54 protein-coding genes, 1 pseudogene and 1 riboswitch (2 of these 56 running past the window's edge) are annotated in these 56,903 nt (G+C 61.2%); of the genes and pseudogenes, 30 read left to right on the plus strand and 25 right to left on the minus strand.

All coding sequences use genetic code 11. The features are described from left to right. On the plus strand, positions 1-163 hold the 3' portion of the coding sequence (locus DUT91_RS00510; RefSeq protein WP_114438431.1) for a sugar-binding transcriptional regulator. 800 nt of this gene lie to the left of the window's left edge; the window shows 163 of its 963 coding nt (coding positions 801-963); its start codon lies off the left edge, out of view; the stop codon is at positions 161-163. A 102-nt stretch (positions 164-265) separates the two neighbouring features. Here the strand turns inward: DUT91_RS00510 and DUT91_RS00515 are convergent, their stop codons facing one another. The 3 genes from DUT91_RS00515 to DUT91_RS00525 are packed head-to-tail and all read right to left on the minus strand — an operon-like array spanning position 266 to position 3,938. Beyond that, complete coding sequence (locus tag DUT91_RS00515) at positions 266-1,318, minus strand: substrate-binding domain-containing protein (protein ID WP_114438432.1); 1,053 nt, start codon at positions 1,316-1,318, stop codon at positions 266-268. A gap of 55 nt (positions 1,319-1,373) precedes the next feature. Next, the gene (locus tag DUT91_RS00520; protein WP_114438433.1) at positions 1,374-2,429 is read right to left on the minus strand and encodes an ABC transporter permease; all 1,056 of its coding nucleotides are present in this window, start codon (positions 2,427-2,429) and stop codon (positions 1,374-1,376) included. Continuing rightward, the gene (locus DUT91_RS00525; protein WP_114438434.1) at positions 2,430-3,938 is read right to left on the minus strand and encodes a sugar ABC transporter ATP-binding protein; all 1,509 of its coding nucleotides are present in this window, start codon (positions 3,936-3,938) and stop codon (positions 2,430-2,432) included. Between the two features lie 148 nt (positions 3,939-4,086). On the opposite strand from DUT91_RS00525, the gene mtnK reads away from it, so the two are divergent. The 7 genes from mtnK (at position 4,087) to DUT91_RS00560 (ending at position 10,987) form a co-directional block, all read left to right on the plus strand. After that, positions 4,087-5,349, plus strand: a complete 1,263-nt coding sequence (gene mtnK / locus DUT91_RS00530) for an S-methyl-5-thioribose kinase (RefSeq protein WP_114438435.1) — start codon at positions 4,087-4,089, stop codon at positions 5,347-5,349. Then, positions 5,346-6,440: an S-methyl-5-thioribose-1-phosphate isomerase gene (mtnA, locus tag DUT91_RS00535; RefSeq protein ID WP_114438436.1), complete on the plus strand. Its 1,095-nt coding sequence runs from the start codon at positions 5,346-5,348 to the stop codon at positions 6,438-6,440. Before mtnK ends, mtnA begins: the two co-directional genes overlap by 4 nt. A 5-nt stretch (positions 6,441-6,445) precedes the next feature. Further along, on the plus strand, positions 6,446-7,381 hold the full coding sequence (locus DUT91_RS00540) for a transketolase (protein WP_114438437.1): 936 nt from the start codon (positions 6,446-6,448) through the stop codon (positions 7,379-7,381). A 1-nt stretch (position 7,382) separates the two neighbouring features. Then, positions 7,383-8,384: a transketolase family protein gene (locus tag DUT91_RS00545; RefSeq protein WP_114438438.1), complete on the plus strand. Its 1,002-nt coding sequence runs from the start codon at positions 7,383-7,385 to the stop codon at positions 8,382-8,384. Further along, positions 8,384-9,508: a RuBisCO large subunit C-terminal-like domain-containing protein gene (locus tag DUT91_RS00550; RefSeq protein ID WP_245419423.1), complete on the plus strand. Its 1,125-nt coding sequence runs from the start codon at positions 8,384-8,386 to the stop codon at positions 9,506-9,508. Before DUT91_RS00545 ends, DUT91_RS00550 begins: the two co-directional genes overlap by 1 nt. Positions 9,509-9,639: 131 nt before the next feature. Further along, on the plus strand, positions 9,640-9,894 hold the full coding sequence (locus DUT91_RS00555; protein ID WP_147272133.1) for a hypothetical protein: 255 nt from the start codon (positions 9,640-9,642) through the stop codon (positions 9,892-9,894). A 40-nt stretch (positions 9,895-9,934) separates the two neighbouring features. After that, a complete protein-coding gene (locus tag DUT91_RS00560) occupies positions 9,935-10,987 on the plus strand; it encodes a polysaccharide deacetylase family protein (RefSeq protein WP_114438440.1) in 1,053 nt (350 codons plus the stop codon). An 18-nt stretch (positions 10,988-11,005) separates the two neighbouring features. On the opposite strand, the gene DUT91_RS00565 is transcribed toward DUT91_RS00560, so the two are convergent. After that, positions 11,006-11,896, minus strand: coding sequence for a LysR family transcriptional regulator (locus DUT91_RS00565; RefSeq protein WP_114438441.1), 891 nt, complete (start codon positions 11,894-11,896; stop codon positions 11,006-11,008). 123 nt (positions 11,897-12,019) lie between these two features. Here DUT91_RS00565 and DUT91_RS00570 point away from each other — a divergent pair, with 123 nt between their 5' ends. From DUT91_RS00570 to DUT91_RS00580, 3 genes are all read left to right on the plus strand, one after another. After that, complete coding sequence (locus tag DUT91_RS00570) at positions 12,020-12,745, plus strand: SDR family oxidoreductase (RefSeq protein ID WP_114438442.1); 726 nt, start codon at positions 12,020-12,022, stop codon at positions 12,743-12,745. 11 nt (positions 12,746-12,756) lie between these two features. Beyond that, complete coding sequence (locus tag DUT91_RS00575; RefSeq protein ID WP_114438443.1) at positions 12,757-13,239, plus strand: carboxymuconolactone decarboxylase family protein; 483 nt, start codon at positions 12,757-12,759, stop codon at positions 13,237-13,239. Positions 13,240-13,330: 91 nt separating this feature from the next. Next, positions 13,331-13,603 carry an Atu4866 domain-containing protein gene (locus DUT91_RS00580; protein ID WP_245419479.1) on the plus strand — a complete coding sequence of 91 codons (273 nt, stop codon included), beginning with the start codon at positions 13,331-13,333 and terminating at the stop codon, positions 13,601-13,603. A gap of 523 nt (positions 13,604-14,126) precedes the next feature. Here the strand turns inward: DUT91_RS00580 and phnN are convergent. From phnN to DUT91_RS00595, 3 genes are read right to left on the minus strand one after another with little or no spacing between them, the layout of a single operon-like run. Then, positions 14,127-14,753 carry a phosphonate metabolism protein/1,5-bisphosphokinase (PRPP-forming) PhnN gene (gene phnN, locus DUT91_RS00585; RefSeq protein ID WP_245419425.1) on the minus strand — a complete coding sequence of 209 codons (627 nt, stop codon included), beginning with the start codon at positions 14,751-14,753 and terminating at the stop codon, positions 14,127-14,129. Next, on the minus strand, positions 14,750-15,889 hold the full coding sequence (locus tag DUT91_RS00590; protein WP_114438445.1) for an alpha-D-ribose 1-methylphosphonate 5-triphosphate diphosphatase: 1,140 nt from the start codon (positions 15,887-15,889) through the stop codon (positions 14,750-14,752). Before DUT91_RS00590 ends, phnN begins: the two co-directional genes overlap by 4 nt. Positions 15,890-15,903: 14 nt before the next feature. Then, positions 15,904-16,650, minus strand: coding sequence for a DUF1045 domain-containing protein (locus DUT91_RS00595; protein ID WP_114438446.1), 747 nt, complete (start codon positions 16,648-16,650; stop codon positions 15,904-15,906). A 161-nt stretch (positions 16,651-16,811) separates the two neighbouring features. Between DUT91_RS00595 and DUT91_RS00600 the strand changes: the two genes are divergently transcribed. Beyond that, positions 16,812-17,735, plus strand: a complete 924-nt coding sequence (locus tag DUT91_RS00600) for a sugar kinase (protein ID WP_114438447.1) — start codon at positions 16,812-16,814, stop codon at positions 17,733-17,735. Positions 17,736-17,748: 13 nt separating this feature from the next. Here DUT91_RS00600 and DUT91_RS00605 read toward each other — a convergent pair whose 3' ends face one another. From DUT91_RS00605 to DUT91_RS00615, 3 genes are all read right to left on the minus strand, one after another. Then, on the minus strand, positions 17,749-18,765 hold the full coding sequence (locus DUT91_RS00605; protein ID WP_114438958.1) for an aldose epimerase family protein: 1,017 nt from the start codon (positions 18,763-18,765) through the stop codon (positions 17,749-17,751). Between the two features lie 4 nt (positions 18,766-18,769). After that, on the minus strand, positions 18,770-20,227 hold the full coding sequence (locus DUT91_RS00610) for an NAD-dependent succinate-semialdehyde dehydrogenase (protein ID WP_114438448.1): 1,458 nt from the start codon (positions 20,225-20,227) through the stop codon (positions 18,770-18,772). A 192-nt stretch (positions 20,228-20,419) separates the two neighbouring features. Continuing rightward, on the minus strand, positions 20,420-21,376 hold the full coding sequence (locus tag DUT91_RS00615; protein ID WP_114438449.1) for an AEC family transporter: 957 nt from the start codon (positions 21,374-21,376) through the stop codon (positions 20,420-20,422). 236 nt (positions 21,377-21,612) lie between these two features. Here DUT91_RS00615 and DUT91_RS00620 point away from each other — a divergent pair, with 236 nt between their 5' ends. The 5 genes from DUT91_RS00620 (at position 21,613) to DUT91_RS00640 (ending at position 26,446) form a co-directional block, all read left to right on the plus strand. Further along, on the plus strand, positions 21,613-21,894 hold the full coding sequence (locus DUT91_RS00620) for an acyl carrier protein (protein WP_068882530.1): 282 nt from the start codon (positions 21,613-21,615) through the stop codon (positions 21,892-21,894). A gap of 91 nt (positions 21,895-21,985) precedes the next feature. Next, positions 21,986-23,164 (plus strand): beta-ketoacyl-ACP synthase, encoded by a 1,179-nt coding sequence (locus DUT91_RS00625; RefSeq protein ID WP_114438450.1) that lies wholly within the window; start codon positions 21,986-21,988, stop codon positions 23,162-23,164. A gap of 11 nt (positions 23,165-23,175) precedes the next feature. Then, positions 23,176-24,453: a beta-ketoacyl-ACP synthase gene (locus DUT91_RS00630; RefSeq protein ID WP_114438451.1), complete on the plus strand. Its 1,278-nt coding sequence runs from the start codon at positions 23,176-23,178 to the stop codon at positions 24,451-24,453. Positions 24,454-24,485: 32 nt separating this feature from the next. Next, positions 24,486-25,514, plus strand: coding sequence for a zinc-binding dehydrogenase (locus DUT91_RS00635; RefSeq protein WP_114438452.1), 1,029 nt, complete (start codon positions 24,486-24,488; stop codon positions 25,512-25,514). Positions 25,515-25,516: 2 nt separating this feature from the next. After that, on the plus strand, positions 25,517-26,446 hold the full coding sequence (locus DUT91_RS00640; protein ID WP_114438453.1) for a lipid A biosynthesis lauroyl acyltransferase: 930 nt from the start codon (positions 25,517-25,519) through the stop codon (positions 26,444-26,446). A 9-nt stretch (positions 26,447-26,455) separates the two neighbouring features. Here DUT91_RS00640 and DUT91_RS00645 read toward each other — a convergent pair whose 3' ends face one another. After that, positions 26,456-26,887 (minus strand): L,D-transpeptidase, encoded by a 432-nt coding sequence (locus DUT91_RS00645; RefSeq protein WP_114438959.1) that lies wholly within the window; start codon positions 26,885-26,887, stop codon positions 26,456-26,458. A gap of 259 nt (positions 26,888-27,146) precedes the next feature. Here DUT91_RS00645 and DUT91_RS00650 point away from each other — a divergent pair, with 259 nt between their 5' ends. The 4 genes from DUT91_RS00650 (at position 27,147) to DUT91_RS00670 (ending at position 32,287) form a co-directional block, all read left to right on the plus strand. Next, positions 27,147-28,649 (plus strand): ABC transporter substrate-binding protein, encoded by a 1,503-nt coding sequence (locus tag DUT91_RS00650; protein ID WP_425373727.1) that lies wholly within the window; start codon positions 27,147-27,149, stop codon positions 28,647-28,649. A 241-nt stretch (positions 28,650-28,890) separates the two neighbouring features. Beyond that, positions 28,891-29,838: an ABC transporter permease gene (locus DUT91_RS00660; protein WP_114438454.1), complete on the plus strand. Its 948-nt coding sequence runs from the start codon at positions 28,891-28,893 to the stop codon at positions 29,836-29,838. Then, on the plus strand, positions 29,835-30,665 hold the full coding sequence (locus DUT91_RS00665; protein WP_114438455.1) for an ABC transporter permease: 831 nt from the start codon (positions 29,835-29,837) through the stop codon (positions 30,663-30,665). Before DUT91_RS00660 ends, DUT91_RS00665 begins: the two co-directional genes overlap by 4 nt. Continuing rightward, a complete protein-coding gene (locus tag DUT91_RS00670) occupies positions 30,665-32,287 on the plus strand; it encodes an ABC transporter ATP-binding protein (protein ID WP_114438456.1) in 1,623 nt (540 codons plus the stop codon). The genes DUT91_RS00665 and DUT91_RS00670 overlap by 1 nt, the downstream gene beginning before the upstream one ends. On the opposite strand, the gene cbiB is transcribed toward DUT91_RS00670, so the two are convergent. The 4 genes from cbiB to cobA are packed head-to-tail and all read right to left on the minus strand — an operon-like array spanning position 32,284 to position 36,485. Then, on the minus strand, positions 32,284-33,264 hold the full coding sequence (gene cbiB, locus DUT91_RS00675) for an adenosylcobinamide-phosphate synthase CbiB (RefSeq protein ID WP_114438457.1): 981 nt from the start codon (positions 33,262-33,264) through the stop codon (positions 32,284-32,286). The two genes, DUT91_RS00670 and cbiB, sit on opposite strands and share 4 nt — an antisense overlap. Before the next feature lie 30 nt (positions 33,265-33,294). After that, complete coding sequence (cobD, locus tag DUT91_RS00680) at positions 33,295-34,323, minus strand: threonine-phosphate decarboxylase CobD (protein ID WP_114438458.1); 1,029 nt, start codon at positions 34,321-34,323, stop codon at positions 33,295-33,297. Next, positions 34,320-35,627 carry a cobyrinic acid a,c-diamide synthase CobB gene (locus DUT91_RS00685; protein WP_114438459.1) on the minus strand — a complete coding sequence of 436 codons (1,308 nt, stop codon included), beginning with the start codon at positions 35,625-35,627 and terminating at the stop codon, positions 34,320-34,322. The genes cobD and DUT91_RS00685 overlap by 4 nt, the downstream gene beginning before the upstream one ends. Before the next feature lie 9 nt (positions 35,628-35,636). Beyond that, positions 35,637-36,485: a uroporphyrinogen-III C-methyltransferase gene (cobA, locus tag DUT91_RS00690; RefSeq protein WP_200834861.1), complete on the minus strand. Its 849-nt coding sequence runs from the start codon at positions 36,483-36,485 to the stop codon at positions 35,637-35,639. Between the two features lie 74 nt (positions 36,486-36,559). Between cobA and DUT91_RS00695 the strand changes: the two genes are divergently transcribed. Together DUT91_RS00695 and DUT91_RS00705 are read left to right on the plus strand one after the other, a co-directional pair. Beyond that, a complete protein-coding gene (locus DUT91_RS00695; protein ID WP_114438461.1) occupies positions 36,560-37,681 on the plus strand; it encodes a cobalt-precorrin-5B (C(1))-methyltransferase in 1,122 nt (373 codons plus the stop codon). A gap of 189 nt (positions 37,682-37,870) precedes the next feature. Continuing rightward, the gene (locus DUT91_RS00705) at positions 37,871-38,614 is read left to right on the plus strand and encodes a cobalt-precorrin-6A reductase (protein ID WP_114438462.1); all 744 of its coding nucleotides are present in this window, start codon (positions 37,871-37,873) and stop codon (positions 38,612-38,614) included. A 7-nt stretch (positions 38,615-38,621) separates the two neighbouring features. On the opposite strand, the gene cobM is transcribed toward DUT91_RS00705, so the two are convergent. Next, complete coding sequence (gene cobM / locus DUT91_RS00710; RefSeq protein WP_114438463.1) at positions 38,622-39,377, minus strand: precorrin-4 C(11)-methyltransferase; 756 nt, start codon at positions 39,375-39,377, stop codon at positions 38,622-38,624. A gap of 13 nt (positions 39,378-39,390) precedes the next feature. Beyond that, the gene (locus DUT91_RS00715) at positions 39,391-39,813 is read right to left on the minus strand and encodes a cobalamin biosynthesis protein (protein ID WP_114438464.1); all 423 of its coding nucleotides are present in this window, start codon (positions 39,811-39,813) and stop codon (positions 39,391-39,393) included. Between the two features lie 225 nt (positions 39,814-40,038). Between DUT91_RS00715 and DUT91_RS26095 the strand changes: the two genes are divergently transcribed. Then, entirely contained in the window at positions 40,039-40,209 is a 171-nt protein-coding gene (locus DUT91_RS26095) for a hypothetical protein (protein ID WP_200834862.1), read from the plus strand. Between the two features lie 21 nt (positions 40,210-40,230). On the opposite strand, the pseudogene DUT91_RS00720 reads toward DUT91_RS26095, so the two are convergent. The 8 genes and pseudogenes from DUT91_RS00720 to DUT91_RS00765 all read right to left on the minus strand — a co-directional run bounded on the left by DUT91_RS00720 (position 40,231) and on the right by DUT91_RS00765 (position 50,015). Next, positions 40,231-40,658, minus strand: a pseudogene (locus DUT91_RS00720) (EamA family transporter). 1 nt (position 40,659) lies between these two features. Next, a complete protein-coding gene (cobO, locus tag DUT91_RS00725) occupies positions 40,660-41,298 on the minus strand; it encodes a cob(I)yrinic acid a,c-diamide adenosyltransferase (protein ID WP_114438465.1) in 639 nt (212 codons plus the stop codon). Further along, positions 41,291-45,157, minus strand: a complete 3,867-nt coding sequence (gene cobN / locus DUT91_RS00730) for a cobaltochelatase subunit CobN (RefSeq protein ID WP_114438466.1) — start codon at positions 45,155-45,157, stop codon at positions 41,291-41,293. The genes cobO and cobN overlap by 8 nt, the downstream gene beginning before the upstream one ends. Before the next feature lie 222 nt (positions 45,158-45,379). Continuing rightward, on the minus strand, positions 45,380-46,429 hold the full coding sequence (gene cobW, locus DUT91_RS00740) for a cobalamin biosynthesis protein CobW (RefSeq protein ID WP_114438961.1): 1,050 nt from the start codon (positions 46,427-46,429) through the stop codon (positions 45,380-45,382). Between the two features lie 18 nt (positions 46,430-46,447). Next, positions 46,448-46,963 carry a bifunctional adenosylcobinamide kinase/adenosylcobinamide-phosphate guanylyltransferase gene (gene cobU / locus DUT91_RS00745; protein ID WP_114438467.1) on the minus strand — a complete coding sequence of 172 codons (516 nt, stop codon included), beginning with the start codon at positions 46,961-46,963 and terminating at the stop codon, positions 46,448-46,450. Between the two features lie 232 nt (positions 46,964-47,195). Continuing rightward, on the minus strand, positions 47,196-47,906 hold the full coding sequence (locus DUT91_RS00755; RefSeq protein WP_114438469.1) for a CbtA family protein: 711 nt from the start codon (positions 47,904-47,906) through the stop codon (positions 47,196-47,198). Between the two features lie 24 nt (positions 47,907-47,930). Beyond that, positions 47,931-48,125 carry a CbtB domain-containing protein gene (locus tag DUT91_RS00760; RefSeq protein ID WP_114438470.1) on the minus strand — a complete coding sequence of 65 codons (195 nt, stop codon included), beginning with the start codon at positions 48,123-48,125 and terminating at the stop codon, positions 47,931-47,933. A gap of 52 nt (positions 48,126-48,177) precedes the next feature. Next, positions 48,178-48,515: riboswitch (cobalamin riboswitch) on the minus strand. Positions 48,516-48,557: 42 nt separating this feature from the next. Beyond that, positions 48,558-50,015 (minus strand): cobyric acid synthase, encoded by a 1,458-nt coding sequence (locus tag DUT91_RS00765; RefSeq protein WP_114438471.1) that lies wholly within the window; start codon positions 50,013-50,015, stop codon positions 48,558-48,560. 111 nt (positions 50,016-50,126) lie between these two features. Here DUT91_RS00765 and DUT91_RS00770 point away from each other — a divergent pair, with 111 nt between their 5' ends. From DUT91_RS00770 to DUT91_RS00795, 6 genes are all read left to right on the plus strand, one after another. Continuing rightward, positions 50,127-51,293, plus strand: coding sequence for an isobutyryl-CoA dehydrogenase (locus DUT91_RS00770; protein WP_114438472.1), 1,167 nt, complete (start codon positions 50,127-50,129; stop codon positions 51,291-51,293). A gap of 28 nt (positions 51,294-51,321) precedes the next feature. Beyond that, entirely contained in the window at positions 51,322-52,248 is a 927-nt protein-coding gene (mmsB, locus tag DUT91_RS00775; protein ID WP_114438473.1) for a 3-hydroxyisobutyrate dehydrogenase, read from the plus strand. Positions 52,249-53,089: 841 nt separating this feature from the next. Then, positions 53,090-54,103 carry an ABC transporter substrate-binding protein gene (locus tag DUT91_RS00780; protein ID WP_114438962.1) on the plus strand — a complete coding sequence of 338 codons (1,014 nt, stop codon included), beginning with the start codon at positions 53,090-53,092 and terminating at the stop codon, positions 54,101-54,103. A 326-nt stretch (positions 54,104-54,429) separates the two neighbouring features. After that, positions 54,430-55,317, plus strand: a complete 888-nt coding sequence (locus DUT91_RS00785) for an ABC transporter permease (RefSeq protein WP_114438474.1) — start codon at positions 54,430-54,432, stop codon at positions 55,315-55,317. Next, complete coding sequence (locus tag DUT91_RS00790; protein ID WP_114438475.1) at positions 55,310-56,404, plus strand: quaternary amine ABC transporter ATP-binding protein; 1,095 nt, start codon at positions 55,310-55,312, stop codon at positions 56,402-56,404. Before DUT91_RS00785 ends, DUT91_RS00790 begins: the two co-directional genes overlap by 8 nt. A 200-nt stretch (positions 56,405-56,604) precedes the next feature. Beyond that, positions 56,605-56,903, plus strand: partial view of an ArnT family glycosyltransferase gene (locus DUT91_RS00795; protein ID WP_114438476.1) — the beginning only. It continues 1,189 nt past the right edge of the window; 299 of the gene's 1,488 nt are visible here — the first part of the coding sequence; it begins with the start codon at positions 56,605-56,607; its stop codon lies off the right edge, out of view.

Raw genomic sequence — 56,903 nt, forward strand, 5'->3', positions numbered from 1 at the left:
CATTCGCACCATTCCCAAGCGCATGATGGTGGTGGAGGAGGATGCCAAATTCGAACCGCTGGTCGCCGCCATCAAGGGCGGCTTCGTATCGCATCTGGTGGTGACCACCTCAATGGCCCGGCGCCTGCTCTCCCGCTGGAATGAAGTGACCGACGCGGCCTAGACATGCCAATGTGACAACAGTAGGCGCCGGGAATATAGCAGCGACATTGCGGTCATCAGCATAAGGGGCGGCCCTCAGGCCGCCCAATTTGCCGGGATGCACTCACTTGGCGTTCGGGTTCGGCATCCATGCAGGCATGGCGACGTCTGCATGGGCGAACTGCGGCAGCTTGGCGCCCAGTTCTTCCATGTTCTTGATGTCGCTGTCCATCAGGTCTTTCTGGGTGATCAGGGTCGGGGGAACGATGACATTGTGGCCCGGATCTTCGCCCGCCAGCAGCATGGCAAGCGTGCGGACAGATACCTGGCCGACAACGGTCGGGTTGGTTGCGGCGGTTGCAACCCAGGCACTATCGGGCTCGCGCATGGCGGCGATGTCGGACGTCGATATGTCAGCGGAATAGATCTTGACGCTGCTCGACATGCCGGCTTCGTCCACGGCGATCTTCACACCCTTCGCGAACTCGTCGTAGGGCGCGAACATGACTGTGATGTCAGGGTTGGCCGAGATGACCGAACGGGCCTGGTTGGCGACAGAGTTTGCGATCGGGTTATCCATCGTGCCGAACTGGGCGACTTCGTTGATGCCCGGATACTTCTTCTTGAATTCCTTCCACGTCTCATCGCGGCGGTCGAGCGGCGCGATACCGGCAACGTAGACATATCCGGCCTTGAAGCTCTCGCCATTGTCCTTGATCGCCTGCTCCAGAGCCAGGCGGGCCAGATCACGATCTGACTGCTCGACCTGCGGAATCTGGTCATTCTCGACGTCGACGTCGAAGGCGACGACCTTGATGCCCGCGTCGACAGCACGCTGGGCGGCTTCCTTCATGGATTCCTTCAAACCGTGCTGGATGATAATGCCCTGCACACCGAGCGCGATCGCCTGGTCGACCATGTCGGCCTGCAGTGCTGCGTCCTGGCGGCTATCAAGTACGCGCAGGTCGACACCAAGGGCCTTCGCCTGGGCTTCGACGCCTGAGAGATAGGACTGGAAGAAATCGCCGGTCGAGAGATAACGAACCAGGGCGATCTTCACGTCGCCGGGTTTGTCGAACGGGGCCGGCATGTCGGCGGCGAAGGAAACGCCTCCGAATGTCGAGGCGCCAATGAGGCCGAGGGTCAGTTTTCCGAGAATTCTACGCGTAATCGCCATTGGGGTTCCTCCATCATGTTGTTGTTTTAATTAGTTTCCTGCTTGGCCGAAGGTTCTATCTCCGCCTTTGCGAGAGGGCGAAGGTAAAGACGAGGGCAATGACCAGAACGCCGCCCTTGACGAAGTCCTGGGTATAATAGGGTGCGTTCATCATCGTCAGCCCCTGCAACAGGACACCGACGAACAGGGCTCCAATCGCGGTGCCGAAGGCATTCGGTTTGGCAGCGCCAAGAACTGCGAACCCGATCAGCGCAGCGGCGACGGAATCGAGCAGCAAATTATTGCCCGAGGCGATGTCGCCGCGACCGAGACGAGCGGCGAGCAGGATGCCTCCGATCGAGGCAAAAACACCGGAGATGACGTAGGCGCTGATCTTGTAGGCATTGACCGGCGCGCCGGCGAGCTGGGCGGCACGCTCGTTGGAACCGACGGCATACATCATCCTGCCGAAGCGGGTGTATTCAAGGAAAAACCAGATGACGATGGCAAGCAGGATCAACACCACGACCGATACCGGCACGAGGTTCGGCAGGACGAAATCGAAGCGATGGCGGCCAAGCGCCAGGAAGGCCGGAGAAAAGGTGCCGCTGGCAACCGAACCGTCGGGCATGGTCATGCCTGTCGCGATCGAGCGACCCTCGGTGGGAATGCGCTGCAGACCAACGAGCAGGAACATCATGCCGAGCGTCGCCAGCAGATCCGGCACGCGCATGTAGACGATCAGGAAGCCGTTGATCAGACCGACGACGACGCCGATCAGGATGCAAACCAGCATCGCGGTGAATGCATCGCCGCCCATGACGACCATGACGTAGGACGAAGCCATCATGGCCGTCGTCGCCACCGAGCCGATCGACAGGTCAAAACCGCCCACAACCAGCGTCGCGGTGACGCCAAGCGCCAGGATTCCGGTGATCGCTACCGACTGAAGGATAAAGACGGCACTCTGCGGCGAGGCAAAGCCATTGGTGAAGGCACAGAAAAACAGGATAAGGCCGAGCAACAGCACCAGGAAGCCGTATTTGATCGCCAGTTCGCGGATCGTCAGCTTGTGGACCGGATGTGGGGCTCCGGTCGCAGCGTTAAGGGTCTTCGTCTGTTCCAGGTTCATTCAACCAACCATTTGATGTTGACCGGCAATTTCGGCCAGAAGCTTGTCCACATTGATATCGGCATTGCGATGTTCGCCGACGAGCGTGTGTTCGGACATCACCAGGATACGGTCGGCGATCTCAAATGCCTCATCGAGTTCGGTCACGAAGACCAGTGTCGCCCTGCCGATCGCCGAGGCGCGCAGCTTGGCCGCAAGATCGCGCCGCGCCGAGATATCGACCCCCTGGAACGGTTCGTCGAGGATCAGCACGCGCGAGGCCTGCGTCAGCCATCGGCCGACCATGACCTTCTGCTGGTTGCCGCCGGACAGCGTGCTCATCTCGTCGCGTTCGCTGCGGCAGACGACGCCCAGCGAGGCGATCTGTGTGCGTGCAAGGTCACGCTCGCTGCGGCGGCTGGTAATACCGAAATTCGAAATCCGCTTGAGAAACGGCAGGCTGATATTCTCGTAGATGTTGAAGCCCGGCACGATGCCGTTCTCGCCGCGATCTTTGGCGACGAGGAAAACACCGCGCTCGATGGCCTGGCGTGTTGACCTGGGCGCGTAATCCGCGCCATCGAGCGTCATGCCGCCGCTGACGGGCGCGCGGACGCCAAACAGGGTCTCGGCAAGCGCTGTCTTGCCGACGCCGACAAGACCTGTGATAGCCACGACTTCCCCACCGCCGAGCGTCAGCGAGAACGGACGCGACGTAGGGGTGAGTTGCAGGTTTGCGGCATGGAGAACGGGGGCTGTGGCGGCGCGTACGCTGATGTCGCCGGCGCTGATCTTCTTGCCGAGCATGGCATTGACGGCACCCTCGTAATCCAGGGGCTGGTCTTCGAAGATGCCGGAGATGCGACCGTCACGGAGGCTGACGATGGTATCGGCGAGCCGGCGAATGTCCGACATGCGGTGTGATATATAGAGAATGGCAACACCGCGGGCGCGCAACCGCTCGACGACCTGGAAGAGCCGCTCGGCCTCCGCGCTCGACAGCGAGGACGTCGGCTCGTCGAGGATAAGCACCTTCGGCTCATGCGCCATCGCACGGGCGATCGCCACCATCTGGCGGTCGGCGAGCGAAAGATCGCTGATCCGGGCAGTCAGATCGATAGACAGGCCCATGCGGGCGGCGACCGCCGCAGCTTCGCGGCGAACGCGGCGAGGATTGAAGACCAGCGGCGCGCCCCTGCCGTTCAAGCGGTCGAGCGTCAGATTGGTGGCGACATCGAGATCGGCGACGACGCCATCATTGATGTTCTGGTGCACGGTGACAACGCCGGCGCGAATGGCTTCGGCAGGCGAAGACGGCGAAAAGACCTGTCCGGCGAGCGTGATGCGCCCGGCGTCGCGATCATAGACGCCGCTGACTATGCGAACGAGCGTGGATTTGCCCGCACCATTGGCCCCCATCAGCACAGTGATGACGCCGGCGCGCAATTCCAGATCGACCCCACCCAGAACCTGGTTCGGCCCGAACGACTTGCGCAAGCCCTCGATACGGAAAACCGCCTCTTGCACCATATGCTCCTCCCTCGACGATCATGCTAGGACGGCGTATCGTCAAATGTCAAGTCCATTGACATTTGATAGAATGCTGTCCTACGAAAAGGATGAGAGGGGTGGTGGCGATACGAATTGCCACCGTTTGGGAAGGGAGGAACTACCAGCCATGACCGTATTCGAGGCATTGAATTCCCAGACGCTTCCTCTGCGCCTTGGCGGCACTGCAGCCATTCTGGACCGCGTCGGCGTTGACACGTCCGCCTGGAAAATCCGCGAGGTTGGCGACGGCAATCTCAACCTGGTTTTCATCGTTGACGGGACGAAAGGAAGCGTCGTCGTCAAGCAGGCGCTGCCTTATGTGAGGCTGGTCGGCGAAAGCTGGCCGCTGCCGCTGAAGCGCTCTTATTTCGAATATCAAGCTCTGGTGCGCCAGCAGGAGCGTGATCCCGGGATGGTGCCGGAAATCCTGCATTTCGACCGCGAGCAGGCGATCATCGTCATGGAATTCCTGACCCCGCACATCATCCTGCGCAAGGCGCTGATCGAAGGCCAGCAACTACCGCGTATCGCCCGCGATCTCGGTCTTTTCACCGCCCGCACCCTCTTCCGCGGTTCTGATCTTTCGATGGAGACGCGCAAGCGCAAGGAAGACCTCGCTTTGTTTTCCGACAATGTCGAGCTCTGCGACATCACCGAAAACCTGGTTTTTTCCGATCCCTATTACGAAGCTACCCTCAATCGCCACACGACGCCGCAACTTGACGGCATCGTCAGGGAACTGCGCGCCGACCGCGATTTGAAGGTGGAAGCGCAGCGCCTCAAGCATCTATTCGCCTCCAATGCCGAAACCTTGCTGCACGGCGATCTTCACACCGGCTCCGTCATGGTCACGCCTGAAGAAACCAGGGTGATCGACCCGGAATTTGCCTTCTACGGGCCCATGGCTTTCGATGTGGGGATGCTGCTCGCCAATTTCTGGATGAGCTATTTCTCGCAAGCAGGCCATGAGAAGGACGGCGACCGCGCGGATATGCGCGATTATCTTCTCGATGTCGTCGTCGGCATCTGGGATACATTCCGAGACGAGTTTTCCCGGCTGTGGCACACCGAACGCAACGGCATTCTCTACCAGAGGACACTTTTCGAGGATCGCGGCGATGCGCTGGGATCGACGCAGGCGCTCGACGAGGTGCTGCAGTCGATCTGGACCGACATGCTCGGCTTCGCCGGTGTCGAGATGCATCGCCGCATCCTTGGCCTCGCCCACAATGCCGATTTCGAAACCATTGAAGATGCCGATCTGCGCGCCCGCTGCGAAGCCAAGGCGCTCAAGCTCGGCCGACACCTGGCTGTAAACCGGCGCAAAATCCACAGCATGGCGGAGATCAATGCGCTCGCCGGACGGCTCGAAAAGGAGATAGTTGCTTGAAAGTCGGAGAACGCCACTACCATACGATCTGGCTGAACGAGGACGGACGCTCGATCGACATCATCGACCAGCGATGGCTTCCGCATGAATTCCGCATTGTCACGCTGAAGACCGTCGACGACGTCGCGGTCGCGATCCGCGACATGTGGGTTCGCGGCGCACCGCTGATCGGCGTCACTGCCGCTTACGGCGTCGCTATCGCCATGACATCGGACGCCAGCGACGAAGCGCTCGACAAGGTCTGGGAGGTGCTGCACGAAACACGCCCGACAGCCATCAACCTGCGCTGGGCGCTGGATGCCATGCGGGGATTTCTGCGCAAGCTTCCGGTTTCCGAGCGCGTTGAAGCGGCTTACGGGAAGGCCGCTGAGATCGCCGAGGAAGACATCGCGCTTAACCGCAGCATCGGCGCTGCGGGCCTTGAGGTGATCCGCGAGATCGCTTCCCGCAAGAAGCCGGGCGAGCCGGTCAATATCCTCACCCACTGCAATGCCGGGTGGCTTGCGACCGTCGACTACGGCACGGCGACCGCGCCGATCTATATGGCGGTCGAAGAGGGCATCAAGGTGCATGTCTATGTCGACGAGACCAGACCGCGCAACCAGGGCGCTCAGCTCACTGCCTGGGAGATGAATGGCCACGGCGTGCCGCATACGCTTATCGTCGACAATGCCGGCGGTCATCTGATGCAGCATGGCGATGTCGATATGGTGATCGTGGGCACCGACCGTACGACGGCCAATGGCGACGTCTGCAACAAGATCGGCACCTATCTGAAGGCGCTCGCCGCCAAGGACAATGACGTGCCCTTCTATGTCGCCCTGCCCTCGCCGACGATCGACTGGACCGTGCATGACGGCATTAAAGAGATCCCCATCGAAGAACGCAACAGTGACGAAGTGACCTTCGTTCAGGGACGCACTGTCGATGGCTCGATTTCGACCGTGCGTGTTTCGCCGGAAGGAAGCCCTGCCGCCAACCCCGCCTTCGACGTGACGCCGGCGCGGCTGATCACCGGCCTGATTACCGAGCGCGGCATCGCCACGGCATCGCCCGAAGGCCTCAAAGCCCTGTTTCCAGAACGGACCTGACAACCATGACCCTTTCCAACCAGCAGAAGACGGAGGACGTCGCCGCGGGCATCCGCAAGCGTGTTTTCCTGCACACGATGCGTAACAATGGTGGTTATCTGAGCCAGGCCTGTTCAGCAGCGGAAAGCCTCGCCTTCCTCTACAACGAAGCATTGAAGCTGGGCGAACCGACGCTGCCGAAAGTGCCGCTGCCCTTTTCCGGGGTGCCATCGGCGAGCAATCCGGACGCCTTTACCGGAGCCGGATATCACGGGCCATTCGCACCGGAATATGACCGCTTCATCATCTCGCCGGCGCATTACGCACTGGTGATCTATTCGGCGCTGATCCAGATGGGCCGCATGGACGAGCACGCGCTCGACCACTTCAATCGCGATGGCGGCTCTGTCGAGATGATCGGCGCAGAGCACAGCCCCGGCATGGAAGTAACCACCGGTTCGCTGGCGCAAGGTCTGTCCATGGCATCGGGCATTGCCTGGGCACGCAAGCGCAAGGATGAACAGGGCCTGGTCTGGGTCTACATGTCGGACGGCGAATTCCAGGAGGGCCAGACCTGGGAGTGCCTGGCGGCGATGGCCTATCACGGCATCGACAACATCCGCGTCGTGGTCGATGTCAATCGCCAGCAATGCGATGGCGCCATGTCGTCCGTTCTCGATCTGGGCGATCTGCCGGCGCGCGTCTCAAGCTTTGGCGTCACCTGCCGCTCTATCGACGGCCACGACCTCGACGCCTTTCGCAAAGCCGCCGACAGCACGGAAGCTGGCAAGCCGCTGATCATCCTCGCCAACACCTCGCCCTATCAGGGCATGGAATTCCTGAAAAAGCGCTTCCCGCGTCTGCACTATGTCCGCTTCAAATCCGCCGAGGAGCGCCAGGAAATGCAGAGCGCCATTGCCGCCGAGCTTCGCATCGACGAAGCCGAAATCGCGAGGATCTAACATGGTAGAGATCGTCAACCGTCCTTACGCCAAGGCGTTCGAGACCTTTGCCACGGCGCGCCCGGAAGTGCTCTGCCTTTCGGCCGACCTGACCTCGTCCTGCGAAATTGATGGCTTTCGCGATCGCCACCCCGACCAATTCCTGTCGCTCGGCATGGCGGAGCAGAACATGCTCTCCTTTGCCGGCGGGCTTGCCATGCAGGGGTTTCGACCGTTCCTGCATACATTCTCGGTCTTCCTCTATCGCCGCCCCTATGACCAGCTCATCAATTCGATTGCCTATTCCAACCGCAAGGTGCGGCTGATGGGCTTCCTGCCGGGCATCACCACGCCGGGCGGCATCACCCACCAGGCGATCGAGGACATTTCGGTGATGCGGGCCATTCCGAACATGACGATCCTCGAATGCGGCGACGCGACCGAGGTCGAAACAGTACTCGAAGTCGCCGACAGCATCGACGGCCCGGTTTATGTCCGTGTGTTGCGCGGCGAGGTCCCGCGGCTGTTTTCGACACCGTTCGAATTCAACAAGCTCCGGACGCTGAGCGAAGGCGATGACGTTCTCGTTGTCACCTCAGGCGTATGCACGGAAGAAGCGCTGCGCGCCGCGGAGCCTTTGAAAAACCGCGGCATCGGCATCCATCATTTGCATGTCTCGACGCTGAAGCCCTTCGACCGCGATGGCCTGATCAGGGTGGCGCGCGGCAAGAAAGGCGTCGTGACGCTCGAAAACCATACGATCAATGGCGGCCTCGGTTCGCTTGTCGCGGAAATCCTTGCCGAAGAGGGTCTCGGCGTGAAACTGCGTCGTCTCGGACTGCAGGACACCTTCGCGCATGGCGCCTCGAAGCCTTACCTCATGAAGAAATATGGGCTCGACGCCAGCGCACTCGTTGCCGCCATCGGCGACGTGCTCGGCAAGACGCTCGATATCCCGGATGCGGAACTGGAGGCGGTGCGTCTCGACACCGTGCACTCGGCCCAGAAGGCGGAGGCGCTCTGATGGCCCGGTTTTCGGTCACCTACTGGATCGGTGCCGCCGACGAGCAGGAGGCCCGCGCCCGTGCGCTGGATATCGCTCTGGAGCAGACGGTTGAAATTCCCCGGGATGCCGTTCCCGCCGGCTATGTCGAGGACGAAATCCTTGGGCATCTGGAAAGGCTCGAGCCGGCCCTCGATGGCCGTAGCGGCTTTGTCGCCGAAATTTCCTACAGCGATGACGATATCGGCGGCGATTTCCTGCAGCTGCTGAACATCATTTTCGGCAATTCCTCGATCAAAACGAATATTCGCGTTGAGGATATTTCACTGTCGGAAGGGATCCTCAACCTGTGCTCCGGTCCGCGCTTCGGCATGCCGGGCCTGCGCGAGCGCACCGGCGTCGCCAAGGGACCGATCCTGATGTCGGCGATCAAGCCTGTCGGCCTTTCTGCGCAGGAACTGGGCAGGCTGGCGCATGATTTTGCGCTGGGCGGCATGGATCTGGTCAAGGACGATCATGGTCTTGTCGATCAACGCACATCACCCTTCGTCGATCGGCTGAAAGCTTGTGTCGACGGTGTAGGCGAAGCCAATGCCAAGACCGGCGGCCGGACCGCCTATGTGGCCAACATCACCGGCCCGGCAACACAGATATTCGACCGCGCCTGGATGGCCAAGGAAAAGGGCGCCGGCGGCGTCATGGTGGCGCCGGCGCTGGCTGGCTATGACGTGACCCGCGCGCTTGCTGCCGATCCGGAATTCAATCTGCCGATCGTGTCGCATCCGACCTTCGCTGGACCCAACATGATCACGCCGACCACGGGTTTCTCGCATCGCTTCTATTTCGGCCTTCTGCAGCGCCTGATGGGGGTCGATGTGGTGGTGTACCCGAATTTCGGCGGCCGTTTCGGCTTTACGCTGGCGGAATGCCAGTCGATCGTGCGCGGCGCGCAGATGGAGTTCGGCGGCTACAAACCGGTCGTTCCCGCGCCGGGTGGCGGCATGACCTTCGAGCGCATACCGGAAATGCAGGCAGCTTACGGCGAGCGTGTCATGTATCTGGTCGGCGGCGCGCTGATCCGGGAGAAGGCCAATCTCACCAACGCCAGCAAACGGCTCGTAGCGGCGGTCCGCGGAAACGCCTAGCTTTCTGGTCGCTTTAAGCAACCAAATTATTCACGAAACCTCGATATGGTCCCGCGGATTTCGAGAAAAGGTTTCGATGGTTGAATAAGTCTGGCGTGGTAATTCTCGGCGGTTCCCAGGGTGCGCTGGCCTTGGCCAGAAGTCTCGGGGCGCAACAGGTGCCGGTTGTCTCCGTCTCCAATGGCGGAGCCGGTGCGGCCTTCCACCGCCCCGCCAGGCGCGTCATGGATGTATCTGGTTCGCGACGCCTTCGCGGCGGCAACGCTGATGCCGGCGGCCGCATAGGCATGGCACGTGTCCGGGCCTGGGCGACACTCGCGTGGAACGATCCGCTGCCGGGCTTGCTCGACCTGCCCCTCACCGTCTGGCCTGCCATCACGAGATGAGTGCTCCGGACAGGCTGGAACAACAAGGGACTTGCCCGACATGGTATCGTTGCGTTCCATCAAGCGGCCACTGAAATACGCCTTGATCCGCGCGAGTCTGGAAGCGGTCGCCCTACCCCATCTCGGGAACCTGTTTCCGGCGGCTGGCGGTCGCGGGCTGATCTTCACACTCCATCACGTTCGCCCGGAGCGTGATGGAGTGGAATTTGATCCGAACGCCCATCTTTCGATCACGCCGGAATTTCTTGAAGAGGCGATCCGGATGGTGCTGGAGCGCGATCTCGTTCCCGTTCACCTTCATGATTTGCCTGCCCTGCTCTCCGATCCCACCGACCGGAGAAAATTCGTCGCCTTCACGCTGGACGACGGCTATCGCAACAACGCCGAGTTCGCGGCGCCGGTCTTCCGCAAATTCGCCGTGCCCTACACGATCTTCATTACGCGCGGCTTCGTGGAGCGGACGCGCAGCATGTGGTGGGAAACGGCGGCGGCGATTGCAGGCAGCGGCCCATCTGTCGAATTCGACTTCGGCAGCGGGCCTGAAGCTGTCGCGACCACGACCCTCAGCCAGAAGTTCGCGGCCTTCGAGCGCCTTGCGGATTTCGTCGGGTCGATCGACGAAGATGAGGCAATCAAGCGGATAGACGCGGTGGCGATGGACCGCCATCGCATCGACCCGATCGCCATCGTGGATGAGTTGGTGATGAGCAAGGCGGAATTGCGTGACCTCGCGCAGGACCCATTGGTGCATTTCGGAGCGCATACGATAACACATGTGAACCTGCGGCGCGTCAGCGAAGGCCGCCTGCGGCATGAGATCGAGGCTTCGGCGACGGCTGTCGAACGCTATGTCGGTCGCAGCCCGCGATCCTTCTCCTATCCCTATGGCGGGCCGATCGCCGCAGGCGAGCGCGAAGGTCGCGCGGCCGCCGATGCCGGCTTCGGCGTTGCCGTAACCACGCAGCCCGCCGTCCTCGGCCCTGCAAGCCTGGCGCAGCCGACATTGCTGCCACGGGTCTCGCTGAACGGTCATTTCCAGAAGAAGCGCTATGTCGAGGCGCTGATCTCCGGCCTGCTCTTCCGTTTTATGTGAAGCGGCCGAACGCGCATGCTAACCGAGATTTCGCAGGTGATCCACGAGGGCCCGTAGCTTTGGCGCCATATTGCGGCGGCTCGGATAGAAGAGGTAGAAGCCGGCAAAGGGTGGGCAATAACCCTCAAGCAGGGGAACCAGTTCGCCACGCTCGATCGATGGGCGAAAGCTCTCCTCCATGCCGAAGGTGATGCCGGCGCCGGCAATGGCGAGCTTTATCATCAAGGCCATGTCATTCGTGGTGATCTCCGGCGCAACAGCAACGCTGAACGCCTTGCCGTCTTCCACAAATTCCCAGCGATAAGGCGCAACCCTGGGTGCGGGACGCCAACCGACACACCGGTGAGCCGTGAGCTCGCTCGGATGCGAAGGTGCCCCAAAACGGTCACGATAGATCGGCGCGCAGACAGCGAGTTGTCTCTCGTCACCAGCAACGGAAACGGCGATCATGTCCTGCTCGATCACTTCGCCGAGCCTGACGCCGGCATCATACCCTTCAGCAACAATATCGAACTCCACATCCGTCACGGTGATGTCGATCTGTATCTCCGGATTGGCCTCGGCAAAGCTTGCGAGAAACGGCCCTGACAAAAAGTGCTCCGCAATCGACGAAACGGCGAGCCGCAGCTGCCCGCGCGGGCGTCCGCGCAGGTTTCCGGTGGCTTCTATTGCCGCGCGCATGTCTGCAATCGCGGGCGCAACTTCGTCATAGAGACGCTCGCCTGCCTCGGTGAGGCTCACGCTGCGCGTCGTGCGCTGAATGAGCGCTATCCCGAGCGTCTCTTCCAGCCGCCTGATCGTCTGGCTGACCGCCGAGCGACTGACGCCCATCCGGTCGGCAGCCGCACGAAAACTCCTCTCCTCGGCGACGAGCACAAAGACGGCGAGTAGGTTGAGATCCGGCTCCATTGGTTAGCTAGCCTTTCCATAATCGTTAGAAATGATCGTCTTATCACGACAATGCGACAGGTCTATCTCTATGGCAACCGCTGTATTGCGGCCTAGGAATCAACCAGGAGAAGGGAATTGCGCATGTCTCTCAACAAGATCGTCCTCATCACCGGCGCATCGAGCGGCATCGGCGCCGGGATCGCCCGGGAGCTTGGCGCCGCCGGAGCTAAAATCATGCTCGGCGCACGCCGCACCGATCGGCTCGATGTCCTGGCCGAAGAAATCAACGCGAAGGGCGGCCAGGCTCTGACCCGCCGGCTGGATGTCACCGACCGCGCCGACGTCGCCGCGTTCGCCGAAGCGGCGCGCCAGGCCTGGGGTCGGGTCGACGTGATCGTCAACAATGCAGGCATCATGCCGCTATCCCCGATGGCCTCGATGAAAGTCGACGAATGGGACCGCATGGTCGACGTCAACATCAAGGGCGTGCTCCACGGCATCGCCGCGGTGCTGCCGGAAATGACGGCGCGAGGCTCCGGTCATGTCATCAACATCGCCTCCATCGGCGCGCTTTCGGTGGTACCCACCGCCGCCGTCTATTGCGCGACCAAATATGCGGTACGCGCGATCTCCGATGGCTTGCGGCAGGAGCATGACAACATCCGTGTCACCTGCATCCATCCCGGCGTCGTCGAAAGCGAGCTTGCCGGCACGATCACCGATCCGGCGGCGGCGGAAGCGATGAAGACCTATCGCGCCATCGCGCTCAAGCCAGATGCGATTGCCCGCGCCGTCCGCTTCGCCATCGAACAGCCCGATGATGTCGATGTCAACGAGATCGTCATCCGGCCGGCGGCCAGCAAATAAGGAGACAGATGATGGGTTCTCGCTTTCAAATTTCGCATCCAACAGTCGCCATTGCGCTCCTGCTAGGCGCTCTTTCCGGGCCAGTCCTGGCACAAACGACGGAGGAGCGTCTGAAGCGCGGCGACACCGTAATCAGGGGCCTGAACAATGGCGTCCCGCAGTCCACGCTGGAAGGCATGAGGCAGGAATTTCCATTCCTCGCCGATGCAACAGAAGCCTACGCATTGGGCGACGTGTGGTCCCGTCCCGGCCTCGACAACCGAACACGCCAACTCGCCGCCGTCGCTGTATTCGCAGCCATGGGTGAGCCCGCCTTCATGAAGATTCATGCCGGCTATGCGCTCAATATCGGCGTGTCAGAAGATGAGTTGAAGGAGGTCATCTACATGGTGACGGTTCCAGCCGGCTTCCCCCGAGCGATAACGGCATCGCAGACGCTCTCCAAGCTATTTGCGGAGCGGCGCCGCGCTGCTCCCGGCCAACAACAACCCTGAGGAACTCGCTATGAAACGGATCTCAATGCTTGCCGCCGCCGTGCTTTTTGCGAGTGGGGCCATCCTGCCGATACAGAAAGGATTTACCCAGATGAATTCCCAGCAAAGCGCAACCAGCCAACCTGCCCAAACCCACCCCTATGTCGGCATGTGGGTGACCGCCGACGGCCATATCCGCCACGAATTGCTGCCGAACGGCCGTTATGACGAAGCGCGCGGAACGCGTGAGAGCGCCTATCAGGGCCGTTATCTCGTCACCGGCAACCATATCGATTATTGGGACGATACCGGTTTTACCGCCGACGGAGAATTCATCGACGGCATATTGCACCACGGCGGCATGATCCTGTATCGGGAGAAATAGCGGCTACGGCATAATCCCTTGAATCATTTCGATTTGAGGGATTGTGCAGCAAGTAGTGTGCGAGGCCTCACACGCTGCTGAAACAGGAGCTTACCTGCCAAATATCGCACCTCGCCCGCGTTTTCGCGTCAGGTAATCATCCCGACATAGCACATCGCGCTAAGCATCGCGACACAAAGTGCCGCAGTGAAGTAAAATAAAATATTGTTGAATAGTTTAACCATCAGCTACACAACGCCTCTTTACATTGATTCAAGAGGCCCGGCTGGGGCGTTAGCTGCGGGTTGGGCCGGGCCTCAGAACTGATGAAACATCAGCAATATAAATATTCACTTAATTTTATGAAACGTCTAATAATAATTAAACGCGCTATTCCTAAACTGTGGATAATTCACAGACTCACGTCCATACGTAGCAAGACTCAACTTACACCGTACTGGTTATATGCAAACACCAAACAGGTGCTGAATGTTTTTCTTCAGAAGAAGAAAACCGCACGTCCGAAATGGTGCCGCAGGTCCGATCAGATCTGTTCGCAGATGGCGGCGAAGGCTGCGGCCTTTTCCAGGATGGCGATGAAACGGTTGCCCGCGATTTCCACCGGTCCCGAATTGTCGAGCATGACCGCCGCATCCAACTCGGCTACCGCCTTGGCGCTGCGCCGCAACCGCTCTTCAATATCGGACGCATCCTCGCGCCCGCGCATGGCGAGACGGCGCGCCAGCACCTCGGGCGAAGCGCTGAGATGGACGACTGTCACATTGGCGTAGATGGAACCAAGGTCCCGAAGCAGGCTTCGCGAGACATTGGCGACGACCACCGAGCCGTTCTCGACATGATGATCGACCGATTTCGGCAGTGCATAGCGCAACCCATGCGCATCCCAATGCAGGCTGAACGCGCCGGATTCCAGCGCGGCGGCAAAAGCACGCTCGTCCAGCGTATCGTGCTCCTCTGCGTCCCCTGCGGCAGCGCGCGTCACGACCCGGCGCACGAAGTGGAATTCGGGGCGGTGTTGCACCCTTTCGCGCGCATAGGAAAGGATAGTGTCCTTGCCAGAGCCGCTCGGCCCGACAATGGCAACGAAGACGCCGTTTCTCAGCGGACGCGATTCGCCCATCGCCCGTTCTATCAGCCCTGTCGCCATCATATGACGCGAGCCCCCTGGCGCCAGACCGTTTTTATAAGGGGTACGTGGTCATCGACCCGTACCCGCACCAGATCGGCGCGCTTGCCCACCGCTATCTCGCCGCGATCGTCAAGTCCGACAGCCTCCGCGGAATTCTTCGACACGAGCCGCATCGCCTGCGGCAGCGAAATGCGGTCGACGACATCGCTCAGAAAGAATGCGGATTGCATCAGGCTGAACGGGATATAATCCGATGAAAGAATATCGAGACAGCCGTTCTCCGCCAGTTCCCGGGCCGATACATTGCCGGAATGGGACCCGCCGCGCACCACGTTGGGCGCGCCCATCAGCACCGATAGTCCTGCTTGCTTTGAAGCCTCGGCAGCCGTCAATGTGGTCGGGAACTCGGCAACACGTATGCCTTGCTCCACCGCCTCCCCAACATGGGCGACGGTGGCGTCGTCATGGCTCGCCAGCACGATGTCGCGCGCCCGGCAGGCCTGCGAGATCGCAGCCCGGTTGGCGGCAGAATTGCGCTGCGACTGCGCCATGCGCCGTTCGCAATAAAGCCGGAACTCTTCCTCCGACACTTTCATCTTGCGCATATAATAAACGCGGTAGGTTTCAGGATCGGTGAACTGGCGCTGACCCGGCGCATGATCCATGAGTGACGCCATGCGCACCCGGTCGTAGCCTTCAAGGAGTGAGAAGGCTTCCAGGCAATCGGGCGCCGAAACCTCGCAGCGTAGATGCAGGAAATGCTCGGCGCGAAGCCTGTTGCTCTTCATGCCGTCCGAAATGGCATCGGCAAGCACCCGCATATCTTCCACACCCACCTCCGCCTCATCATCGAGGCCGACACGCAACGCGTCGAAAACCGTGGTGATGCCGGAAGCGGCGATCTGCGCATCGTGGGCCTGGACGGCGGCGATTGGGTTCCAGCGCACCTTGGGGCGTGGCGCATAATGCCCCTCCAGATGATCGGTATGAAGCTCGATCAGTCCCGGCGTCAGGAAATCGCCTTCCATGTCTTCGCCGGCGGCCGTGGAGCCTTCGCTAATATCTGCGATTTCCCCGTCACGAACGAGCACGGAACCTGCAAGCACCTCGTTATCGAGAATGATGCGGGCATTCTTCAGTATAAATTCATGCGGCATGTCAGCACTTTTCTTCAGGCACTCTCTTTGCGACCGGCTCGAGTACCGGATCCCGGCCCAGACCCAGGCGACAAGGGCACGGCCAGCGGATGGAGGGAATGAACCTCGAACGGCGCACCGGGCTCGGCTTCGACAAACAGCGCAAGATTGGCGATCTCGACCGGTTCGCTCAGAACGGGTTCGAAGAACTCGTCCAGCATGCGTGCGACACGAAGTCTATCCTTTTCCTCGACACGCCCTGTCAAAGTCATATGGAAACGAAAATCCTCAAACACATAAGGATAGCCCCATTGTTCCAGATTTCTCAACTGGGAGATACTTAAAGTTTCCGGTCGCCGCCGCGCCCTCTCCGCATCCGTCGCCGGAGCGCGGAAACGGTCGAAGGCGACGACGATGTCGTTCGCGAGCTGGTCGAGTTCCGGCAGCGGCTCGTCCGGCACGAGCGCGAAAAAATGTCCGAGCGCGGCAACTTCCAGCCGCGGGATCGTCACGGGAACGGCAGACGAAGCAAAATGCATCAATGCCGACAGGAGCTCGCGTTCGGTGATGTCTTCATTGAGCCGGAAAGGCGCCTTCAGCGTCCCGTGGAAACCATAGCGGCGCGGCTCCAGTGTCAGTCGCGCAATCTCGTCGGGCTCGAACGAGCGGAACACCGGGGTCTTCACCGCCGCCCCACTGAAAACATTGCGTCCGAGCCAGTTGGCGGCGACCTTGCTGAGCGGGTCGCCGGCCGACGGCGTGAAATAGATCGCGTAGCGCATACCCGATTCCCTCGTTCCTCCTCTTGTTACATGCAGATTATGACAAGCCAACAAAGGAAATGGAGCAATCCATCCCAAGGCAATCCGCAGATGGGCAACTGCGGGCTGGCCTTTTGCCCTCTGCCTGATTATGGAAAGGCAACGGAACGCAAGGGTGAAAAATGAGCGGATTTGCATCAATCGGCGAATGCATGATCGAACTTTCAGGCGCCACGGGCGACAATTGGCGCATGGGCTTTGCCGGCGATACATTCAACACGATCTGGTATGTCCGCGCTCTGGCTGCTCCGGATTATCCCGTGGACTATGTGAGTGCCTTCGGCGACGATCCGTTCTCGGTCAAACAGCGCGATTTCTTCGCCGCAAACGGCATTGGAATTGCAGCGAGCCCTATCATATCGGGCGCCTGTCCCGGCCTTTATGCCATATCGCTCGATGGCGCCGAACGCTCCTTCACCTACTGGCGCAATGACGCCGCCGCACGGAAGCTGGCCGGCGACCGCGAGGCGCTGGCCGCAAGCCTGAAAGGCCGCGACATCGTCTATTTCTCCGGCATCACTCTTGCGATTTTGACGCCGGTTGACCGCCAACTCCTGCTCGAAGCGGTAAAAAACGCACGTGAAAACGGCAGCAAGATCGCATTCGATCCGAATTATCGCCCAAGGCTTTGGGACAATGTCGAAACCGCACGCTCTGCGATCAGCCAGGCCATGCGCCTTGCCGACATCGCCCTCCCCACCTTCCCGGATGAAAAGGATCTGTTCGGCGACGCCACGCCAGCGGCCACCGCTGCCCGTCTATCGGCATTGGGCGTGAAGGAAATCATCGTCAAGGACGGCACTGCTCCCGCTCTTGTTTCAGTGCAAGGCCGCGAAGACTGGATAGAAGCCGTGCCAGCCAACGCCGTCGATACGACGGGCGCTGGCGACAGCTTCAATGGCGCCTATCTCGCTGCTCGCATCAATGGCCTCGCCCCCGCCGATGCGGCAAGACGCGCCCATTGCGTTGCGGCCCGCGTCGTCGAATTCCACGGCGCGCTTGCTCCCATGGAGGAAGCACGCGCGGCGTTTGAAAAAACCATGTGAGGCGTGAGCGGCTTTATTCCTTGCTGAAGCTGTAATGCGTCGTCTGCGAATAAACTTCACCCGGACGTAAGATCGCCTGCGGAAAATATGGAAAACTCGGTGAATCCGGCCAAATCTGCGGCTCGAAGCACAGACCGGCATAATTCTCGTAAGGCTTGCCGGTCAGTCCGACCGCCGGACGTGCCAGCGTATTGCCCGCATAGAACTGCACGCCGGGTTCGGTAGTCAGCACATCGAGACGGACGCCGGATTTCGCGCCCTTGGCCGCAGCACACCATTTGAGCGGCCTGCGCGCGGCGGCGAGGCAGAAATTATTGTCGTAGACGACCTGCTCGCCGTCCTTCTCCCGCCGCACCGGGCGGAATTCGCGAAAATCATGGCTTGTGCCTCCGACCGGCAGAACCCGGCCATCCGGCATCAGCGCCTCATCCGACGGAAGATAAGCCTCGGCCCCGATCATCACCTGGTGATCGAGAATGTCCGTTTCGCCGCCATCGTCGAGATTGAAATAGCTGTGATGGATCAGGTTGCAGATCGTCGGCTTGTCGGTCACCGCCTCAAGCCGCACGACCAGCGTTCCTCCCGGGCTCAGCATATAGGTGCAACTGACATTGAGATTGCCGGGAAAGCCCATTTCGCCGTCGGCGGCCAGAATGGCGAGCGTGACGTAATCCGGCCCCTGGCCGGTCACCCGCCAGACGCGCTTGCCCAGCCCCTTGCGCCCGCCATGCAGATTGTGCTGGCCGAGAAAATTGCGGTCCACCGTGTAGGTGGTGCCATCGATGGTGAAGGTGCCGTTGCGGATGCGGTTGGCCGATCGCCCGGCGATCGCGCCCATATGCGGCGAATGCGCGGGATAATCCGCGAAATTTTCAAATCCCAGCACCAGTGGAGAGACATGCCCCTCCAGCCGCAGATCCTGAATGGCAGCTCCCCATGTGAGGACTTTTGCAGTCAGCCCCCCGCCGGACAGCGTTATACGATGAACCGCTTCGCCATCCGGCGTCGTACCAAAAATCTCTGATATCACGGTGTTAAAGCCCCAGTCCGCCGATGCAGACATATTTCGTGTCGAGATAATCCTCGATGCCCTGATGCCCGCCCTCCTTGCCGAGGCCGGATTCCTTCAAGCCGCCGAAAGGTGCTTCAACAGCGGTGATCATACCCTCATTGACACCAATCAGGCCGTATTTCAGCCCTTCCATCACCCGGAAGGCGCGGCCGAGATCCTGCGTGTAGAAATAGCAGGCAAGGCCATACTCGGTGTTGTTGGCGAGTTCGATGGCTTCCTGCTCGTTCCTAAACTTGTAGACCGGCGCGACGGGGCCGAAGATTTCCTCCTTGGTGAAACGCATGCGCGGCTTGGCGTCGGCGATGACGGTCGGCTCGAAATAGGTGCCGCCGAGCGCGTGGCGCTTGCCGCCGGTCAGGATCTTGCCGCCCTTCTTTTCGGCGTCGGCGATCAGTTCCTCAACCTTCTGCACCGCTTTCTCGTCGATCAGCGGCCCCTGCTGGGTGTCCGCTTCGAGCCCGTTGCCAACCTTCAGCTTTTCAGCTGCCGCCGCCAGCTTCTCGACGAATTTGCCATAGACCTTCGACTGCACAAAGAAGCGATTGGTGCAGACGCAGGTCTGCCCGGAATTGCGGAATTTCGCGGCGATCGCCCCCTGGACCGCGCGATCGACATCGGCGTCGTCGAAGACGATGAACGGCGCGTTGCCACCGAGCTCCATCGAGACCTTCTTGACCGTGTTGGCGGCCTGCTTGATCAGGATCTTGCCGACCTCTGTCGAGCCGGTGAAGGTGATCTTGCGCACCAGCGGATTGCGCGTCATCTCTCCGCCGATCTCGGACGCCGAACCCGTCAGGATATTGACGACGCCCTTCGGTATGCCAGCCTCCTCGCATAGAACGCCCCATGCGAGACCCGAATAAGGCGTCTGCGTCGCCGGCTTGACGACCGCCGTGCAGCCGGAGGCCAGCGCCGGCCCGATCTTGCGGGCGAGCATCGAGGATGGGAAATTCCACGGCGTGATCGCCGCGATCACCCCGACCGGCTCCTTCGTCACCATGATGCGGCGGTCGCGCCAAGGCGACGGCACCACATCGCCGTAGATCCGGCGCGCTTCCTCGGCATACCAGAGGATATAGGCGGCGGATGAGCCGATTTCGCCCTTGGCCTCCGTAAGCGACTTGCCCTGTTCGAGCGTCAGCAGTTCGGCCAGTGCATCCTGGTTCTCAATGATCAGGTCGTGCAGCTTGCGCATCAGCTTGGCCCGCTCGGCGGCGGTGGTCTTTTTCCAGCTTTCGAATGCTTCCGCCGCTGCCTCGATGGCGCGCACCGTCTCCGCCTTGCCGGCGTTCGGTACGGTTCCGATCTTCAGGCCCGTCGCCGGGTTGATGACATCGATCGTCTGGCCGGAATCGGCTTCCACCCATTCACCAGCGATCAGATTGGCCTGTTTCATGAAATAGCTGGTCTTCTGAAGCATTGCTGTTCTCCTTGAGGCATGTCCGGCACGTCGGCCGTTTGCATCCTCTCCAACGTCGCGAATTTCTCACGCCCGTTTCTGCCGAATGTCAAGGACGAGTATCTTGCGCGTGAAGATAGCTTGTCCACCCTCTCCGCCGCAAAACCGCTTTGGCGGCAATCACGATTTGATTAGCGTCTGTTCCAAGACAGCTCAGCCGAACACATGCGTGGCGATCGATATCCACAAACCAAGCGTCAGCGCGGATATACCGGTGGCGATGACCATCGAGGTGGAGGCGAGCGCCTGCCCGGTGCCGAAGCGGGTAGCGATCAGATAGGAATTGATGCCGGAGGGAAGTGCGGCGGCCGTGACGGCGACCTTCGCCGTCAGGGGCGGAAGCTGCAAGGCCCAGGCGACAGCCAGGACGACCGCCGGCATCAGCATCAGCTTGATCGTCGCAGTGAGGAACGCCGCCCGCACGTTCCCTGATATGCCGAATTTCTTCAATCCCATGCCCATCGCGAACAGCGCCACGGGGCCGGCGACCCCGGCCAGCGTATCGATCAGGGTCGAAGCGAATTGAGGCATCTCAAGGCCGGAAAACCGCCACGCCCATCCGGACAGGATGCCGATGACAAGCGGATTGCGCAGAAGGCTCCTGAAGAACGATTTTATCGTCGCAGTCAGATGGGTCTCGCCGTGCCCTATTCCGTCGCGTCGTGTGGCCCATTCGTTGAGGGCGATGGACGTCGCCATCATCGACGGCATATGCACCGAGATGATGAGTGAAATGATCGCCACGCCTTCATGGCCGAATACGCCCAGCATCAGGGGCATGCCAAGGAACACCAGATTGGAGAACGCGCCTGACACACCGGCGACCACGCCCGCGCGGCGGTCGCGGCCGAACACGGTGCGTATCGCCCCGTGCGACACCAGCCACGCCCCGACCACACCCGAGAAATAGGCCACCCACAGCGCCCAGGGCGCACTGCCGTGAAAATCCGCCGAGATCATGGTGCGAAACAAAAGCAGCGGCGTCGCCACGACGAAAACGAAGTCCGAAAGTCCGTCGCCGGTGGCTTCGCCCAGCACCCGCAGGCTGGCGGCAGCATAGCCGATGAAAATAATGCTGAAGATGATGAATATCGTTCCGGCGAGTCCCATCTATCCCGGATATGGCTTGATATCTCCGGATGCAACCGGGAAAACGAGGGATACCCTTTAGCAAACACTTTACTGAACGCGCTTACGTTGTCGCGCGCGGGACGTCAGCGAGGCCAAAGACCGCCGCTGGCGGAGCGTCGGGCTTTACATCTTTCCCTAATGCGTGAAAAACGCTAGACACGCGCGAATTGATCAGAAAACGCCGCACAAGGCGGCGCAGGAAAAGGAACTACAAATTGTCATCCACGTTCGACAAAGTCGCCGACATCATCTCCGAAACCAGCGAGATCGACCGCAGCACGATCACGCCCGAAAGCCACACGATTGACGATCTCGGCATCGACAGCCTCGATTTCCTGGATATCGTCTTCGCCATCGACAAGGCATTCGGCATCAAGATTCCGCTCGAAAAATGGACCCAGGAAGTCAATGATGGCAAGGTTCCGACGGAAGAATATTTCGTCCTGAAAAATCTCTGCGCCAAGATCGACGAATTGGTGGCCGCGAAGAAGGCTTGATCGAAGCATGATTCCAAAAAGTTGAAAACTTTTCGGACAAGATCATGCGGCTAGAAAGCGGCACCGGGCGGCGGAACAGACGGCGGAAAACATGCAGAACAACAAAGTCCTCATAACCGGCATCGGTATCGTGTCCTCGCTCGGCGAAGGGCTCGATGCCCATTGGAACGCGCTTGCGGGGAAACCCGAACCGAAGCTCGAAACCGAGAAATTTGCGCCTTATACCGTCCATCCGCTGGGCCAGGTGGACTGGAACCTGCAGATCCCGAAGCGCAGCGACCAGCGCCAGATGGAGACATGGCAGCGGCTGGGAACATACGCGGCCGGTCTCGCGCTCCAGGATGCCGGCATCAAGGAAGACGAGGCCCTGTGCTCGACCATGGACATGGTGGTCGCCGCCGGCGGCGGCGAGCGCGATCTCGCGGTCGACACGCTGATCCTCGCCGAGGGCCGCACCAGCAATGATCGCGGCGTCATGCTGAACCAGAAGCTCTCCACCGAGCTTCGCCCGACGCTGTTCCTGGCGCAATTGTCCAATCTGCTGGCTGGCAACATCTCCATCGTCCACAAGGTGACCGGCTCGTCGCGCACCTTCATGGGCGAGGAAAGCTCCGGCATTTCCGCTATCGAAACGGCTGCCGCGCGCATCCGCTCCGGCCAGAGCACCCATGCGCTGGTCGGCGGGTCGTACAACACCGAGCATTTCGACATGCTGCTCGGCCACGAGCTTGGCGGCTATCTCAAATCAGACGGCTGGGCGCCGCTCTGGCAGCGTGAAGGCAGTGCCGGCGGCGGGCTCGTTACCGGTTCTGGCGGCGTATTCCTCGTGCTTGAAAGCGCCGAACATGTCGCAAAGCGCGGCGCGCGCGCCTATGCCGAGATCGAATCGATAACCAGCGGGCAGATCCGTCGCGGCCGCGACGATTTGAAGAAGACCGTGCAGGACATGCTGAAAAAGGCAGCAGGCGGCGATGAAGCCCCCTTCATCGTCTCCGGCGCATCCGGCGCCCACGCGCCGACATCGGCGGAAAAGGCGGCTCTCGACGCACTTTCCGGCGCCGCGCGCGGCATATCAGGCATTACCGGTCATCTGCGCGAGGCGCAGTTCCCGCTTGCGGTCGCCATTGCGGCAATCGCCGTTTCGAAAGGCGAGGCTTTCGCCCCCCTCGAAGACGGCGAAAAGCCGCTGGACAAGCCGGTTTCCGCAGCCATCGCCACCACGATCGGGGTCACGCGCGCCGAAGGCGTTGCCCGCCTCGTAAAGGTTTGAGGAGCAATCTGATGACGAAATACACAGATCATCTCGGCCGTCCGATCGTCGCTGTCACCGGCATCGGCATCGTCTCCTCGCTCGGCCAGGGCAAGGAAGACAATTGGACTGCCCTGACCGCCGGGCGCTCCGGCATCCACGACATCACCCGGTTTCCCACGGAAAACCTCAACACCCGCATCGCCGGCACGGTGGATTTTCTGGCGGAAAGCACCGCTGGCGCAACGCCCTTGTCGGAGAAGCTCGCAGCCCTCGCCGCCGAAGAGGCGATTGCGCAGTCAAACCTTCCCATGGAGGATTTCGGCGGTTCCCTCTTTATCGCAGCCCCTCCGGTCGAACTCGACTGGAAAGGCCGCTTCGCGCTCGACCGGACCACGATCGATGACGGCGAGACAAGTTACGAGTTGATGCTCGCTTCCTGTCGTCGCAAGCCGCTCCCGGATTTCTTCAATACGACCCAGTTCGGCTATATTGCCGAGCGGATTGCTGACAAATTCGGCACCCGTGGGCTGCCGATCACACTTTCGACCGCCTGCGCATCCGGCGCAACCGCCATTCAGCTCGGCGTCGAAGCCATCCGTCGCGGCGAAAGCGACCGTGTGCTCTCGATCGGCACCGACGGTTCGGTTTCCGCCGAATCGCTGATCCGCTTCTCGCTCCTGTCAGCGCTTTCGACGCAGAATGACCCGGCGTACAAAGCAGCCAAGCCCTTCTCCAAGGACCGCGACGGCTTCGTCATGGCCGAAGGCGCAGGCGCACTGGTGATGGAATCGCTGGAAAGCGCCGTTGCGCGCGGCGCGAAAATTCTCGGTTTCCTCCAGGGATGCGGCGAAAAGGCTGATGATTTCCACCGCACCCGCTCCAAGCCAGACGGCTCCCCGGCCATCGGCGCCGTACGCGCTGCTCTGGACGATGCTGGGCTTACCACAGACCAGATCGACTATATCAATGCCCACGGCACCTCGACGCCGGAAAACGACAAGATGGAATATCTGGCGCTTTCCACGGTGTTTGCCGACCGCATAGGTGCGATCCCGACATCCTCGAACAAATCGATGATCGGTCACACGCTGACAGCAGCGGGCGCGATCGAAGCGGCATTCTCGCTGCTCACAATCCAGACCGGCACGCTACCGCCGACCATCAATTACGACAATCCGGACCCCACCATCCTGCTTGACGTGGTGCCCAACGTGAAGCGCGAGCAACAGGTTTCGACCGTGCTCTCCAGCTCCTTTGGCTTCGGCGGACAAAATACCTGCCTTGTCATGGGCGCAGAACCGAACTAAGCGGTATCCTGGAATAGGGATACCGAAAACTTATGCGTGCACTACAGCTTATCGAAGACCGCCGCCTCGAACTGACCGACATTGCTCCGCCGCCGCCACCCCGCCCCGGCGAAGTGACCGTGCGCATCAAGGCCGTCGCTCTCAACCATATCGATGTCTGGGGCTGGCGCGGCATGGCCTTCGCCAAGCGCAAGATGCCGCTGGTCATCGGCGCGGAAGCCTCCGGCGAGGTTGAGGCGCTTGGACCCGGCGTGGCGAGCGTCCTGCCCGGCCAGTTGGTTTCGATCTATGGCGCGCAGACCTGCGGCCTCTGCCGTCCGTGCCGCGAAGGCCGCGACAATCTCTGCGAGCACGTCTCGGGCGTCCATGGCTTCCATCTCGACGGCTTTGCCCAGGAGAAGATCAATCTTCCCGCCCGTCTTCTCGTTCCCGCCCCTCCCGGCGTCGATGACATCGGCGCGGCAGTTGCCCCCGTTACCTTCGGCACCGTCGAGCACATGCTGTTCGACAATGCGAAGCTCGAGCCCGGCGAAACCATTCTCGTGCAGGCCGGAGGTTCCGGCATCGGCAGCGCGGCTATCCAGCTCGCGAAGAAGATGGGCTGCACAATCATCACCACCGTCGGCTCGGACGACAAGATCGAGAAGGCCAAGGCGCTCGGCGCCGATCACGTCATCAACTACCGCGAGGACCGCTTCGAGGGAGTCGTGCGCAAGCTGACGAAGAAGAAGGGCGTCGATGTCGTCTTCGAGCATGTTGGCGCCGATACCTGGGCGGGTTCGATGCTCAGCCTGAAGCGCGGCGGAAGGCTCGTTACCTGCGGCTCGACCTCCGGCGTTTCGACGAACATGAACCTGATGATGCTCTTCCAGCAGCAGCTGAAGCTGATCGGCTCCTTCGGCTGCCGCATGGAGAACATGGCCGACGCCATGCAGAAGATGGCGCGCGGGCTGGTCCACCCGGTGATCGATACCGTTGTCGGTTTCGAGGAAATCGATACGGCGTTGAAACGCATGGAAGGCCGCGACGTTTTCGGCAAAATCATCCTGCGCGTTAGCTGATATTGATGTTCAAGATCAAATTTGCTGTCTGGCGCTATTGGCAGAAGCTGCGTCGCGCCAATTATTGGCTTTGGGCACAGGCGGTTTTTCTCGTCCTCTGGCTCCTGCGCCGCTTGCCTGCCCGCAGCGCCATCGAGTTCACGGCCAAGGCAGGCCGGCTCATCGGCCCCTACACGCCGCGCCATCGCGTCGCCATCGCCAATCTGCGCAGCGCCTATCCCGAAAAGCCCACCACCGAGATCGAGAAGATCGCGGGCGATATGTGGGATGGCATGGCGCGGCTTTTCGCCGAGTATATCTTTCTCGACGCCGTTTTCGATTATGATCCTGATGCGACCGAGCCGGGACTGGTCGAGGTCCAGGGCGTTGAAATATTCGAGCGGCTGCGCAACGAAAAGAAGCCTCATATCTTCTTCACCGCCCATACCGGCAATTTCGAGCTCCTGCCGATCTGCGCCGCGACCTTCGGATTGAACGTCACCGCCCTCTTCCGCCCGCCGAACAACCCGTTCATCGCACAGCACGTGCTGCAGGCCCGGCGCACCAATATGGGGCATCTCGTGCCCTCCAAGGCCGGCGCGGCATGGTCCCTCGCCCATGTCCTCGGCGAAAGCGGCAATGTCGGCATGCTGGTCGACCAGAAATTCCGCCGCGGCGTGCCCTCGACCTTCTTCGGACGTCCGGTGAAGACCAATCCGCTTCTCGCCAAGCTCGCCCGGCAATTTGATTGCGACGTCTACCCCGCCCGCTGCATTCGCCTGCCGAACGGACGCTACAGGCTCGAGCTCAATGAGCGCATCGAACTGCCGCGCGACGACAAGGGCCAGGTTGACATCAACGCCACCGCCCAGCTTCTCAATGACACGGTGGAAGCGTGGGTACGCCAACATCCCGGCCAGTGGATGTGGTTCCACAAGCGCTGGGGTAATTGACGCTCCCGCTCAATACTGGACGATGATCCGTGTATTCTTCCGCCCTGCCTTTTCGACCATGTCGTAAAACTTGGCTGCATTGGCAGGCTTGAGCCGCACGCAGCCATGCGAGGCGGGTCGTCCAAGGCTCTTGACCGCATTGCTGGCATGGATCGCGTAGCCGGCGTGGAAAAAGACCGAATGCGGCATCGGCGTGTTGTCATAGGTCTTCGAATGCCACAGGCGGTACATCCGTGTTGGACGGTATCTCCCGACGGGAGTCTCATATCCCTCGCGACCCGTCGAGACGCGCCAATTATAGAGCACCTTTCCGCCCTTCGACACCGTCATCGTCTGATCGCTGATGCTCACTTCCGCGACAAGCTTGGACGCAAAACTATCCACAGCCGAAAAAAGACAAACACCCAACGCGAGGGCAAAAACCAGAAACAATCTTTTCATATGCTCACCCATAAGCCCATTACATTTCAGCATAGTGGTCAAGAATAATGAAAATGATCTAAATCAATATTGGAGAATTTATTCATCAAGTCTCAGTAAAAACTTACATATACCTGAATGATACTATAATTCTTTCAAAGAACACTCCACGGGACCACAGCTCCTTCTCCTACGGTTCCCGTGTAACCCTATCTCCAATTCCGGCATTGAGCCCCTGTTTCCCCTGGTGTAAGTGTGCGGGAAATCATGGGGAACAGGCATGATCTTCAGGACATCCAGCATATCGGCCCCGAAATTTGCGCTCGTCGCGCTGGCAGCGCTATTCCTGTCATGCATGAGCGCCGCTGCCACACGATCCGATCTCACATTGGGAATGGTGCTTGAACCGTCGCATCTCGACCCGACCGCCGGCGCCGCAGCGGCCATCGACGAGATCGTCTATGCCAATATTTTCGAGGGGCTGACCCGCATTGGCCCAAACGGCGAGACGGAGCCGGCGCTGGCGGCAAGCTGGGAGATTTCGACCGACCAGAGATCCTATGTCTTCCACCTGCATAAGGGCGTGAAGTTCCATGATGGCACGGCCTTCGACGCGGGCGACGTGAAATTCTCGCTCGACCGCGCCCGCGCAGCCGATTCCACCAATGCCCAGAAGGGCCTCTTCGCCGCCATCGATCAGGTCGAAGTGATCGACCCCGCCACCGTGAAGGTGACGCTGAAATATCCCTCCGGCGATTTCCTCTACAATATGGGCTGGGGCGACGCGGTGATCGTGGCGCCGGAAAGCGCCGCCGCAAACAAGGAAAAGCCTGTCGGCACCGGCCCGTTCAAATTCCGGAACTGGGCCAAGGGATCGCAGATCGTTCTCGTCGGAAACCCTGACTATTGGGGCGAGAAACCTGCGCTCGACAAGGCCACTTTCCGCTTTATCCCCGATCCCGCCGCCGCGACCGCCGCCCTTCTGGCCGGCGACGTACAGGCATTCCCCTCCTTCCCCGCGCCGGAAGCCGTGCCACAGTTCCAGGCGGATCCCCGCTTTCAGGTGGTGATCGGCACGACCGAGGGGGAAACCATCCTCGCCGAGAACAATGCGCGTCCGCCCTTCGACAATCCAAAAGTGCGCGAGGCCATCGCCCATGCAATCGACCGCAAGGCTGTCATAGACGGGGCGATGTTCGGCTTCGGCACGCCCATCGGCTCGTTCTTCCCGCCGCACCACCCGGCCTATGTGGATCTGACCGGCGAGCGGAAATATGATCCGGAACTGGCCAGGAAACTGCTTGCTGAGGCCGGCTTTCCCAAGGGCTTCAGGACAACGCTGAAACTGCCGCCGCCGACCTATGCGCGGCGCGGCGGCGAGATCGTCGCGGCCCAATTGCGCGCCGTCGGCATCGAGGCGCAGATCATTCCCGTCGAATGGGCGCAATGGCTGGACCAGGTCTTCAAGGGAAGAGACTACGACCTCACCATCGTCTCCCATACCGAGCCGAACGATCTCGATATCTTTGCGCGTGACGATTATTATTTCAATTACCACAACCCGGCCTTCAAGGCGCTGATTGCCCAGATCGCCGCAACGACGGATGACGAAAAGCGCAACGCGCTCTACCGGCGTGCGCAGCAGATCCTGTCCGACGACGCGCCAGTCGCCTTCCTCATGCAATTTCCCAAGCTCGGCATCTGGGATGCAAAGCTCCAGGGCCTGTGGAAGAACTATCCGATACAGGCGAACGATCTGACGGCTGCGAAGTGGGCGGATTGAGCGTATTTCAATCCCTGGCGGGACAGCGCGCCCCTCTGCCCTGCCGCGCATCTCCCCCGCAAGGGGGGAGATCGGCTGATACAACTGATGCCCCTCACTCTTCAACGTGGATGATTGATACCAGCATCGATGAAAACGCAATCTCCCCCCTTGCGGGGGAGATGGCTGGCAAGCCAGAGGAGGGCGCTTTCCCGCCGGCGTTTCTATTCAACAATAAGAGTTTTAAGGCCGGAGGCGCGTCATGCTCTCCTATCTCCTGAAACGCCTCGCCATCGGCCTCGTCACCCTTTTCGTCGCATCTCTGGTCGTCTTTGCGGTTCTGGAGGTGGTACCGGGCGACCCGGCGCGGCTTATGCTCGGCATGGGCGCCAGCGAGGATGCGATTGCCGCGCTGCGCGACCAGATGGGCCTGAACCAGCCCCTTGCCCTGCGCTATCTCTCCTGGGCCGGGCACATGCTCATCGGCGATTTCGGGCGCTCCTATACCTATGGGGTGCCTGTGCGGGAGCTGATCGCCGAACGCATCGCCGTCTCGCTACCACTGGCGGTCATGGCGCTCCTCCTTTCCATGGCGGTTGCCATTCCCGTCGGCCTCTTTTCAGCCGCCCGGCGCGGCCGCGCTTCCGACATGGCGGTCATGGGCGTCACGCAGCTTGGCGTCGCCATACCCAATTTCTGGTTCGCCCTGCTGCTCGTCTATGTCTTCGCCGTTACGCTGCGTCTCGTCCCGGCCGGCGGTTTTCCCGGCTGGAGCGCCGGGCCCGGTCCCGCATTTCAAGCGCTGATCCTTCCGGCCCTGGCGCTCGCCCTGCCGCAGGCGGCGATCCTCGCCCGCGTCACGCGTTCCGCGCTGATCGAAACGCTCTCGGAGGATTATATCCGCACCGCCCGCGCCAAGGGGCTGACGCGTTCCGCCGTGCTCTATCGCCATGCGCTGCGCAACGCCATGATTCCCGTCCTCACCATCCTCGGCCTGCAATTCGCCTTTCTCCTGGCCGGCACGATCATCATCGAGAATGTCTTCTACCTCCCGGGGCTCGGCAGGCTGGTCTTCCAGGCCATCACCCAGCGCGACCTCATCGTCGTCGAGGGGCTGGTCATGCTCCTTGTCGCAACCATCATCCTCGTCAATCTGGTCGTCGATCTCCTCTATGCCGCCGTCGATCCCCGCTTGCGGAGCCCGCGATGACCATCGGCCAGGCGCTGCGCAACCCGTCCTTCGCCGCAGGGCTGGCTATCACCTTGGCGGTCGCCGCCACGGCGCTCCTCTCCTTCGCCTGGACGCCCTATGACGCCTCGGCAATGGATATCGCGGCCAAGCTGCAGGCGCCCTCCGCCGTCCATTGGCTCGGCACCGATCATTTCGGTCGCGACATCCTGTCCATGATCATGGTCGGCAGCCGCAATTCCATCGCCGTGGCGCTGGTTGCGGTCGGCATAGGAGCGGGGCTCGGCATCCCGCTCGGCCTTGCCGCCGCCGCGCGCGGCGGCTGGCTCGATGAGACACTGATGCGCCTCAACGATCTCGTCTTCGCCTTTCCAGCACTCTTGTCGGCCATCATGATCACCGCCATATTCGGCCCCGGCGTATTCAACGCGATCGTCGCAATCGGCATATTCAACATTCCGGTCTTTGCCCGCGTCGCGCGTGGGGCAGCGCTCTCGCTCCTGCGGCGCGAGTTCATCCTCGCCGCGCGCGCCGCCGGCAAGAGCCGCAGCCGCATTGCCGTCGAGCATGTGCTGCCCAATATCGCCAATCTTCTGATCGTCCAGGCGACGATCCAGTTCTCACTCGGCATATTGGCGGAAGCAGGCCTTTCTTATCTGGGCCTGGGCAGCCAGCCGCCCATGCCCAGTTGGGGTCGCATGCTGTTCGAGGCACAGACCATGATCGGCTTTGCCCCGCATATGGCGCTGTTTCCCGGCCTCGCCATCGTCGTCACCGTCCTTGGCCTCAACCTTCTCGGCGACGGCCTGCGCGACGTGCTCGATCCCAGACTCCAGGAGCAACGCTGATGGCCCTCCTGGAGATCGAACGCCTCTCTGTTTCCATCGGCGCGACATCCATCCTCAGGGATGTGGACATGACGCTCGACCGGGGCATGGTGCACGCGCTGGTCGGCGAATCCGGCTCAGGCAAGACCATGACAGCGCTCGCCCTGATGCAGCTCCTGCCGCATGGCGCTGCGATGAATGGACATATCCGCCTTGCCGGAAAGGACATCGCCACCGCCAGCGAAAGCGAAATGTGCCGCCTGCGCGGCGCCGAGATCGGCATGGTATTCCAGGAGCCGATGACAGCGCTGAACCCGGTCAAGACCATCGGCGAGCAGGTCGCCGAAGGCATTCGCTGGCATACCGGGGCAAGCCGCGCCGAGGCGGAAGAACAGGCGCGCGCCATGCTCGACCGCGTCGGCCTGCCGCCTGCCCGGTTTCCGCTCGACCGCTATCCCCACCAACTCTCGGGCGGCCAGCGCCAGCGTGTGGTGATCGCCATCGCCTGCGCCCTGAAGCCAAGACTGCTCATCGCCGACGAACCGACGACGGCGCTCGATGTTATTCTCCAGGCCCAGATCCTCGATCTCCTGAAAAGCCTCGTGGCTGAAAACGACATGGGCCTCCTGCTTATCTCGCACGATCTCGCCGTCGTTGCCGATATGGCGGACCGCATCACCATCCTGCGCCGGGGAGAAGTGGTGGAGAGCGGCGAGACTGTCCGCGTTCTCTCCGCCCCCGCCGATCCCTACACCCGCAGGTTTACCCAAGCGTCGCTCCACATGCCGGATCGGCCCGCGCCGAAAGCAGCCTCCGGCACGCCGCTTCTGTCCGTCGGCAACCTGACGCGCGAATATCCGGGCAGCCGCATCGAACTTTTCAGCCGCGCTGTGCCGACACGAGCAGTCGACAATGTTTCATTCGAGATGGCCGAGGGCCAATCAATAGCGCTGGTCGGACGTTCCGGTTGCGGCAAGTCGACCTTGGCGCGCATGGTGCTGGCGCTGGACCGTCCGACATCGGGCGAAATCCGGCTCGACGGCCAGCGCATCGACAATCTGCCTGACGATGATGCGCTGCGCCAGGCGCGCCAGAAAATGCAGATCGTGTTTCAAGACCCCTATGGCTCGTTCGACCCGCGCCAGAAGGCCGAAACTCTGGTGGCTGAACCGCTCCATCTCCTCGACCGCAAGCCGACACCGGTCGAGCGGCGCGAACGCGTCGCCACGGTGCTGGAACGCGTCGGCCTCAGTCCCGATGACATGGACAAATATCCGCACCAGTTTTCCGGCGGCCAGCGCCAGCGCCTCGCCATCGCCCGCGCCATCATCACCGGGCCGAAGCTTGTCGTCGCCGACGAGCCGGTCTCCGCGCTCGACGTATCCATCCGCGCCCGCATCCTCGACCTCTTCGCCGATCTCACGGGGAAACTCGGGCTGGCATGGCTGTTCATCACCCATGATCTCAACGTTGCCCGCGCCATGGCCGAGCACGTCATCGTCATGGATGAGGGCCGGATCGTAGAACAGGGCCGGACCGACGATGTGCTGCAAAACCCGCAATCCGAGGCAGCGCGAGCACTGGTCGCCGCCTCACCGGATCTGCGCTTGATATTGTCGGGAAAGCTCAGGGAGCAGGGCTAAAGCAACAGCCCTATCAAGCCAAACACCAGGACAATCGCCGCAAGAAACGTCATGGAAAGCCAGAACAGCCTCAGCGCCGCCTCGATATCGACAGCGCCGAGATCGCGCTTGCCCCCGCCGTTGATCATCGGCTCGTTGACGATGTCGCCCGCATAAATGCGCGGACCGGCCAGCGCGACATCGAGCGCGCCTGCGTAAGCTGTCTCCGGCCAGCCCGCATTGGGCGAGCGATGCAGCCGCGCATCGCGCATCATCACGCCGAACGAGCGCATGCCCGCCGCATGGCCGAGATGCAGCCAGGCAGCCAGAACGGCCAGCCCCCCGGTCAGCCGCGCCGGTATCCAGTTCGCCGCATCGTCGAGCCTGGCGGCAAAACGGCCAAAATCGCGATAGCGCGGATTGAGATGGCCGATCATCGAATCCGCCGTGTTGAGAAGCTTGTAGGCGAATATCCCCGGCAGCCCCAGAAGCAGATACCAGAAGACCGGCGCGACCACGCCGTCGGAGCTGTTCTCCGCAAGGCTCTCGATCGCCGCACGGCTCACGCCCGCCTGATCCAGCGATTGTGGATCGCGCCCGACAATCATCGAGACGGCACGCCTGCCGCCCTCAAGCCCCTCATCCCTCAAGGCGACGGCCACGCGCGATACATGATCCGCAAGGCTCTTCTGCGCCAGGAAAACCGCAACCAAAGCGATCTCGACCAGCGCGCCGAACCAGGACATATGCCGGAGCAAACCGGAAAGCAGCAGGCCCGCGATGAAGACTGCCAGCAGCAAGAAAATCATCGCCAGCGCACCGTTCCTGCGTCGCTCCGCTGCCGTCAGGCGCGCATCATTGTAGCGGTCGTCGATGAAGGAGATTGCCTTGCCGAACAGGGTGACAGGGTGCGGAACCATGCGCCACAGTCGTTCGGGATCGCCCAAAAGCCGATCGGCGACAAGCGCCAGAAACAGGACAAGAAGCTTTATTTCCATTGGCTTGACCGGGAAAAATGAATCAATATCTCAGCGGTGCACATCTGTTAGAGCCTGCTCCAGACGTTCGAACCCCGCCTCGTTGCCGGCAAGGCCGATGCGTAGCCAGTCAGGCGCATAGTCGAATTTCCGCACCAGTATGCGCCGCCTGCAAAGTTGCTCGTGAAGCCCATGCGCCTCGGGGTGGCGGACAAGCGCAAACAGCGCCGTCCCGCCGATCTCCTCCATGCCTGTCCGCTTGAATATCGCCGACAATGCGGCGCGGCGGGCAAAAATACGCTTGCGAAACCCATCCAGAACCGGACCTGTCATCCCGGGGCTTGACCCGAGGAAGGCATGGCTGGCAATGGCCAGTGCCGGCCCCGAAACCGCCCAGGGACCGAGCCGTTTCGCCAGTTCTTGCGCAATTCCGGCACCGGAAATCGCAAAACCCAAGCGCAAACCTGCAAGTCCGAAGAACTTTCCGAAGGATTTCAGGACAATCAGATTGTCGCCACCGGCTTGCGCAGCGATGCTCGTTTCCGGACTTGTATCGGCGAAAGCCTCATCGACGACCAGAAAGCCGCCACGTCTCTGAAGGCGTTCCGCCAGCGCCAAAAGTTCGTCGCCGGGCACGATCCGGCCATCGGGATTATTCGGATTGACCACCACGGCTGCCTTCGCGGTTGCCGGGATGGACCCGACGTCAGGACAAGGCATGACAGCCCATCCCGCCCGCGCGAAGGCGGCCTGATGTTCCTGATAGGTCGGGGAAAGCACGGCGACCTCGCCCGGCTCAACCAGTTCCGGCACGATCTGGATCAACGCCTGCGTACCCGGCGCCGCGACGATACCGGCACCATCCGAAACACCATAATAGCCGCGCGCCGCTACTAGCGCTTGGCCCAGAAGCGCCTCATCCGGCAATCTGTTCCAGACCTCAGGGGCAATCTCCGGTAACGGAAAAGCCTCCGGATTGATGCCGGTGGAAAGATCGAGCCAATCGCCCCGCGCCCCACCGAAGCGTGCAACGGCACGGTCGAGTGCCCCCCCATGCTCAATAAGGCCATGCTCGATCATGTGCCGTCCCCGGCAATATCGATCAGATGCATGAAAGACCCGGCCACCGACCCGACGTGCAAGCCGGCTTTGCCCAGATCCGTATCGGCCGCGTCAGTAACGTCAAAAAGCCTGTCTGCAACCCCTTCCCTGACGATACTCGCATAGTGGAACTCATGGGCTCGCAGAGGCATGTTCCAGAACGATCCGGCAAGCGGCGTCAGTTTGCGGTAGCCCAGATGCAGCTTGCGCTTGGCAAAGCTCGTTTCAACAGGCAGGAGACCGAGCATTTCATGTCGTCGCCCTTCCGCATCCACGATCGCCTCGCCCAGCACCATATAGCCGCCGCACTCGCCGTAAATGACGGTGCCCTTTGCCGCCGCCTGCCGCATGCCATCCCGGAACGTCGATGCCGAAGCAATACGCCCGCCATGCAACTCGGGATAGCCGCCCGGCAGGTAAATGGCGTCAGCCTGCGGGTCTGGCGCTTCATCGGCAAGCGGCGAAAAAAAACTTAACGCCGCGCCTCGCCGGCGCCAGCCGTCTAGAATGTGGGCGTAGGAGAATGCGAAAGCATCGTCGCGCGCAACCGCGATATGCTGTCCAAGCGGCGGAAGGCGGGGCACATTGGCGGCGGCCGCACCGGTCTGAGCCTGGCGCCCGATCTCCTCGAAATGCGTGAGATCCAGTCTTTCGGCCATGACACGGCCTGCATGCATCATAAATGCTTCGAGATCGCCATGCTCGCCCGCCTGGACCAGACCCAGATGGCGTTCTGGCAGGTGCAGAGCCTCATCGCGCGGGACAACGCCCAGAACCGGAATGCCAAGCGGCTCCAGCGCCGCGCGCAGCATCGCCTCATGCCTGGCGCTGCCGACCCGGTTCAGCACCAGCCCGGCAATGAACACATTGCGGCGGAAATCGCGAAACCCGCTGACGAGTGCTGCCACCGACTGCGATTGTCGGCTGCAATCCACCACCAATATGACGGGCAGGCCGAGATGGACGGCAAGGTCGGCGGCCGAGCCGGTTCCGTCGATAGCGCCATCGAACAGGCCCATCATGGCCTCGACGACGAGAAGCTTGCCGCCTTCCGTCATGCGGGACGTAAGCGCGCTGATCAGTTCCGGACGCATCGCCCAGGGATCGAGGTTGAAGCATTGCGCCCCGCTCGCCGCTGCATGAAAAGCGGGATCGATATAATCGGGTCCGGCTTTGGCGGGCGCGAGTGCAACGCCCTTCTCCTTGAGCGCGCGCAACAGGCCGAGCGCCACCGTCGTCTTGCCCGAACCCGAAGAGGGAGCGGCGATCAGAAATCCCTTCATATGGATGGTTTACCCCGTTTCATTGCCGTGACGATTCTTCAATGGATCGGCAACGAGCATACGTCCCTCGGCTGCGCCCATCCAGTCGAGCGCTTCGCGAAGCCGCACGACCTCACCGACGACGACAATGGCGGGCGGCACGAGACCTGCCGCTTCCGCATCCATCTCGGCCTGGCCCAGCGTCGTCACGAGAACCCGCTGTTCGGCCGTGGTCGCGTTGCAGATGAAAGCCACCGGCTCGTCCGGCGAGCGTCCGGCGGCAATCAACCGTCCTGCGATAAGGGCAATGTGCTTCATCGCCATGTACATGACGATGACGGGCGATCCCCTGGCGATGGCCGCCCAGTCCATCGTATCGGGTACGACACCGGTTGCATCATGCCCAGTGAGGAAGGTCACGCTTTGATTGATATCGCGATGCGTCGCCGGAATGCCCGCATAGGCAAGGCCGCCGATACCGGCCGTGACGCCGGGCACGATGCGGAAGGGAATGCCGTGCTCGACCAGCATCAGCGCCTCCTCGCCGCCGCGCCCGAAGACGAAGGGATCGCCACCCTTCAGCCGCAGGACGCGCTTGCCCTCACGCGCCAGTTCCACCAGCCTCAGCGAGATGTCGCGCTGCTTCGGCGAAGGCTTGCCGCCACGCTTGCCTGCATATTCAAGGGCAGCGCCCTCGCGCGCCAAGGCGAGGCATTCCGCATCGACCAGCGCGTCATAGACGATCACATCCGCCTGCTCGAGACCATTGACGGCATGAAGCGTCAACAGACCGGGATCGCCGGGCCCGGCGCCGACCAGCCAGACATGGCCCGGCTCGAAGACCGGCAAGGCCATCCGTCCGCTCCCCGTTGTGCTCATTTTCCGTCTCCTGCTAAGACCCATGGGAGTCAGTCAGTACTTACTTATCAATTCTCTTGCTCTATAAAGCCCCTATGAGCGACGAACCAGATGCCGGTGAAAGAAAAACAAGCCCGGGAGAACCCCGAAAGCCCCCCCTTAGGCGCGGCTGGACGACCGGCGCCTGCGCGACCGCGGCGACCAAGGCCGCGCTGACCGCGCTCATCACCGGAGAATTTCCCGATCCGGTCGGCATCATCCTCCCCAAGGGAGAAGTGCCGTTCTTCCCGCTGGCGCTCGAGGGCATCGGCGAGGGCTATGCCATGGCCGCTATCGTCAAGGATGCGGGCGACGATCCCGACGTGACCCATGGCGCGACGATCATCTCCACCGTCTTTCCTGCCAAGCCGGGAAGCGGCATCATCTTCGCCGCCGGCGAAGGCGTCGGCACCGTCACCCTTCCCGGGCTGCCCATCCCGCCCGGCGAGGCGGCGATCAATCCCGTACCTCGCGCCATGATGCGCGCCATCTGCGAGGAAATCTGCGCCGAATACGGCCTCCCCGCCGATCTGGTCATCACCATTTCCGTTCCCGGCGGTGAGGAAATCGCCAGGAAAACATGGAACCCGCGCCTGGGCATAAAAGGCGGAATTTCCATCCTCGGCACGACGGGCGTCGTCCATCCCTTTTCCTGCTCGGCATGGATCCACTCCATCCATAGCGGCATCGACGTCGCCCGCGCCGCAGGCCTCACCCATGTGCTCGGCGCCACCGGCTCCACCTCCGAGGATGCCGCCCAAAAGATCTACAATCTGCCGGAAATCGCGCTGCTCGACATGGGCGATTTCGCCGGCGGCCTGCTTAAATATCTCCGCGCCCATCCCATTGAAAAACTCACAATCGCCGGCGGCTTCGCCAAGCTGACCAAACTGGCGCAGGGCGCGCTCGACCTGCACTCCTCGCGCAGCCAGGTGGATATGGGTTTCCTCTGGGCGGAAGCTGAAAAGCTTGGCATACCCATGGAAATGAAGGAGCGGATTCTCTCCGCGAACACCGCGCTGGAAGTGCTTGAATTGACTCAAGGACTGGGCTTGGACCTCGCCCGCCCCATTGCCGAACGCGCCCGCACCGCCGCGCTCGATACCCTCAGGGGCGCGCCCGTCGCGGTGGAAGTCATCGTCACCGACCGCCAGGGGAATGTTCTTGCGCGGGTTTAGAGTAGCCCCCCCCTCTGGGCTGCCGCCCATCTCCCCCACAAGGGGGGAGATCAGCCGGCATCGATCAGGGAGATTTTTTCACCACCGTTGGCGATTGGCGGAAACGGCATTGATATCTGATCTCCCCCCTTGCGGGGGAGATGGGCGGCAGCCCAGAGGGGGGTGTCACGCTGCTGCCACGTATCAAAAGTGAACACCATCCTCATCCTTGGCGGCACCACGGAGGCAGCCGAACTCGCCAGACGATTGGCATCCCTGCCGCTCCGCGTCATCACCTCGCTCGCCGGTCGCACGCGTGATCCCGCGCGGCTCGATGGGGAGGTGCGCAGCGGCGGTTTTGGCGGTGCGGAAGGCCTCGCCCGATATATCGAGGCGGAAGACGTGACCGTCATCGTGGACGCGACCCATCCCTTCGCCACGCGGATTTCGCCCAACGCGGCAAAGGCCGCGGAACTGGCCGCGCGCCCCTTCGTCCGGCTCGAACGCCCGGCCTGGCGGAAGACTGAAGGCGATCACTGGCTCGAAGTCACCTCGCTGGAGGAAGCAGCCTCAGCCATCCCGCCGGACGCGCGTGTGCTCCTGGCGCTCGGCCGCCAGCATATTGCTGTTTTCAGCCAGCGGCCCGATGTCCATTTCGTCGTGCGCATGATCGATCCGCCTGAAGCAGCGCTCGAACTCTCATACGAACTGGTGCTCGCCCGGCCTGGCAACGCAGCCGAGGAAATCGCCTTTCTGCAAGATCGGCGCATCACCCATATCGTCTGCCGCAACTCCGGCGGCACTGCCTCATACGCCAAGCTCCACGCCGCACGCAGACTGCAAATCCCCGTCATCCTCATCGCCCGCCCGCCGCAATCTACGCCCAATGCCGTGGGCGATGTCGAAGCGGTTCTCGAATTCATCACGGCGCACACCGGCTTGCGCCTTGCCTGAAGCTCCGTCAGCCGCCGCGCAAGGCGTGGACATGATCCTTGTGATAAAGCGCCGAATCCCTGAAATTCTCAGGCGCCAGCCCGCGCCCGACGAAGATCATCGCAGTACGCGCCAGCTTCGCCTCTCTCACCTTCTCCGTGATGTCCGACAATGTTCCCCTGACGAACTGCTCATCCGGCCAGCCGACGCGATAGGCGACGATGACAGGGCAATCAGCGCCGTAAAGCGGCGTCAATTCGCCCTCGATATGCGCCAGATTACGAATCGATAGATGGATTACCAGCGTCGCACCCGAACGCCCGAGTGTCGCCAGATCCTCGCCCTCAGGCATCCCGGATGATTTCATCGACGTCCGTGTAAGGATCACCGTCTGGTTCAACTCGGGGATTGTCAGTTCCTGCTTCAGCGCGGCGGCGGCGGCGGCGAAGGCGGGAACGCCGGGCGTCACCTCATAGGGAATGCCCAACTGGTCGAGCCGCCGCATCTGCTCGGCGATGGCGCCATAGATCGACGGATCGCCCGAATGTACCCGCGCCACGTCATGGCCCAACCGGTGCGCCGCCTCCAGTTCAGCGATAATCTCGTCAAGCGTCAGCACCGACGTGTCGATCACCCGTGCCCCTCCAGGCGCGGATGCGACGACCTCTTTCGGCACCAGCGACCCGGCATAAAGGCAAACCGGGCAGCGCTCGATCAGCCGCAAGCCCCTGACAGTGATGAGATCGGGCGCGCCGGGACCGGCGCCGATGAAATGAACGGTCATCAAATTGCTCCTGCTAATCGGCTATTGCGATGGCGACCGTCACATGCTGCGAGCGCATTTTCGGCACGATCAGCCGCGCGTTCGGCCCTGCCCCGGCCAGCGCCGCGCTCTCGGCCACGCCATGACAGCCGACGGCGCGATAGACCGCTTCGGATGGATTGTGCAAGCGCGGCGTCTCCTCTTCCAGCCGTCTCGCATCGAAAAAGACGGCCTCCCGCCTGAAATGCTCCGTCAGCGCCCGAATGGCCGGCTCGGTCTTCTTTCTGTCCAGCGAGAAAATGCCTCCAAGCGCCTCCAGCGCAAAGCCTGAAACCTGCAGGGCCCGTTCCGCCAGCCCGATCGCCTCCGCAGCTTCCGCCCCGCGCTCGCAGCCGACGCCGAGTGCCACGAACGGCGCCGCTTTGCCGGAAGCTCTATCATATTCTCGTGAAGTCATCGAATTCTCCCCGCCATTTGGCGGCAATAGCGCCCGCCGGAACGGCCATGCAACCGGATTGGTCACTAAATATAGTTTCTGTTAATCTCCAAGTTGCGAATCGGTCGCTTGCGTACGTGTTCTAAGGAACTGCTTTGCAACTACTTCCTCCGCAATCGGCATAGAGGGGGTCTCTATTACTTTGCGGTTTGTCGATTTCAATCATTCTCCAAGGAGGAGATCACCATGAATCTCAACGCGCCCACGCAGCTCGTCTTCTTCATCAGCCTCGTCATTGCGATCATCTCGCTCATATCGTTCTTCGGAGCGCTCGCCTTCATTCCTGTCGCCGCCTTCTGGATTTTGGCGATCGCCTATGTGGTGCTCCTCGCCGGCTGCATGTTCAAGAACGTCTGACGAGCCTACAGCGTTCTCATTTCAAACCCTGATTGCGAGCAGCACCGCGCCGCTCGCAATCAGTAGAACGCCGAACCAGTTGATGGGCGACAGCTTTTCGCCAAGAAACATCACGCCGAAAATCGCAACAAGCACGATCGACAATTTGTCGATTGGCGCAACGCGTGCAGCATCGCCGATCTTCAGCGCACGGAAATAGGCAAGCCACGATCCGCCGGTCGCAAGACCCGACAGAACGAGAAAAAGCCAGGAACGGCCCGAAATATCGCCGGTCCTCTGCCATTGCCCGGAAAATGTCAGGAAAAGGCATAGGGCGGCGATGATGACGATCGTGCGGATCAGCGTCGCGAATCCGAATTGATGCCCTCGATGCCGATTTTAGCGAAGATGGCAGTCAGCGCCGCGAATGCAGCCGATAGCATCGCCCAGAACTGCCAGCTTTGCATCATCCTAGAACTCAATTCCCTTCTGCGCCTTCACGCCGGAGCGGAACGGATGTTTGATCATTTCCATTTCAGTAACAAGGTCGGCAAACTCGATCAGTTCGTCCTTGGCGTTACGTCCGGTGATGATGACATGCTTCATGAAGGGTTTGGCCTTCAGCACGTCGATGATCTCCTCCACCGGCAAATAATCATAGCGCAGCACGATGTTGAGTTCGTCGCAGAGCACCATGTCGTGCTCGTCGTCCAGGATCATGGCTTTCGCCTGCTCCCACGCATCGCGGGCCATGGCGATATCGCGGGCGCGATCCTGCGTTTCCCAGGTAAAGCCCTCGCCCATAGCCGAAATCGTCACCTGCTCGGGAAATTTCTCCAGCACCCAACGCTCGCCCGTGTCCCATGATCCCTTGACGAACTGCACGACGCCGATCTTCATGCCATGACCGAGCGCGCGGAACACGACGCCGAATCCCGCCGTCGACTTGCCCTTGCCCTTTCCGGTATTGACGATGACAAGGCCCTTCTCGTCCGTCTTGGTCGCGAGGATCTTGTCGCGCACGGCCTTCTTCTTCTTCATCTTCTCGGCATGACGGACGTTCAGTTCCTCCTCGCTCAATCCCAAGAGTTTTTCTGATTTTTCAGCCATTTGGCATCGCTCCCTGAATCATTTTGTCTGTATTTGCTATTTCGGCGAGATCAAAACGCGCGGAATTGGATCGGGGCGCCCACAGGCCCCGGTCAATCGCCTCGATGAGCTTTTCCCCCATCTCGGCCAGCGCCGCAGGATTTTTCTCCGCCAGAAAATCATGCACATGCCCATCAGCGATAAATGCCTGATAGACCGCCTCGAAATGATGGTTCGCCACCGCGCCTGTCGTTGCGGCAAAAGCGAAGAGATAATCCACCGTCGCGGCCATCTCGGATGCGCCCTTGTAGCCATGGCGCATCACGCCCGCGATCCACTTCGGATTGACGACGCGCGCCCGCACGACCCGGCTGATCTCCTCTTCCAGCGTGCGGATGACAGGACGCTCGGGGCGGGAATGGTCGTTGTGGTAGATCGTCGGCCGCTTGGTCGTCAGATGCTCAACGGCCGCCGCCATGCCACCCTCGAACTGATAATAATCGTCGGAATCAAGCAGATCATGCTCGCGATTGTCCTGGTTCTGGACCACTGCCTCGACGGATTTCAGCCGCTCTTCCAGAAGACCGCGTTCGGCGCTGCCCTCATCATCCGCGCCATAGGCATAGCCGCCCCAGACAAGCCATGCCTCGGCCAGATCGCCACGATCCTGCCAACCCTTTTCATCCATCAATGCCTGCAAACCCGCGCCATAGGCCCCCGGCTTCGATCCGAAGACGCGATAGCCCGCCTTGCGCCGTGCCGATTTCTCGTCCTCGCCCTCAGTCTTCAACCGGACTTCCTCGCCCCGCATCCGTGCGGCGATGGGATTGTCAGCTTCGTCTTCGGCAAGCGCACCCACCGCCCGCACGGCCCTGTCGAACAGCGCGATCTGGTCGGGGAACGCATCGCGGAAGAAGCCGGAAATGCGCAAGGTCACATCGACGCGCGGACGCCCCAGCAGCGCCATCGGCAAGATTTCATAGCCGGTGACACGGCGCGAGGCCATGTCCCAAACCGGCTTGACGCCGATCAGCGCCAGCGCCTGGGCGATATCGTCGCCGCCGGTGCGCATGTTCGACGTGCCCCAGGCAGTCAACCCGAACGAGGTCGGCCATTCGCCATGGTCCTGCGTAAAGCGGGTAATGAGCAGTTCGGCGGATTTTTTGCCAAGATCCCAGGCGGCGGGTGTCGGCACGGCGCGGGTGTCGATGGAAAAGAAATTGCGTCCCGTCGGCAGCACATCCGGCCGGCCGCGCGTCGGCGCACCCGATGGGCCGGGGGCAACGAATCGCCCGTCGAGCGCCGTCAGCAAAGCACCTGTTTCCGCGGGCCCGCACGCCTCCACGGCCGGCCGCAAATGCGAGGCGATCCCGTCCAGCACAGCCCTCGTCGCTTGCCAGCCCTCGGGGCATTCCACCTCGCCCGCCACGAATTTCGCCGCCAGAAGCTCAATTCGCTCCACCGTATCGCCAGTAATGCGCCATGGATCTGGCGAGACGGATTGCAGGATTTCGGGCTTTGGGCCGGTCCAGGGAGTGGCCATGTCGCAGTCGAGGGGATCGAACGTTTCACCCCCCTCTGCCGTGCCGGGCATCTCCCCCCTTGTAGGGGAGATGGCTGGCAAGCCAGAGGGGGGTGTTGCCGCGCACGACAACCCCGCATCCGCCGCAATCACCCGCTGCAAGCTTGCCGCCTCGGCACCCGTACCGCGCGGTACGCGCGCCAGCGCCACCAGCAGATCGGTCAGCAAGCGCCCCTCAGGCGATTGGCCAAACACATGCAGCCCATCGCGGATCTGCATCTCCTTCAGGTCGCAGAGATAGGCGTCGAGCTTCTGCAGCGCCAGATCCTCGCCGTCATGCTCATGAATCCCCGCATCGTGGTCCAGCCCGATATCGCGCACCAGATCGAGTATCTGCCCTTTCAGCCGCCGCAACCGCCGTGGATCGACGCCCGCCGCCTCGTAATATTCATCCACCAGCGCTTCGAGATCCTTCAGCGGCCCGTAGCTCTCAGCTCGCGTCAGCGGTGGCGTCAGGTGATCGATGATGACGGCGGCGGAGCGGCGCTTCGCCTGCGTGCCCTCGCCGGGATCGTTGACGATGAAGGGATAGATATGCGGCACCGCGCCGAACACGGCTTCCGGATAGCAATTCTCCGACAATGCCAGCGCCTTGCCCGGCAGCCATTCGAGATTGCCATGCTTGCCCATATGCACAATGGCGTCCGCCCCGAATGCCTCGCGCAAATAGGCATAAAAGGCGAGATAGCCATGCGGCGGCACCAGGTCCGGCGAGTGGTAGCTTTCCTTGGGATCGATGTTATAGCCGCGCGCCGGCTGGATGCCGACCAGCGTTTCGCCGAACCGCGCCAGCGGCAGCGCGAAGCCACGCGTGGCGTCGAGGAAGAACGGATCAGCCTCCGGCGCGCCCCACCGCGCCGCGATTTCCTCCTGAATCTTTATCGGAAGCTTTTCAAGGAAGTGCTTATATTGATTCAGGGAAAGCGTTTCGCGGATTTCCCGCCCATGCTCCGATGCACCGGGGGCCGCATTGGTCGGCCCGGCCATGAGATAGCCGATCAGCGCATCGCCATCCCCCGGCAAATCCGCAACCGGATATCCCGCCTGCTTCATCACAGACAATGCCTCGAGCGTACCCGCCGGTGTGTCGAGCCCGACGCCATTGCCAAGCCGTCCGTCGCGGTTCGGATAATTCGCCATGATGACGGCGACACGCCGCTCGCCCACAGGCTTGCGTCTGAGCCGGGCCCAGCGCGCGGCAAGTTCCGCGACGAACGCCACGCGATCAGCACGCGGCTCGTGCGTGACGATATTGGCCTCGACAGTCTCGTCGTAATGCCGCGCCGACTTAAACGAGACGGCGCGCGAAAGCACTCTTCCATCCACCTCCGGCAACGCCACATTCATGGCAAGGTCACGGGCTGACAAGCCCTGCGGCGAGGCCTCCCAGGCCTCCTCGGTCGAGCCGGAAAAAATCGTCTGCAACACCACCGCGCCGCGCTTTTCCAGAACCGTCGGCTGGCGCGCCGCCCCCGGTGCGGAAACGGCGAAGCCCGTGGCGTTCAGCACTACATCGGGAGAAAGCTCGGAGAATATCCCATCGAGCGTCGCCACGGAAACCGGGTCCTTGAGGCTGGAGACGAACACCGGTAGCGGGTTCAATCCCTGTGCCGCCAGCGCGTCGATCAGCGCCTCCACGCCCTTCGTTTGCCCGCTCTGAACAAGGGCGCGGTAGAAGCAAATTGCAACGACAGCGCCGTTGTCATCCCCCTCTGTCCTGCCGGACCGCACTTCCTCCAACGACACCACGCCCCGTCCCGGCCACCAGATACCAGCCTTGAGCAAGGGCGACGCCTCCGCTGGCTTCTCCCCAGCCCCCAGCAGCGCCGCGCAATATTCGAGAAAGCCGCGCGCATTCTGCGTGCCGCCCTCAATGAGATAATGCCACAGCGCATCGCGGTCTTCCGCAGCAACGGTCGAAAACCGGTGCAGCCCGGCATCCGGCTTGTCGTCGCCCGGCAGCACGGCAAGCATGACACCGTGATTGATAGCGCAGGCGTGCAACGCCTCCAGCCCATAGGGCCAATAGCTCTCGCCGCCGATGACCCGCACGACGATGAGCCGTGCGTACCGCGCGGTACGCTCGATATAGGTATCGACCGACATCGGATGGGCAAGCGCCATGATGCTAGCGAGCCGCAATGTCGCCCCGCCCGCGAATGCCGCATGGGCCGCAGCTAAGCTCGCCAGTTCCGTATCCGCTGCCGAAAGGAACAGGATATCGCCCGGCGACTGGCCGAGATCGACAGCCTCGCCGCCCTCGGCGATGGTTCCTTTTTGGGCTAGAAGAAGATGCATTTATGCTTCTCTTTCAGATGCCGTTGCCATGTCGAACCACCCCCTCTGCCCTGCCGGGCATCTCCCCCACAAGGGGGGAGATCGGCCTTCATAGACGTTCTTACCAATCGCAAGCGTTGGAAAGTAAGCGACAAGGGATACGTCAGCCAATCTCCCCCCTTGTGGGGGAGATGCCCGGCAGGGCAGAGGGGGGTGAGATCCACAAGCATATACTTCACCTACTTAGGCCGCAGACTTCACCGCAGTCTCAATCGCGCCTGCATCGATATCATGCAGCCCGATCACCACCAGCCGCGAGGCGCGCGGCTCATCCGCCTGCCAGGCGCGGTCGAAATAATGCTCGATGCGGGTGCCGACCGCCTGCACCACGAGGCGCATCGGTTTGCCGGGCACATCGATGAAGCCCTTGAGACGCAAAATGTCATGCCCGGCGATCACGCCCTTCAGCTTCTCGACAAAGCTCTTCGGCTCCGAAACCGGCCCAAGACCAACGACGAAGCTTTCGAACTCATCATGGTCGTGCTCCTCGCCCGCCTCATGCTCCAGTTCGTGATGCGACTTGCGGTTGGCTATATCGCCCTCCGTGCCCACGCCCAAGCCCAGCAGCAGTTCGGCGCCTAGCTTGCCGAAGCTCGCCGGCACCATGTTCGGAACGCGGGCGACGCGGGCGGCCACATCCTCGCGCACTTTTTCAAGCTGCACGAGATCGATCAGATCGGCCTTGTTGAGCACGATCAGATCGGCGGCGCGAATCTGGTCCTCGTAAAGTTCCTCCAGCGGGCTGTCATGGTCGAGCGCATCGTCTTCCGCGCGCTGCGCATCCACCTTGTCGTGGTCGTCGGCAAAGCGGCCCTCCGCAACGGCGGCTGCGTCGATGACCGTGATGACGCCATCGACCGTCACCTGCGTCTTGATCTCCGGCCAGTTAAAGGCGGCGACCAGCGGCTGCGGCAAGGCGAGGCCTGACGTCTCGATGATGATATGGTCCGGCCGCTCAGCGCGCTCGAGAAGCTTGGTCATGGTCGGGATGAAATCATCGGCCACCGTGCAGCAGATGCAGCCATTGTTCAGCTCGATCACATCCTCTTCGCGGCATGTTTCGATGCCGCAGCCCTTCAATATGCCGCCATCGACGCCCAGATCGCCGAACTCGTTGATAACAAGCGCGATGCGCTTGCCATTGGCGTTCTCCAGCAGATGACGGATCATCGTGGTCTTGCCCGACCCCAGAAAGCCGGTGATGACCGTTGCCGGTATCTTTTGTCCCTGCATCTTTCCCTCCATGGGAACCTATCCCTTCATCTTGAGCGGCAGTCCGGCCGCTATGAAATAAACGTCGTTGACCGCGGCGGCCACGGCCTGGTTGAGCCGCCCGGCATGGTCGCGAAATTCCCGCGCCATGCGGTTATCAGGCACAATGCCAAGCCCTACTTCGTTCGAAACGAACATGACCGTGCCCGCCAATCCTGGGATCGCCAAGGCAAGCCGCGCGGTCTCCGCCGCGATGTCGCGCTCAGCCATCATCAGATTGGTGAGCCAAAGCGTCAGGCAATCGACCAGAACAGCACGACCCTCGCGCGCATGGGTCACGAGTGCGCCGACCAAATCAAGCGGCTCCTCGATTGTCATCCACATCGAACCGCGGCGCTCCTTATGCTCCACGATCCGCTCAATCATCTCGTCGTCATAGGCCTGCCCCGTTGCGATATAGACCGCTTCGAGACCCGACTGCTCGGCAAGCCGCTCGGCAAAGACAGATTTGCCGGAGCGCGCGCCGCCAAGGACGAGTGCGGTTTTTGCCTGCACTGTTAAAGCCTTTTGTTCTTGAATGGAAACGCCGGCGGGACAGCGCCCCCCTCTGGCTTGCCAGCCATCTCCCCTGCGAGGGGGGAGATCAGGCCTTCATGAGCGCCCGGCACCAATCGCAAACGTTGCAGAGTGAAGGCTGAGAGCACTGTCAGCCGATCTCCCCCCATGCGGGGGAGATGTCCGGCAGGACAGAGGGGGGCGCCTCGCGATTCCATCAAAACAGAAACCTCTACCCTTCGATTTCCGAAGCCGCATATCGCTGCAACATCCAGCCAAGCGCCAGCCCGAGCACCGTCCACATGAAGAGGTTGGTCGCCAGCGATGCCACCGCGTATTCCGAGGCGAGAACCGCCGGAACGGGCGATGAAATGTCCTCAGCCTTCGGCGCGCCATAAAGATGCGGCGCGACAATTGCGGCAAGGCCGATTACCTTCGCCCACATCTCCCGCCTGAACACGATCAGATAAAGCCCGATCGCCGAGAGCAGCACCGTCGCCACCCACCAGATTTGCCGCTCGCCAAGATCGGCGGCGGGCATGGCAGGCAATTCCGGTGCAAGACCCAAAGATGGCGCGAAGGCGAAGACGAAGAAGCCCGCGAGCCCCCAATAGATGCCGTTGCGCGCCGTGATCCGCCTGCCGATGAGCAGCGCCGCGCCGCCAAGCGCCAGCGCAAACCCGGCGCCCGCCACGAGATTGGCGAGGATCGTATTGCCAAGACGGCCAAAGGGCAGTTCATGCCCCGCCGCACCTTCGTGCGCATCAGCCGGTCCATGGGCGTGGGCGGCATCACCTGCGCCATGATCATGACCGCCCGCCGCATCCTCAAAGGTTTCGGCATGGATAATGAGTGGCACGGTGCGCAGATACATTGCCGGCGTCACAAGGATGCCCGCGAGAAGACCGGCTACGAGAGTAGCCAGCAGATATTTGACAAGCATGACAGTCTCCTTAGGCGCCGGGCCTTAATGGCAAGGGAAGCCGTAGGAGTGGCGCGTGTCATGCGCCGAATCATGCAGCGCGTCGGAATGAGCGAGACCGACGCCATAAATCAGGAAAGCGCCGAGAAACAGCGAGACGACAGCCGTTGTCAGGCGTGTTGCAAGCGGCAAGGTCAGCGATTGATCAAACGATTGGGAAAATTCGGTACGTGCAGCCATGACAACCTCCGTGCGGGCAGCAGGGGAAAACTCCCCATGGGGTAGCGGGCATCATTGCCCTATACGTCCGGCAGGTCTCCTGGCTCGCGGGTCGCAGGATCAATGCCGCCTTCCCGGTTTCCCAGTGGCTGCCCCAGGTTTCCCACTGCATAATTCCTTAAATCGGAATCGATTTAAGGATAAAATTATGCAGTATTTCAACCTGTTAGAGCGCCCTTTGCGCGTTCAATCGGACGCGCGGCGCTCTAAGGCGATGGCATGAACCCTATCCGCTCTACAGTCGCGGGGTCGGCTGCGATAGGAACGCCCTGAATGGGTCCGTCCGTCGCATTCCCTTTTAATCCCCCAAGGCTTCTCGCGCCTTCGGGAACCAAACGTATGCCGGCACAGTATGATTTATGACGATTGGCGTCAACGTGCAGAAAGGCAGGATCAGCCTGCGCCGAGATTAAACAAGGCGTCCACATCGAGACAGGCGGCAAGCTCATTCGCCACGTCGTCCAGCGCCTGCTCCACCTGCGTGCGATAGGAGATCGTGCCGCCGGAAACGCCGAGCGAATGGAGAAACTTCGCCCGGAACGCATCCGAGCTGAAAAGCCCGTGCAGATAGGTGCCGAACACCCGGCCATCGGGCGATACCGCGCCGTCGGGAATGCCGTTCAGGATGACGGCGGGCCGTGAACAGTCCGGGCCGCCTGTACGCCCCAGATGGATTTCATATCCTTCGAGCGGAACATCGAAAACCGCGGAACGCGCCGTCGAGTTGCGCACCGTCTTTTCCGGCGCCATCACCGTCTCGATATCAAGGAGCCCCAGCCCCTCGATGTCGCGTATATCACCCTCGATCCCATCGGGATCGCGCACCATGCGCCCCAGCATCTGATAGCCGCCGCAAATGCCGATCACATGGCCGCCACGCCGCAGATGCATGTGCAAATCGCGATCCCAGCCATTTTCACGAAAACGCTTGAGATCGCCGATCGTCGATTTCGAACCGGGAATCACCACCAGACCGGAATCGGCGGGAAGCGGCTCGCCGCTCCTGACCATGACGACTTCCAACTGCGGTTCGGCCTTCAGGGGATCCAGATCGTCGAAATTGGCAATGCGGTCGAGCACCGGAACGGCCACCTTCAGCGCTCTGCCCTCACCCTTGGCCAGCCGCTCCAGCACCACCGAATCCTCCGCCGGCAGGCGTGCGGCGGCCTTCAGCCACGGCACTACGCCGAAGGAGCGCCAGCCGGTAAAACCTGTGATCGCAGCAAGGCCATCGTCGAAAAGCGAGATATCGCCGCGGAACTTGTTGATGAGATAACCGGTAATCATCTGCCGGTCTTCTTCGGAAAGGATCGCATGAGTGCCGACGATGGAGGCAATGACGCCGCCACGGTCGATATCGCCGACCAGCACTACCGGCACACGCGCCCGCGTTGCAAAGCCCATATTGGCGATGTCGCCGGCGCGCAGATTGATTTCAGCCGGCGAACCGGCCCCCTCGACGATGACGAGATCGGCCCCTGCCCGCACCTCTTCCCACGACTGCATCACCGCATCCATCAGTTGCGGTTTGAGACGCTGGTACTCGCGGCCCTTCGCCTGACCGACAACTCTGCCCTGGACGACGATCTGGCTTCCGGTTTCCGATTGCGGCTTGAGCAGCACCGGGTTCATGTGCACCGAGGACGGCACCCCGCAGGCGAGCGCCTGCAGCCATTGCGCCCGTCCGATCTCGCCGCCGTCGTCGCTGACGGCGGCATTGTTCGACATGTTCTGCGGCTTGAACGGGCGGACCTTCAGCCCGCGATGCCGCGCCAGCCGGCACAGCCCGGCGACCAGCACCGTCTTGCCGACATCCGAACCCGTTCCCTGCAGCATGATGGCGCGCGTCATGTCGCTTGCCTAACGCATTCGCGTGGCCCTGCCTAGAAGCAGATTATCGGAACGAAGCGTTTGCGCGCTGCCTGCATTGCACTAGATTAAGAGACAGAATGGGAGGAAGCCATGGACGCCATCATCAATCCATCCGTCGGGCAGTTCGAACTGACCGAGGAACAGCGCGCGATCCAGGACATGGCGCGAAGCTTCGCCCTCGACCGTATCGCGCCCAATGCGCTGCAATGGGACCGCGAGCGGCATTTTCCCGCCGATGTCATCCGCGAGGTCGGACCGCTGGGCATGGGCGGCATCTATGTCGACGAAGATGTCGGCGGATCGGGCCTGCAGCGCATCGATTCGGTGCTGATCTTCGAGGCGCTCGCCGGCGCCTGCCCCGCCTTCTCCGCCTTCATCTCCATCCATAACATGGCGGCATGGATGATCGACACTTCAGGCAATGAGGAACAGAGGCATCGTTTCCTGCCAAAACTCGTGTCGATGGAATGGCTGGCGAGCTATTGCCTGACGGAACCGGGCTCCGGCTCGGACGCCGCGGCATTGCGCACCCGTGCGATCCGCGACGGCGACCATTATGTGCTGAACGGCTCGAAACAGTTCATTTCAGGTGCAGGCGACAGCGACATCTATGTGACGATGGTGCGTACCGGCGAGAACGGGCCAAAGGGAATTTCTGCGCTGGTCATTCACAAGGATGCGCCGGGGCTTTCCTTCGGCGCCAATGAATACAAGATGGGCTGGCACGCGCAATCCACCCGGCAGGTGATCTTCGACAATTGCCGCGTGCCCGTGGAAAATCTTCTGGGCGAGGAAGGCACCGGCTTCAGCATCGCCATGGCGGGTCTCAACGGCGGGCGTCTCAATATCGCCGCCTGCTCGCTCGGCGGCGCGCAATCCGCGCTCAACAAGGCGATAGACTATACCGCGCAGCGCAAGGCTTTCGGCCAAACCCTCAACCAGTTCCAGGCGCTTCAGTTCAAGCTTGCAGACATGGAGACGGAACTGTCAGCCGCAAGGCTCCTGCTCTATGCGGCGGCGACGAAGCTCGACCGCAAGACGCAGGACGCCGGCAAATGGTCGGCCATGGCCAAGCGCTACGTCACCGATGTCGGCTTTTCCGTCGCCAATGACGCGCTGCAGCTTTTCGGCGGCTACGGCTATCTCCACGATTACGGCGTGGAAAAACTGGTGCGCGACCTGCGCGTCCACCAGATCCTCGAAGGCACCAACGAAATCATGCGCGTCATCATCGCCCGCCAGATGATTGGCCGCTGATCGCATCTATATCCAGGGAGAACAGAGCATGGCCACCATCGCATTCATCGGCCTCGGCAATATGGGAAACCCCATGGCGGCCAATCTGGCCAAGGCGGGACATTGCGTGCAGGGTTTCGATCTCCTGCCGGAAAACCTGAAGATAGCCACCGAAAGCGGCGTCATGGTCATGGCCAACGCCACCGCTGCCATCAATGGCGCCGAAATCGTCATCACCATGCTGCCGGCTGGCAGGCATGTTGTCTCGGTCTATGAGGATATCGCGCCAAAGGCACAAAAGGATTCACTTTTCATCGATTCCTCGACCATCGACGTCGATTCCGCGCGCAAGGCCCACGAGATCGCCAGGCGGCATGGCCTGCTGTCGGTCGATGCGCCCGTATCCGGTGGCGTAGGCGGAGCCGCAGCGGGCACCCTCACCTTCATGGCCGGCGGCTCCACCGAAGCCTTTGCCAAGGCCGAACCGATCCTGCAGCCGATGGCCGGTCGCATCGTTCACTGCGGCGAAGCAGGCAGCGGCCAGGCGGCGAAGATCTGCAACAACATGATCCTCGGCATTTCGATGATTGGCGTCTCGGAAGCCTTCGTGCTCGCCGAAAAGCTCGGTTTGTCGCATCAGGCGCTTTTCGATGTCGCCTCCACCTCCTCCGGCCAGTGCTGGTCGCTTAACACCTATTGCCCGGTTCCCGGTCCAGTACCGGCCTCGCCCGCCAACCGGGGCTACACGCCGGGCTTCGCAGCCGCGCTGATGCTCAAGGATCTGAAACTGGCACAGGAAGCCGCGCAGGCAGCGAATGCCTCAACGCCGCTCGGCGCCCACGCCGCCCAGATCTATAACATGTTCAACGCGCATGGGCATGGCGGCGACGATTTCTCGGCAATCGTCAATTTCCTGCGTGGAGATTTGCCCGAAACAGCGACCGATGCAAAAATCCAAAAAAATGACCGGATTTAGATTTGCTTAAGCTCTTGCTAACTCAACGGTAACGATGTGGCGCTAGAAAGGGAGCCGAGACGGAACGACACCGCCTCACCGCTCCGGATCAGGTACTGCGTACCGGAGTTGTTATTCCCGCTGTCGTAGTGTGTTTTAGCGGGAGCGCCATGCGTAATTTGGCAAAGCCGTGCTTTCTCTTCGGGGCAGCACGGTTTTTGCCGTTGCAGGCTTTTCAGCCCGCCGAACCTCTCCAGACGACCGACATGCGCGAGAACAGCGATCTGGCGCGATTGCGATCATCGCGATCGGCGCGCTTTTCGGTTGCATTCCAGGAAATGTGGACGCTATTATTTCGATTGAAAATGTAAAGCATTGCCGTGTTGCTCCGGGGATCTTCATTACAGCGCCGTGCGGTCTTCAGGACGCACGAAGGACGCCGTAAGCTGCGTTGATATTGCAATGCGTCAATTCCTTTTCCGCAGCTTCCGTAAAGCCGTCAAATCCTGTCGTTTTTAAGCTATGATGCCGCAAATGCGCGCAGGTCGGCGCCGCAGATTTATGCACATTGCCTAAAAGCGCCTCTTCGCACTTGCAGCAACCCGATTAGGACGTCTTGGCCCCTTTTTCCGTCTGCGAGGGCCAATTCTTCCCAAAAGAAGTTGGGTGGCGGGGTTGAAGACAGGAATTAAACGTGCGAACCAAAGGGCATGTCGCTATCCGGACACCAATCGTCGCCAATAAAAGGCTAATTTGCCTAGCGAGAAGGTTGCATGGACATGGGAAAAAAAGGTCGGCTGGTCGCGCAGTACGCTGGCAGACAGAAAAAATCTTGGTACTGTTGGGAATGGGAGAACACATGATGAAGAAGCTGCTTGCTTCAACGATTCTAGCTGCCGGTTTCGTGGGACTTTCCAGCGCTTTTGCCGGCATGGCATCGGCCGCCGAGTGTGGTGAGGTAACGATCGCCAACATGAACTGGCAATCGGCCGAGGTTCTGGCCAATCTGGACAAGATCATCCTTACCGAAGGCTATGGCTGCACCGCTGAGCTTGTTGCCGGCGATACGGTTCCGACCATCACCTCCATGACGGAAAAGGGAGAGCCCGACATCGCGCCGGAAGGCTGGGTCGATCTCTTGCCTGATGTCGTCAACAAGGGCATCAAGGAAGGCAAGCTCGTCTCCGTCGTCCCGGCCTTGTCCGATGGCGCCGAGCAGGGCTGGTGGATCCCGAAATACATTGCCGATGCCCATCCGGACATCAAGACGATCCCCGATGCGCTGAAGCATCCCGAACTCTTTCCCGCTCCGGAAGATTCCTCCAAGGGCGCTGTCGTCAACGGACCTCAGGGCTGGGGCGGCACCCGTGTCACGGCGCAGTTCTTCAAGGCTTATGGCGCTGAAAAGGCGGGCTTTACTCTCGTCGACACCGGTTCGGCCGCGGGCCTTGATGGCTCGATCGCCAAGGCCTATGAGCGCAAACAGGGCTGGCTCGGCTATTACTGGGCTCCGACCGCGTTGCTCGGCAAATACGAGATGGTCAAGCTCGGCCACGGCGTGGCTTATGACGAAGCGGAATGGAAGCGCTGCAACACCGTCGAGAACTGCCCGGACCCCAAGCCCAATGAATGGCCGAAGGACAGTGTCGAGACCCTCGTGACCAAGGAATTCGCCGACCGCGCTGGACCGGCGCTCGATTATCTCAAGGCCCGGTCCTGGTCGAACGAAACGGTCAACAAGCTTCTGGCCTGGATGTCAGATAATCAGGCCACCGGCGAAGACGGCGCGAAATATTTCCTCAAGAACAATGAGGATATCTGGAGCAAATGGGTCTCGCCGGAAGCCGCGAAAAAAATCAAGGCTTCGGTCATGTGATCTGGCAATGGGTGGCGGAGCGATCCGCCACCTGTTCGCCTGCACAGTGCGTCTTTGCCCCTCGCCCTGACTTCCGCGCACGCGGGGGCGAGTAAGGCATCGCAGGCGCAGCTTCTTTCTTTTTCCCAAATTGACGTGTCAAAGGACGGGGAGAAGATCGCCCCTCGATAGATACTGGGGAGGCAGATGAAGGCATGCATCAATATGGCGTTGTTCAGGACGCCCGATGATGCTTGCGTTTTCGCCGGATACTGCCCGCGTTTTCGAATGACTGCGCCGGAAAAAAGCCGCACAATAGAAGCCCCAAAGAGGAGAAATAGCGCCTAATGGACTGGCTGTACCGCTTTCCGCATATGGACGACAGCACGCTCACCGCGTTGAAGAAATCCATCGATGAAGGTTTCCGCGCGTTCACACGCGCCTATGGCGATGCCATCGAATCCTTTTTCGACCCGCTGCAATATTTTCTCATCCAATCCGAGCGGTTCATGACCACGACCCCGTGGCCGATCATCATCGCGCTCATTGCCGCCATCGCATGGTTTGCGAGCCGCAACTGGAAAATTGTTGCAAGCGCGGTCATCACGCTTCTGCTCATCGGCTTCTTCGACATGTGGACGGATACGATGAAGACCGTCTCGATGATCTTCGTCTGCACCGTTCTCTCCATAGCCATCGGCATCCCCATTGGCATTCTGATGTCGCGATCGGATCGTTTCCAGAGCGTTGTCAATCCGGTCCTGGACGTGATGCAGACGATGCCCAGCTTCGTCTATCTCATCCCCGTGGTCATGCTCCTCGGCATCGGTCGCGTTCCCGGATTGATCGCCGTGGTCATCTACGCGATCCCACCGATCATCCGCCTCACCAATCTCGGCATAAGGCTGGTGGACAAGGATGTGCTGGAAGCTGCCGACGCTTTCGGCTCCTCAAGCTGGCAGAGGCTGAAGAACGTGCAGATGCCGCTCGCCCTGCCAACCATCATGGCCGGCATCAACCAGACCATCATGATGGCGCTCGCCATGGTCGTCATCGCCTCGATGATCGGCGTCCAGGGCCTCGGCCAGCCGGTTCTCAAGGCCATCGCCAATCAATATTTCACGCTCGGCATGTTCAACGGCCTCGCCATCGTCGGCATCGCCATCATCTTCGACCGCGTAAGCCAGGCCTATGGCAAACGGCTGCAGAAACATCTGGAGACGATCCATGGTTGAGATAACGCCAGAAACGGGGGCCGAAACGAGCGCGCGCGGCACCGGGATCACCATCAAGAATCTCTACAAGATATTTGGCAGGAATCCCAAAGCCTATATCGATGCCGTCATGGACGGCATGACAAAGACTGAGCTTAACGCAAAGCATGGCCACGTCCTCGGTCTCAGGGACATCAATATCGACATGCCGGCGGGCTGCATCCAGGTGGTGATGGGGCTGTCCGGCTCGGGCAAATCCACGCTGATCCGCCATATCAACCGGCTGATCGATCCGACAGCCGGAGAAGTGCTGGTCGACGACACCGACGTGGTCAAGATGAACGAGGCCGAGTTGCGCCAGTTCCGCCGCCACAAGACGGCGATGGTGTTCCAGAAGTTCGCTCTCCTGCCGCACCGAACCGTCCTGGAAAACACGGTCTACGGCCTTGAAATCCAGGGCGTGCCGCGGGCAAAACAGCTTGAAGCAGCCAGGCGCTGGATTGTCCGCGTAGGCCTTGACGGCTTCGAGGACAATTATCCCAACCAACTCTCCGGCGGCATGCAGCAGCGCGTCGGCCTCGCGCGGGCGCTGACCAACGACGCACCAATCCTGCTCATGGACGAGGCCTTCTCGGCGCTCGATCCGCTCATCCGCATGGACATGCAATCCGTCCTGCTCGACCTCCAGAAGGAGATCAAGAAGACGGTCGTTTTCATCACCCACGATCTCGACGAGGCGCTCCGCCTCGGCGACCGCATCGCCATCCTGCGCGACGGCGAGATCGTCCAGCAGGGCACGGGACAGGACATCGTGCTGAAGCCCGCCGACGATTACATCTCGAGCTTCGTCAAGGAGGTCAATCGCGGGCGTGTCATCATGGTGGACACGATCATGACGCCAGGGCTGCGCAATGGCGGCACCGGCCTGCCCTCCGTCGCCACAGGCACGATCCTCGAACATGCGGCGCGCATCATGACTGAGGAGCATGTAAGCGAAATCCATGTGCACGACGGAAAAGGAAAACCCGTCGGCCACATCGACATGCGGAGCGTCATCTCCGCCATGGTCACGCCCATCACCCACGACGCAAAGCAGGCGGCGGAGTAAACGAGACTACTCGCCGGCTCCACCGCGTCTCGATTATCTTCCAGTCTTCACTATCTGCACGTCTTTTTTAAACTCACCATTCCGCCGTTGTATTGATGCCATGATTCTGGGAAAAGGCTCCGGCAGGTTTTTTGCCGAAGCAGGGCGCATTATATCTATCCAGTGGATAGGACCATGCATCCACAGGATGAACAGCGTTTATGAACATAGAACGGACCCTATCCACGACTTCCTCCCGACGCGTGCTCGGCATGCATCCGGCTTTGTTGTTCGTCTTCTGCTACTTCGCCTTCCAGGCGATGTTTGTGGCCTTTATCTCCAATGGCGCCGGTCTCGACGATGCGGAGCAATTGGCCAATATAGGTTATCTCGCCTGGGGTTATGGCGGTTCGCAGCCGCCGCTCTATACATGGATCACCAATTTTGCGGCCGCGCTGATCGGCACCAGCCTTTTGACCTTGCAGATCGTCAAGTTCGGCCTGCTCGCCAGCATGTTCGC

It is taken from the genome of Paramesorhizobium salinisoli, assembly GCF_003335045.1.
GTDB lineage: Bacteria > Pseudomonadota > Alphaproteobacteria > Rhizobiales > Rhizobiaceae > Paramesorhizobium > Paramesorhizobium salinisoli.

Excerpts from the sequence above, each read along its gene's own strand:
- DUT91_RS00670 (WP_114438456.1), top strand. The coding sequence starts at position 30,665 with ATGGCCCTCCTGGAGATCGAACGCCTCTCTGTTTCCATCGGCGCGACA.
- DUT91_RS00565 (WP_114438441.1), bottom strand. The coding sequence starts at position 11,896 with ATGGAGCCGGATCTCAACCTACTCGCCGTCTTTGTGCTCGTCGCCGAG.
- mmsB (WP_114438473.1), top strand. The coding sequence starts at position 51,322 with ATGGCCACCATCGCATTCATCGGCCTCGGCAATATGGGAAACCCCATG.
- DUT91_RS00765 (WP_114438471.1), bottom strand. The coding sequence starts at position 50,015 with ATGACGCGCGCCATCATGCTGCAGGGAACGGGTTCGGATGTCGGCAAG.
- DUT91_RS00660 (WP_114438454.1), top strand. The coding sequence starts at position 28,891 with ATGCTCTCCTATCTCCTGAAACGCCTCGCCATCGGCCTCGTCACCCTT.
- DUT91_RS00545 (WP_114438438.1), top strand. The coding sequence starts at position 7,383 with ATGGTAGAGATCGTCAACCGTCCTTACGCCAAGGCGTTCGAGACCTTT.
- DUT91_RS00645 (WP_114438959.1), bottom strand. The coding sequence starts at position 26,887 with ATGAAAAGATTGTTTCTGGTTTTTGCCCTCGCGTTGGGTGTTTGTCTT.
- DUT91_RS00575 (WP_114438443.1), top strand. The coding sequence starts at position 12,757 with ATGGGTTCTCGCTTTCAAATTTCGCATCCAACAGTCGCCATTGCGCTC.
- DUT91_RS00520 (WP_114438433.1), bottom strand. The coding sequence starts at position 2,429 with ATGAACCTGGAACAGACGAAGACCCTTAACGCTGCGACCGGAGCCCCA.
- cbiB (WP_114438457.1), bottom strand. The coding sequence starts at position 33,264 with ATGGAAATAAAGCTTCTTGTCCTGTTTCTGGCGCTTGTCGCCGATCGG.
- DUT91_RS00755 (WP_114438469.1), bottom strand. The coding sequence starts at position 47,906 with ATGCTTGTCAAATATCTGCTGGCTACTCTCGTAGCCGGTCTTCTCGCG.
- DUT91_RS00760 (WP_114438470.1), bottom strand. The coding sequence starts at position 48,125 with ATGGCTGCACGTACCGAATTTTCCCAATCGTTTGATCAATCGCTGACC.
- DUT91_RS00635 (WP_114438452.1), top strand. The coding sequence starts at position 24,486 with ATGCGTGCACTACAGCTTATCGAAGACCGCCGCCTCGAACTGACCGAC.
- DUT91_RS00610 (WP_114438448.1), bottom strand. The coding sequence starts at position 20,227 with ATGCTTCAGAAGACCAGCTATTTCATGAAACAGGCCAATCTGATCGCT.
- DUT91_RS00625 (WP_114438450.1), top strand. The coding sequence starts at position 21,986 with ATGCAGAACAACAAAGTCCTCATAACCGGCATCGGTATCGTGTCCTCG.
- DUT91_RS00590 (WP_114438445.1), bottom strand. The coding sequence starts at position 15,889 with ATGCCGCATGAATTTATACTGAAGAATGCCCGCATCATTCTCGATAAC.
- DUT91_RS00665 (WP_114438455.1), top strand. The coding sequence starts at position 29,835 with ATGACCATCGGCCAGGCGCTGCGCAACCCGTCCTTCGCCGCAGGGCTG.
- cobD (WP_114438458.1), bottom strand. The coding sequence starts at position 34,323 with ATGATCGAGCATGGCCTTATTGAGCATGGGGGGGCACTCGACCGTGCC.
- DUT91_RS00650 (WP_425373727.1), top strand. The coding sequence starts at position 27,147 with ATGATCTTCAGGACATCCAGCATATCGGCCCCGAAATTTGCGCTCGTC.
- cobN (WP_114438466.1), bottom strand. The coding sequence starts at position 45,157 with ATGCATCTTCTTCTAGCCCAAAAAGGAACCATCGCCGAGGGCGGCGAG.
- DUT91_RS00630 (WP_114438451.1), top strand. The coding sequence starts at position 23,176 with ATGACGAAATACACAGATCATCTCGGCCGTCCGATCGTCGCTGTCACC.
- DUT91_RS00560 (WP_114438440.1), top strand. The coding sequence starts at position 9,935 with ATGGTATCGTTGCGTTCCATCAAGCGGCCACTGAAATACGCCTTGATC.
- DUT91_RS00615 (WP_114438449.1), bottom strand. The coding sequence starts at position 21,376 with ATGGGACTCGCCGGAACGATATTCATCATCTTCAGCATTATTTTCATC.
- DUT91_RS00540 (WP_114438437.1), top strand. The coding sequence starts at position 6,446 with ATGACCCTTTCCAACCAGCAGAAGACGGAGGACGTCGCCGCGGGCATC.
- DUT91_RS00525 (WP_114438434.1), bottom strand. The coding sequence starts at position 3,938 with ATGGTGCAAGAGGCGGTTTTCCGTATCGAGGGCTTGCGCAAGTCGTTC.
- DUT91_RS00785 (WP_114438474.1), top strand. The coding sequence starts at position 54,430 with ATGGACTGGCTGTACCGCTTTCCGCATATGGACGACAGCACGCTCACC.
- DUT91_RS00695 (WP_114438461.1), top strand. The coding sequence starts at position 36,560 with ATGAGCGACGAACCAGATGCCGGTGAAAGAAAAACAAGCCCGGGAGAA.
- DUT91_RS00600 (WP_114438447.1), top strand. The coding sequence starts at position 16,812 with ATGAGCGGATTTGCATCAATCGGCGAATGCATGATCGAACTTTCAGGC.
- DUT91_RS00685 (WP_114438459.1), bottom strand. The coding sequence starts at position 35,627 with ATGAAGGGATTTCTGATCGCCGCTCCCTCTTCGGGTTCGGGCAAGACG.
- cobM (WP_114438463.1), bottom strand. The coding sequence starts at position 39,377 with ATGACCGTTCATTTCATCGGCGCCGGTCCCGGCGCGCCCGATCTCATC.
- mtnK (WP_114438435.1), top strand. The coding sequence starts at position 4,087 with ATGACCGTATTCGAGGCATTGAATTCCCAGACGCTTCCTCTGCGCCTT.
- DUT91_RS00515 (WP_114438432.1), bottom strand. The coding sequence starts at position 1,318 with ATGGCGATTACGCGTAGAATTCTCGGAAAACTGACCCTCGGCCTCATT.
- DUT91_RS00790 (WP_114438475.1), top strand. The coding sequence starts at position 55,310 with ATGGTTGAGATAACGCCAGAAACGGGGGCCGAAACGAGCGCGCGCGGC.
- DUT91_RS00580 (WP_245419479.1), top strand. The coding sequence starts at position 13,331 with ATGAATTCCCAGCAAAGCGCAACCAGCCAACCTGCCCAAACCCACCCC.
- DUT91_RS00715 (WP_114438464.1), bottom strand. The coding sequence starts at position 39,813 with ATGACTTCACGAGAATATGATAGAGCTTCCGGCAAAGCGGCGCCGTTC.
- DUT91_RS00550 (WP_245419423.1), top strand. The coding sequence starts at position 8,384 with ATGGCCCGGTTTTCGGTCACCTACTGGATCGGTGCCGCCGACGAGCAG.
- phnN (WP_245419425.1), bottom strand. The coding sequence starts at position 14,753 with ATGATGGCGACAGGGCTGATAGAACGGGCGATGGGCGAATCGCGTCCG.
- DUT91_RS00570 (WP_114438442.1), top strand. The coding sequence starts at position 12,020 with ATGTCTCTCAACAAGATCGTCCTCATCACCGGCGCATCGAGCGGCATC.
- DUT91_RS26095 (WP_200834862.1), top strand. The coding sequence starts at position 40,039 with ATGAATCTCAACGCGCCCACGCAGCTCGTCTTCTTCATCAGCCTCGTC.
- cobO (WP_114438465.1), bottom strand. The coding sequence starts at position 41,298 with ATGGCTGAAAAATCAGAAAAACTCTTGGGATTGAGCGAGGAGGAACTG.
- cobW (WP_114438961.1), bottom strand. The coding sequence starts at position 46,429 with ATGCAGGGACAAAAGATACCGGCAACGGTCATCACCGGCTTTCTGGGG.
- DUT91_RS00780 (WP_114438962.1), top strand. The coding sequence starts at position 53,090 with ATGAAGAAGCTGCTTGCTTCAACGATTCTAGCTGCCGGTTTCGTGGGA.
- DUT91_RS00770 (WP_114438472.1), top strand. The coding sequence starts at position 50,127 with ATGGACGCCATCATCAATCCATCCGTCGGGCAGTTCGAACTGACCGAG.
- DUT91_RS00595 (WP_114438446.1), bottom strand. The coding sequence starts at position 16,650 with ATGCGCTACGCGATCTATTTCACGCCGTCGGCCGGCGACCCGCTCAGC.
- cobA (WP_200834861.1), bottom strand. The coding sequence starts at position 36,485 with ATGAGCACAACGGGGAGCGGACGGATGGCCTTGCCGGTCTTCGAGCCG.